This window comes from Acidovorax sp. FJL06 (assembly GCF_003852545.1).
Lineage (GTDB): Bacteria > Pseudomonadota > Gammaproteobacteria > Burkholderiales > Burkholderiaceae_C > Acidovorax.
Map to the genome: position 1 here is coordinate 1 of NZ_QAJR01000027.1, position 45107 is coordinate 45107.

The following is a 45107-nucleotide window of genomic DNA, read 5'->3' on the forward strand; positions in this document are numbered from 1 at the left end:
GCCCTCCCCCCCCACCCAGCCCCCCCGCCCCCTGCACCCCGCCTGGGTGGTGGTGCTGGTCAGCACCTGGCTGGCCACAGCCTGCAATGTGCCCCTGTGGCAAGAAGTGGCCCAACTGCCCGGCCAGGGCAGCCTGCGCGGCTGGGGGTTTGCGCTGGCCTTTGCGGCCATCGTGGCGGCCGGCAATGCCGCGCTGCTGAGCCTGTTGGCCTGGCGCTGGACGCTCAAGCCCGCCGTGCTGGTGCTGGTGCTGATGGCCGCCTTTGGTGCCTACTTCATGCTCGCCTACGGCATCGCCATCGACGCCAGCATGCTGGTCAACGTGATGCAGACCGACGTGAAGGAAGCCGGCGACCTGCTGAACACGCGCATGCTGGGCACCGTGCTCGCCCTGGCCCTGCCCCCGCTGCTGTGGCTGTACCGCCGCCCCGTGCTGCGCCTCACGGCCCTGCGCCACCTGGCCCACAACGGGTTGCTGCTGGCGGGCTCCATCGCCGTCATCGTGGCCTGCCTGCTGCTGGTGTTCCAGGACTTTGCCTCCACCATGCGCAACCACACCAAGCTGCGCTACCTGATCAACCCGCTCAACAGTGTGTACGCATTGGGCCACATCGCCACCAAACCCCTGCGCATGGACACCAGCAAGCTGCTGCCCCTGGGGCGCGATGCCCAACTGGGTGCCAGCTATGCCGGCCAGGCCCAACCCCCGCTGCTGGTGCTGGTGCTGGGCGAAACCGGCCGCAGCGGCAACTTCGGCATCAACGGCTACGAACGCGACACCACCCCCCTGCTCTCGGCCCGCAAGGACCTGGTGAGCGCGCGCAATGCCTGGTCCTGCGGCACCAGCACGGCGGCCTCGGTGCCCTGCATGTTCTCGCACCTGGGCCGCACTGGCTATGAAGCGCGCTCGGCCAACTTCGAGAGCCTCATCGACGTGCTGCACCACGCGGGCCTGGCCGTGCTGTGGATGGACAACCAATCGGGCTGCAAGGGCGTGTGCGACCGCGTCGAAGAGATCAACACCTCCACCACCAAAGACCCGGCGCTGTGCACCGGCAGCGAATGCCTGGACCGCGTGATGCTCAGGGACCTGGACGCGCGCCTGGCCGCCCTGCCCGCGGAACAGCGCCAGCGCGGCACGGTGGTGGTGCTGCACCAGATGGGCAGCCACGGCCCCGCCTACTACAAGCGCTCGGCCCCCGAGAACAAGAAGTTCAGCCCCGAATGCACCTCCACCGCCCTGCAGGAGTGTGAGCGCCAGCAGGTGGTCAACGCCTACGACAACAGCATCGTCGAAACCGACCATTTCCTGGACTCCGTGCTCCAATGGCTTGCAGCGCGCAGCAAGCAAGCGCAGACAGCTATGATTTACGTAGCAGACCACGGCGAATCGCTGGGCGAGAACAACATCTACCTGCATGGCCTGCCCTACAGCTTTGCCCCGGATGTGCAAAAGCACGTGCCCTGGATCACCTGGCTGTCGCCGGCCATGCAGGCGCGCACCCAACTCACCACCGGCTGCCTGCAGCAAGACCTGGCCGAACGGCGCGTCAGCCACGACCACTACTTCCATTCGGTGCTGGGCCTGATGGACGTGAAGACCGGCGCCTACAACAGCGCACTGGACATGTTCAGCGCCTGCCGCACCCCGGCGGCGGCCAAGGGCTGAACGCGGGCGGCCCGAGGCATGCCCGCCCGGGGGTCTGCAGGGGAACCTGACCAGGCCGCCACCCCCTCCCTGGCACCGGGCCTTGCCCCAGCCAACCGTGCCTTGCGCCTTGACCGCTGCCGACACAAGCTGTTTCGCACGCCTGCCAGGGCCGCCTGCAAGCCATCGTCCCGCCAGAACATGCGCGCCGGGATTGGCCGGACTTCCCCCCTGGATGCACAAGCAGCCCCCGAACCGCGAACTCCTTTCGGAGGAAGCCGTGCCTAAAATATCCCGCGCCGCGCAGCTTGTCCCGCAAGCTCTGCGGGATTCTTGCCACCAGGGCTTCCCCCAAGAAGTCAAACGCACACCCACCGCCATCCATCGATCAGCAATTGGCTGCAGAAGATGATTCACTTCTTCCGCCAGGACTCAGAGAACCCTCCATGTTTCGCATCTTTTTCAGCCCCGTTGTCGCGATCTGTCTTGTCCTGTTTGGCGCCTTTCTCATGCATGCTGGCAACAAGAACGCCGTCAAGTTTGCTGCGTTGCGCGACCACGGAAAGACAACCAAGGCCGAGGTCACCAAGCTGGAGTGGAAAGAGAAGAAGACCAGCCATGCGGACAGCCTCTACACAGCGCATATCCGCTTCACAACAGAAGACGGCCGCGAAATTCGGACGGAAGTAGGCATTGCTGCAGAGCAGGGCCGCGCCTTGCGCAACCACTCCGCCCCATCCGCCATCACGGTTCGCTATCTGCCTGAAGCGCCCAGCACGCTTCAAGACATCAACCAAGACGACTCCTCCGATGCCCAAAAGGGAGTTGGTCGCTACATGCTGTTTGCGGGACTCGCCCTCTTGGTCCTCCGTTTCTTCCTGTCAAAGCGTGCTGACTGAGCCCCCCTCACCCACGCCCCGCCCACCCCGCCGCTTGCGCCACCAGGTGCCCCCGGAACACCTCTGCAATCGGTGACAGCTGCTTGCCCTTGGGCCAGACCAGGTGCCATTGCGACTGGATGGGAAACCCCTGAACCTGGAGGACGGCCAGGCCCTCGTGGTGCGGGCCCAGGGCGTGGAGAGAGACGATGGACACGCCGAGCTGGCCTTCGACGGACTCCTTGATGGCCTCGTTGCTGCCCAGCTCCAGCACAGCGCTGGGGGCAAAGCCCATCTGGCGCAGGTGGGCGTCGGTGGCCATGCGGGTGCCCGATCCCTTTTCGCGCAGGAGGAAGCGCTCGCCCTGCAATTGCGCCAGGGTGACACGTTTCCTGTGCGCCAGCGGGTGGCTGGCAGGGGCGATCAGCACCAGGGGATTGGGCATGAGGATCTGGTCCTCCAGCGGCAGATCGCCGGGCGGCATGGACATGACGTAAAGGTCGTCCAGGTTGCTGCGCAGGCGGGTGATGACATGGTCGCGGTTGAGCACTTCGAGCGAGATGTCGATCTGCGGGTGCAGCTTGCAGAAGCTGCCCAGCAGCCGGGGCACAAAGTACTTGGCGGTGCTGACCACGGCGACCTTGAGGCGACCGCTGGTAAGGCCCTTGGCGCCCGAGACCCGCTGCTCGAACGCATCCCACTCACCCGCAATGGCGCGTGCCGTGCGGGCCAGCGCATGGCCCGCGTCGGTCAGGTGCACGCGGCGCGAGACGACTTCGTACAGCGGCAGGCCCACGGCCTGGGTCACCTCGCGCAGTTGCATGGAGGCCGTGGGCTGCGTGACATGCATGACCCTGGCTGCCGCACTGACGCTGCCGGTTTCGGCCAGCGCGAGGAACAGCCGCAGTTGTCGAAAAGTGATGTTCATAGATTTTTATCTATGGATGGCCGCATTCGAATCGATTTTACTTTGTACCCAGCCTTGCCTAGCATTGCGGGCAAAGGAATCAAACGATGCAAAGCCTGCTGGACCCTGCGGTCCTTTTTTTTGCCCTCGGGGTGTTTGCAGCCCTGGTGCGATCCAACCTGGAGATGCCTGCGGCCATCTCGAAATTTCTGTCGATCTACCTGCTGATGGCGCTGGGCCTGAAGGGCGGCTTCGCACTGGCCGCATCGGGTTTCACGGCCAGCGTGGCCAGCAGCCTGGGGCTGGCGGTGCTGCTGTCCGTGGTGGTGCCGCTGGTGGGCTACATGCTGCTGCGGCGCGTGCTGTCGGGCTTCAACGCGGCGGCCGTGGCGGCCACCTATGGGTCGGTGAGCGCAGTGACGTTTGTGACCGCCACGCAGTACCTGGAGTCGCAATCCATCGCCTACGGCGGCTACATGGCAGCGGCCATGGCGCTGATGGAATCGCCCGCCATCATCCTGGCCGTGATGCTGGCCAATGCGTTGCGGCAGAAGGAGCAGACCGTGGCCGTGGCCACCGGCACCCCGCCCATGGTGGCGCTGACGGGTACAGGTGCCGCCACGCTGGGCGGGCATGGCCTGGGCCATGGTGGTGGCAAGGGGGGCCCGCACCTGTCCGTTGGCAAGATCCTGCACGAATCGTTCACCGACGGCACCCAGCTGCTGTTGCTGGGCGCTATGCTGATCGGCCTGCTGACGGGCGAAGCCGGCCAGGCCGCCATGCAGCCGTTCTCGGGCGATCTGTTCAAGGGCATGCTGTGCCTGTTCTTGCTGGACATGGGCCTCGCCACCGCGCGCAACCTGCCTGCGGTGCGCCAGCAATCCCCCTGGCTGCTGGCCTATGCGGTGCTGGGCCCGCTGGTGCACGCCAGCCTGGCGCTGCTGCTGGCCTGGCTGATCCAGGTGCCGATGGGCGATGCCGCGCTGCTGATGGTGCTGGCCGCCAGCGCGTCCTACATCGCCGTACCGGCGGTGGTGCGCTATGCCATCCCCGAGGCCGACCCGTCGCTGTATGTGAGCCTGTCGCTGGGGGTCACCTTTCCGCTCAACATCGTGCTGGGCATTCCGCTGTACACGCAGGTGGCACAGCGGCTGTGGGAGGCGTAAGCCACAGCCCCCACCCACCAACGAGCCCCAGGGCAGATCGTCCGCCGGGGCTCAAAACAAGCTGCCCTGCCCGCGCAGCAGGCCGGGGCGGAACTGCACCAGGTCCAGCCCTTCGCGCTCGCGGTTGAGCCCCAGGCGGCGGCAGGTGGTGGCAAAGCGCTGGCGCAGCAGGTCGGCCCACAGGCCGCTGCCCTTCATGCGGTGGGCAAAGTGGCTGTCGTAGGTTTTTCCGGCATCCCGCTGGGCATCGCTCAGGTGGTGCAGGTCTTGCACCCGCGCCATCACACGGGCAGCGCGCTGCGGGTAATGCACCTGCAGCCATTCGCCGAACAGGGTGTCCAGCTCCCAGGGCAGGCGCAGCACGGTGTAGAAGGCGCTGCGCGCCCCGGCATCGCGCGCTGCCTCCAGCACCTGCTCCATGTCTTCGGTGATGAAGGGGATCTGCGGTGCCACGCTCACCCCCACGGGCACGCCGGCTTCGGCCAGCGTGCGGATGGTGCGCAGGCGCCGGTGCGGCGCTGCGGCACGCGGTTCCATGCAGCGCGCCAGGGCGGCGTCGAGCGTGGTGATGGTGACGTACACCGCCGCCAGGCGCTGCGCGGCCAGCGGGGCGATCAGGTCCAGGTCGCGCTCCACGCCGCTCGATTTGGTGATCAGCGAGAACGGATGGCGTGCATCGCGCATCACCTCGATCACACTGCGGGTGAGCTTCAACTCGCGCTCCACGGGCTGGTAGCAATCGGTGGCCGAGCCGATGTTCAGAAGGCGCGGCACATACCGTGGCTGCGCCAGTTCGCCACGCAACACCTCGGCAATGTTGTGCTTGGCCACGATCTGCGTTTCAAAGTCCAGCCCCGGCGAGAAGTTGAGGTAGCTGTGGGTAGGCCGGGCATAGCAGTAGATGCAGCCATGCTCGCAGCCCCGGTACGGGTTCACCGAAAGCTCAAAAAAGATGTCGGGCGAGTCATTGGCACACAGGGCGCTGCGGGCCGTCTCCAGGTGCACGCGGGTGGCGGGAGCGGAAGCCTCCGCCTCGCCTTCCGCTCCCACGGAGGGCCACAGGCTGCCCCAGCCATCGTCCACCGGCTCGCGCACATCCCGAGCAAACCGGTGCGCCAGGGCCGTGGCCGCGCCCCGGCCGCGCAGGGCCTGCAAGGGGATGCGGACCTCTTCGGGCGGCGCGGGGATGTCGGATTTGTCCGTGAAGGTGCGAGGCATAACTGTATGAATATACAGTTATTTGATGTTGTGTGCTTGATCCGACCCGCCCCGCAGACGCGCACGCCACCGTGGCGCTGCTTATTCCTTGAACAGCCCCTCGATCAGCCCCCGCAGCCACTGGTTGCCGGGGTCGCTTTCAAAACGCTTGCTCCAGTGCAGCGCCACTGTGAAGTCGCGCAGCGGCAGCGCGGGTTCGATGAGGGTGTAGCCCCCGTCGGACGCAAAGGTGAGCGCGATGTTGCGCGGCATCACCACCGCCAGGTCGGTGGCGCGCACGATGGCGGGCAGCACCATGAAATGCTCGGTGGTCAGGCGCATGCGGTCTTCGAGCTGCAGCATCTCCAGGATGCGCAGCGTGTCCGAATGCGTGCGCACGGCCACAAACTCCAGCTGCCGCAGGTCCTTGAGCAGGGCGGGCCCACTGCGTTTCTTCGCCGCGAAGGGGTGGCCTGCGCGCAGCAGCACCACATAGCGGTCTTTGATGAGCTGCACCCGCTGCGTGTCCTTCACCGTGGGCAGGAAGCCGAAGGCGAAGTCGATGCGGCCGCTGTCGAGCAGCGGCGGGATCTCGCTGCGCGGCACGGGCAGCGTCTCCAGCCGCACGCCAGGCGCCTGGCGCCGCAGCGCCACCATCAGGTCCGGCAGAAAGCGGCCCTCGCCAATGTCGCTCATGTGGATGCGAAAGACCTTGCGCGATTGCAACGGCTCGAACTGCGCGGATTCGTTGAGCGCCTCTTCCAACAAACCCAGGGCGCTGCGCACCGCGTCGGCCAGCCGGTCGGCCTTGGGCGTGGGCTGCACGCCGCCGCCCGCGCGCACGAACAGCGGGTCCTGGATCAGCAGGCGCAGCCGCGTGAGCGCCTGGCTGGCGGCGGGCTGCGTCAGGTCCAGCAGCTCGGCGGCACGGCTCACGTTGCGCGTGCGGTAGACGGCATCGAACACGCGCAGCAGGTTGAGGTCAATGTCCTTGATATGCATGGGATGAATACCGCTTAGTCACTTCATTGTATTGATGGATGAACCACGCACCCCGAAGATCCGGGGATGCCTTCACCCACCCCCGTCCCCCCATCGCTCCCCACCGTGCGCGAGGCCGTGCTCAACCTGCTGCGCGGCTTTCGCATCGACACCATCTTCGGCAACCCCGGCTCCACCGAGCTGCCGCTGTTCCTCGACTTCCCCCCGGACTTCCGCTACATCCTCGGCCTGCAGGAGTCGGTGGTGGTGGGCATGGCCGATGGCTACGCCCAGGCCACGCACAACGCAGCCTTTGTGAACCTGCATTCAGCGGCCGGTGTGGGCCATGCGATGGGCAACATCTTCACGGCGCACAAGAACCGCACGCCCATGGTCATCACGGCCGGGCAGCAGGCGCGCTCCATCCTGCCGTTCGACCCCTTCCTGTTTTCGGGCCAGGCCACCGAACTGCCCAAGCCCTATGTGAAGTGGAGCGTCGAGCCCGCGCGCGCCGAAGACGTGCCCCTGGCCATCGCCCGGGCCTACTACATCGCCATGCAGCAGCCGCGTGGGCCGGTGCTGGTGTCTATCCCCGCCGACGACTGGGACAAGCCTTGCGAGCCGCTGCAGGCCCGCAGCGTGAGCACCGAGACGCGCCCCGAGCCCCGCGTGCTGCAGGCCATTGGCGATGCGCTGGATGGCGCAGAGCGCCCCGTGTTCGTGGTGGGCGCCGCCGTGGACCGCGACCGCGCCTGGGACGGCGTGGTGGCGCTGGCCGAGCGGCACAACGCCGCCGTGTGGATCGCGCCCATGTCCGGCCGCTGCGGCTTTCCGCAGGACCACCGCCTGTTTGCGGGCGTGCTGCCCGCCATGCGCGAGAAGATCGTGGCACTGCTCTCCGGGCACGACCTGGTGTTCGCGCTGGGCGCCGCCGCCTTCACCTACCACGTGGAAGGCTTCGGGCCGCACGTGCCGCCGGGCGCGCAACTGGTGCAGCTCATCGACGACCCGGGCACGGCCGCCTGGACGCCCGAGGGCACCTCGGCCGTGGGCAGTGTGCGCCTGGGCGTGCAGGACTTGCTCGCGCGCCCGGCGCCTGCAGCGCGTGCCCAGCCCCCGGCCCGCGCCGCGCGGCCACGGGCTGAGGCTTCGGTGCCCGGTGCCTTGATGAGCGTGCCCTACGTGATGCAGACCCTGGCCGAAGTGCGCGATGCAGCGTCCATCGTGGTCGAGGAAGCCCCCAGCTCGCGCGCCGCCATGCACGCCTACCTGCCTATCCTGCAAAGCGAAACCTTCTACACCATGTGCAGCGGCGGCCTGGGCTACGGCCTGCCCGCCGCCGTGGGCGTGGCGCTGGCCACGCCGGACCGCAAGGTGATCGGGCTCATCGGCGATGGCTCGGCGATGTACTCCATCCAGGCGCTGTGGAGCGCAGCGCAACTCAAGCTCCCCATCACCTTCATCATCCTGAAGAACCGCCGCTATGCGGCGCTGCAGGAGTTCGCGCCCACCTTCGGCTTCCACGAAGGCGACAAGCTCGAAGGCACCGACCTGCCCGACCTGGACTTCCTGGCGCTGGCGCGGGGCCAGGGCTGCGACGCCGCGCGCGTGAGCGATGCCAGCCAGTTGGCACAGGTGCTGCGCGACGCACTGGCGCATCCCCGCGCGATCCTGGTGGAGGTGGATGTAGCCTGACACCGCCCCTCGGCGGGGTGCCCATCGCCGCCAAACTTTTGGTTTATTGCACAAGATCCGGCACACCCGGGCTTTATCGGAGACAAGCATGCATTCCTACCCCCTTCGCACCCCACGCCGCCTGCTGGGCGCACTGGCCCTGGCGGGCACGGCCTTCGGCCTGCTGCTGCAGCCCGCCCAGGCCCAGACCGAGGCCTGGCCCGGCAAGCCCATCAAGGTGATCGTGAACTTCCCGGCGGGCGGCGCGGCCGACCAGATCGCGCGTGCGGTCACCGTGCCGCTGCAGACGGCGCTGGGCCAGCCCGTGGTGGTCGAGAACCGGGGCGGCGCGGGCGGCAACATCGGCGGCGAAGCGGTGGCCAAATCGCCGGCCGATGGCTACACCCTGCTCATGAGTTCGGGCGGCATGGTGTCGGTCAACCCGCACCTGTACCCCAAGATGCCATTCGACCCCACCAAGGACCTGGTGCCCGTGGCGGCTGCCGCGCGGGTGCTGGTGTTCCTGGAGGTCCGGCCCACGCTGCCGGTCAACACCATCCAGGAGTTCATGCAGTACCTCCGTGCCAACCCGGGCAAGCTGAGCTTTGGCACGCCGGGCAACGGCAGTTCGCCCCACCTGGCGGCGGAGATGCTCAAGGCCCAGGCCAACGTGTTCGCGGTGCATGTGCCCTACCGCGGCGCCGCCCCGGCCATGCAGGACCTGCTGGGCGGACAGGTGGACTTCATGTTCGACCCGGGCATCGGACTCCAGCACGTGAGGGCCGGCAAACTCAAGCTGCTGGCCGTGGGCAGCGCCAAGCGCTCGCCCCTGTTCCCCGACGTGCCCACGCTGGAGGAAGTGGGCCTCAAGGGCTTTGACGCCGACACCTGGTTTGGCTTCTACGCCCCCGCCGGCACGCCGCCCGAGCTGGTGGCGCGCCTGAACCGCGAAATCAACAAGGTGCTGGCCACGCCGGCCGTGAAGGAGCGCATCCATGCACTGGGCGGCGTGCCCGCGCCCATGTCTGCGGCCGACTTCCACGCCCGCGCCGCCATCGACAGCATGCGCTTTGGCGCCCTCATCAAGGCCCGCAACATCAAGGGAGACTGATGCCCCGAATGCCCGCGCGCGGCAGTGCGAGATTGGCGATGGTCTACAGTCCCGCGCTTTGTCACAACCTCAGAGGTACTGCCATGGCGCGCAAGCCCCAGATCATCCTGTCGTCGCTCGACGTTGACCGCATCGAGGCCCTGCTGGCCGCGATTCCGGCCAGCGTCTTTCCGGGCAAGGCCGAGCTACAGGCAGAGCTGGACCGGGCGGACGTGGTGGCGCCCGAGGAGATCCCGCCCAATGTCGTGACCATGAACTCCACTGTGCAGTTTTCCATCCTGGAGACGGGCAAGGAGTTCTGCCTGACGCTGGTCTACCCCCGCGATGCCGATGGCACCGCAGACCGCATCTCGATCTTCGCCCCCGTGGGCAGCGCCCTGCTGGGCCTGGCGGTGGGCGACGAACTGGCCTGGCCCGGCCCGGGTGGCAAGTCGATGACGGTGCGGGTGAAAGACATCCTGTACCAGCCTGAAAGCGCGGGCGAACTGCACCGTTGATGCCCCGCCGCCAGGCAGCGGGCCACATGCTGCTTGGCGCAATACCGGCCACCAGTGACAATGGCAGCCGCCATGACCACGCCGCCCCCACCGCAGGCACCAGACCTGCCGCCGTCCATCGACCCGTTCGACCCGGACTCCACCCTCGCCTTTCAAAGCCGCATGGAGCGGGCGCCCGAGTGGTTCTGCTCTTTCCTGGCCGGCAACAGCCGTGAAAAAAGCCGCCTCAAACGCGAGGTGGCCACCATGAAGGGCTCGGTGGTGTGGCTGGTACAGCAGCGCCGCCAGGGCAACTGGACGGCCGATGAGCGCGCCCATCTGCGCGGCGTGATGCGCTCGGCATCGTCCGTCAGCCCTTATCTCTTCGTGTGGGTGATCCCCGGGTCCATGCTGATCCTGCCCTTCATGGCCTGGTTTCTGGACCGGCAGCGCAAGCGGCGCGCGCGCCTGCCCTCGGCCTGACTCGGACGCGGGCGCCCTCCCCCTGGGGGCAGGGTCCAAACGCTAGGCCCAGTGGCTGGACACCGCCACCAGCATGCCCGCCCCCACCAGGCCCAGCTGCCAGCGCAGCGCCGTGGTCCACGAGGGCACATGGCGTTCCACCCGCAGGTACAGCACCCGCCCGGCGGCCAGCGACAGCGCAAAGGCCAGCAGCATGCCCAGCGCATTGACCACTGGCGCATCGGGCCACAGATGGCTGACCACGGCGTTCACAAGCAGGCACACCGAGAAGTGCACCAGGAAAACCGAATACGACATCTGCCCCAGCTGCACCAGGGGCGCAATCCCGCGCCATGACCGCAGGCGCTCGGAGCGCAGGGCCAGCACCAGGCCCAGCGCGGCCACCAGGGCCACCGCAATGCGTCCCCGGAAATCCATCGCCAGCGCCGTGCCGCCCAGCAGCACCATGGCCGCCAGCCAGCCCTGCGCCTGCGGCCCCTGGGGCGCGCGCGCAGCCCAGCAGGCCATCATGCCCAGCCCATAGGCGCCAAAGAAGTACAGCGCCCACATGTCCAGCCCGCCCATGCGGTTGAACACCCAGAGCGACGCCGCCGTGCACGCCACGGCGAGCGCCTGGCCCAGGGCCCCGGCATGGCGGCGCACCCAGGCCCCCGGCAGGGCCTTGACGCCCGCCAGCAGCAGCACCCCCATGGCAAACAGCTGGAAGTCGATGGCCACGTACCAGACGCCGGCCGACAAGGCGCCCTCGCCCACGATGTCCTGCAGCAGCAGCGCATTGGCCAGCAACTGCGACAGGGTGGGCTGCTCAGGGACCGACGGATGCCCCATCCAGGGCCGCACCAGGGCAGACACCACCACCGACAGCACCAATGCCACGGCATAGGGCACCACCAGCCGCACGAACCGCTTGGCGATGGCATTGCCCGCATGGTCGAACCGCGCCACGCCCTGGGGCGCCAGGCTGGCCGCCGCCAGGTAGCCCCCCAGCACCAGAAACACCTGCACGGCCATGCGGCCGTAGTCGTACAGCCAGGCCAGCAGCGTGGGCGCCAGCGGGTGGGCAATGTCCGACATCGGGCCGTAGAAGGCCAGGTGGTGCCAGACGATGGTGGCGCACGCCATGCCCTTGATCATGTCGATCAGCGGCATGCGGGAGGTGGAAGAAGACATGTTGTTCTGGGTGGAATCAACCGGCCAGGGCGCGGCGGGCCCTGGGGCAAACCCGCTATTGTCCTCCGTCAGCGGTTTTTTTGCATGCCCTTCGTGTCGCCGCCATGTCAATGCGGTACCGCAGAGACCTTCTTCTATTTCCTGAATTTTCAGTATTTACTGAAAACCCAGGAAGCAGGAGCGCAATGCGCCTTCATGGTCTATGCCACATCCTTCCCCCTTGAACCGCCAGTTCGTGGCCCATTTTGGCGAAATGGGCAGCCACAGGGGCATCAACCGCACGGTGGGCCAGATGTACGCGCTCATCTTCCTGCCCCCGCCCGCTCAACACGGACGAGATCGCCGAGATGCTGGGGTTCTCGCGCACCAACGTGAGCTTGGGTCTCAAGGAAAGGCGCGCAGCGACTCAGGGGGCTCAATACCTGAGACTGCCTTCCGCATCCACGATGGCCAGTTCCACATAGGTAGAGCCGTTGTGGCTCTTGGGCGAATACTTCACGCTGAAGCGCCCGAACGCGATCTCTCCGCTGTCTTCCATCGCCTTGGTGAAGGATTCGGTGGTGAGGTTGCGGCCGGCGCGGCGCAGCCCCTCCACCAACAGGCGCGCGTGCACAAAGCCCTCCAGCTGCGACGCGGATGGCTGGGCCCCCGGTGACCTGGCTTTCAGCAGCGCCAGGTACTCTGCCACCACCGGCACCGTGGTGCTGCGCAGCGAGGGCATGATCTGCGCGAGGATGATGCCGCGCGCCTTGTCCTTGAGTTCGCGGTGGATCACGTCCATGCTGGCCACGGAGAACCCATAGTAGGCGGGCCGCGCCGGCGTGGCCTGCACGGCCTTGACGTAGCTGGTGAAGGTAGTGCCCGCCGTGGCCACGATCACGGCCTGGGGCTGGGCCCTCTCGGTGGCCTGCGCCGCAGCGGCAAAGTCGGGCTGCTTGGGGTCCACCTTGATCTCGGTGAAGAAGGCGAGCTTTTCCTCCTCGGACGCTTTCTTGAGTTCCGCCAGCAGCGTCTTGCCCAGGCCATCGTCCTGGTAGAACACGGCCACGCGGCTGATGCCCTGGTGGCGCAGCTGCGAAACGATGCGGCCCGCTTCGCTCGCATAGCCGGCCCGCACGTGGAAGACATAGGGGTTCAGGTTTTCGCGGAACGCTGAGGCGCCCGTGACCGGCCCGAACAGCAGCGTGCGGTGCTCCTTGATCAGCGGCAGGATGGCCGCCGTCTGCGCCGTGCCCGTGCTGTTGTAGATCATGAAGACCTTGTCGTTCTCCAGCAGCTGGCGCGTGTTCTCCACGGCCTTGGGGGTGTCGAAGCCATCGTCCAGCGTGGTGTAGCGGATCACCCGGCCATGCACGCCCCCCTGGGCGTTCACGGCATCGAACATGAGCCGCGAGCCCTCGCCATACTGCGCCGTCTGCGCGCCCAGCGGCCCCGAGAGCACCGCCGACGCCCCCAGGCGGATCTCGTCGGCGGTCACGCCCTCATTGCGGGCCTGCGCCCCCTGGCTGGCACCCAGGGCCAGCAGCAGCCCCAGCAGACATGAACGAAGCATGGAAGAGTCCCTCGGGGCAACGATGAAAGAACGGCGCTGCGGCAAGCCGGGCCATCTGGTTATTAATCATCATCATTGTTCGCAACCGGCCTGCCGTCTATTGGGGGTTTGCCCTGTCGCGATCCGCCCACAGGCAAGCCCCCAAACGGCTGCGCCCGCAGCGTGTCAAACGCTGCGGGCGCAGAAGGCCGGGGAAGCGCGCGGCGCAATCAGAGCTTCAGGCGGGCCCGGGCTGCCTCGTATTCAGCGCGCAGCCTGGCCACCAGATCCGCCGTGCTGGTCACGGCATCAATGGCACCAATGCCCTGGCCGCAGCCCCAGATGTCCTTCCAGGCCTTCTTGGCGTCGCCGCCGAAGTTCATCTTGCTGGGGTCGGACTCGGGCAGGTTGTCGGGGTCCATGCCAGCGGCACGGATCGAGGGCGCCAGGTAGTTGCCGTGCACACCCGTGAACAGGTTGCTGTAGACGATGTCGTCCGAGCTGCCCGCCACGATGGCCTGCTTGTAGTCATCGCTGGCACGCGCTTCGTGTGTGGCAATGAAGGCCGAGCCGATGTAACCGAAGTCCGCGCCCATGGCCTGCGCGGCCAGCACCGCGTCGCCGCTGGCGATGGAACCGCTCAGTGCAATGGGGCCGTCGAACCACTGGCGAATTTCCTGGATCAGCGCAAACGGGCTCTTCACGCCCGCATGGCCACCCGCACCCGCCGCCACGGCGATCAGGCCGTCGGCGCCCTTTTCAATCGCCTTGCGCGCAAACTTGTTGTTGATGATGTCATGCAGCACCACGCCGCCCCAGGCGTGCACGGCCTGGTTCACGTCCTCGCGCGCGCCCAGGCTGGTGATGATGATCGGCACCTTGTACTTGGCGCAGACCTGCATGTCGTGCTCCAGCCGATCATTGCTCTTGTGCACGATCTGGTTGATGGCAAAGGGCGCGGCGGGCTTGTCGGGGTTGGCCTTGTTGTAGGCCGCCAGCGTTTCGGTGATCTCGGCCAGCCATTCATCGAGCAGCTCGGCGGGGCGGGCGTTGAGCGCGGGCATGGAGCCCACCACGCCGGCCTTGCACTGCTCGATCACGAGCTTGGGGTTGCTGATGATGAACAGCGGCGAGCCGATGACGGGCAGCGACAGGTTTTGCAGCACGGGAGGCAGTTTGGACATGGCAACGACTTCCAGGACAAAGAATGGTTTTGAATGAAAAAGGCTGTAGCGCCTTCACAGCAAGCGCTATCAGCTATTGTTTTTATAGCACCCACCCACTGCATCACAGCGGGTGGGGTCTCCTCACACACCGGGCGTGGCCGGCGCTCAGAACGCGTCCAGCGCCAGCTCGGTCACGCTGGCGGCGCCTTCCACGATGCTGTCGCGCAGGCCCGGGGCCTTGACGAGGATGTGCTCTGCGTAGAACTGCGCCGTGGTGATTTTTGCGCGCATGAAGGCTTCGTCCTGTCCCTTTTGCAACAGGTCTTGCGCCACCAGCAGGCTGCGCGCCAGCTGCCAACCCGCCACCACATTGCCCGCCAGCATCAGGTAGGGCACGCTGCCGGCAAACACGGCATTGGGGCTGGCCTTGGTGTTGCCCGCCACGAAGTCGATCACGTCCAGCAGCGCCTTGCGTGCCGCCGAAAGGCGGCGTGCCATGGCCTGGGCCGCGGGCGTGCCGCTGGCCAGCAGGTCGGCTTCTGTCTTTTCGATCTGCGCGGCAATGCCCTTGGCAGTCTGGCCGCCGTCGCGCGCCGTCTTGCGGCCCACGAGGTCGTTGGCCTGGATGGCCGTGGTGCCTTCGTAGATGGTGAGGATCTTGGCGTCGCGGTAGTACTGCGCGGCACCGGTTTCTTCGATGAAGCCCATGCCGCCGTGCACCTGCACGCCCAGGCTGGTGACTTCCTGGCTCATCTCGGTGCTGTAGCCCTTGACCAGGGGCACCATGAATTCGTAGAACGACTGGTTCTGCCTGCGCACCTCCGCGTCGGGGTGGTGGTGCGCAGCATCGAACGCGGCAGCCGCCACCGTGGCCATGGCGCGGCAGCCTTCGGTGTAGGCGCGCATGGTCATGAGCATGCGCTTCACATCGGGGTGGTGGATGATGGCCGCGCTGGCGTTGATGCTGCCGTCCACGGGGCGGCTTTGCACGCGGTCCTTTGCGTACTGCACGGCCTTCTGGTAGGCGCGCTCGGCAATCGCGATGCCCTGCATGCCCACGGCGTAGCGCGCGGCGTTCATCATGATGAACATGTATTCGAGGCCACGGTTCTCCTGGCCCACCAGGTAACCCACGGCACCGCCGTGGTCGCCAAACTGCAGCACGGCGGTGGGCGATGCCTTGATGCCCAGCTTGTGCTCGATGCTCACGCAGTGCGCATCGTTGCGGGCGCCCAAGGACCCATCCTTGTTCACCAGGAACTTGGGCACCACGAACAGGCTGATGCCCTTCACGCCCTCGGGCGCGCCCGCCACGCGGGCCAGCACCAAGTGCACGATGTTGGCGGCCATGTCGTGCTCGCCGTAGGTGATGAAGATCTTGGTGCCGAACACCTTGTAGCTGCCATCGGGCTGTGGCTCGGCGCGCGAACGCACCAGGGCCAGGTCCGAGCCCGCCTGGGGTTCGGTGAGGTTCATGGTGCCGGTCCACTCGCCGGTGATCAGCTTTTCGAGGTAGGTGGCCTTGAGCTCATCGCTGCCGGCCGTGAGCAGCGCCTCGATGGCGCCGTCGGTCAGCAGCGGGCACAGCGCAAAGCTCATGTTGGCGCTGTTGGTCATCTCGATGCAGGCCGCACCAATGGTCTTGGGCAAGCCCTGGCCGCCGAAGTCGGCCGGGTGCTGCAGGCCCTGCCAGCCACCCTCGCCATACTGGCGGAAAGCGTCCTTGAAGCCGGGGGTGGTGGTGACCACGCCGTCTTTCCAGCTCGATGGGTTCTTGTCGCCTTCGAAGTTGATCGGAGCCAGCACGCCCTCGTTGAACTTGGCGCACTCTTCCAGCACGGCGGCGGCCGTGTCGAGGCCTGCGTCTTCAAAGCCGGGGATTTGTGCGATCTGTTCGATATTGGCCAGGTGCTCGATGCCGAACAGCATGTCCTTGACGGGGGCGGTGTAGCTCATGGGGAGTCTCCAGGGAAGCAGAAAATTCTGAAAAAAAACGACTCAAAAAAAAGGCATCGCAAGCGATGCCTTTTGGGGCGTTGATGCCGGTGTGGTGCCTTACAGCGCCTTGACCAGTTCTGGCACGGCCGTGAACAGGTCGGCTTCCAGGCCATAGTCGGCCACGCTGAAGATCGGGGCTTCGGGGTCCTTGTTGATCGCCACGATCACCTTGGAGTCCTTCATGCCGGCCAAGTGCTGGATCGCGCCCGAGATACCGGCCGCGATGTACAACTGGGGGGCGACGATCTTGCCCGTCTGGCCCACTTGCAGGTCGTTCGGGGCGTAGCCCGCGTCCACCGCAGCACGGCTCGCGCCGATGGCAGCGCCCAGCTTGTCGGCCAGGGGGGTGATGACTTCGTCGAACTTTTCCTTGCTGCCCAGCGCACGGCCACCGGAGACGATGATCTTGGCGGCGGTCAGTTCGGGGCGGTCGTTCTTGGCGATTTCGCTGCCCAGATAGCTGCTCTTGCCCGCATCGGCGGCCGCAGCGGCGGTTTCGACGGCGGCGCTGCCGCCGGTGGCGGCTGCGGCGTCAAAGCCCGTGGTGCGCACGGTGACGACCTTCACGGCGTCGCCCGACTGCACGGTGGCGATGGCGTTGCCCGCGTAAATGGGGCGCTCGAAGGTGTCAGCGGCAATCACCTTGGTGATGTCGCTGATCTGGGCCACGTCCAGCTTGGCCGCCACGCGGGGGGCGATGTTCTTGCCGCTGGCGGTGGCGGGGAACAGGATGTGGCTGTAGTTGCCCGCAATGGCCAGCACTTGCGCGGCCACGTTCTCGGCCAGGCCATGGGCCAGGCCGGCGGCGTCGGCGTGGATGACCTTGCTCACACCGGCAATCTGGGCAGCGGCAGCGGCGGCGGCGCCTGCGTTGTGACCGGCCACCAGCACGTGCACGTCGCCACCGCAAGCGGCTGCGGCCGTCACGGTGTTCAGGGTTGCGCCCTTGATGGATGCGTTGTCGTGTTCAGCAATAACGAGTACCGACATTTAGATCACCTTCGCTTCGTTCTTGAGTTTCTCGACCAGGGCAGCCACGTCGGCCACCTTGACGCCAGCGCCGCGCTTGGCGGGTTCGCTGACCTTCAGGGTCTTGAGGCGGGGCGCCACGTCCACGCCGAGGTCTTCGGGCTTGACGGTGTCCAGCTGCTTCTTCTTGGCCTTCATGATGTTGGGCAAGGTGACGTAGCGGGGCTCGTTCAGGCGCAGGTCGGTGGTGATGACGGCGGGCAGCGACAGGGCCAGGGTTTCCAGGCCACCATCGATTTCGCGGGTCACGTTGACCTTGTCGGCAGCTAGGTCCACCTTGCTGGCATTGGTGGCCTGGGGCAGGTCGGCCAGGGCCGCCAGCATCTGGCCGGTCTGGTTGGCATCGTCGTCGATGGCCTGCTTGCCCAGGATCACGAGCTGGGGCTGTTCCTTGTCCACCAGGGCCTTGAGCAGCTTGGCCACGGCCAGGGGCTGCAGTTCAACGTCGGTCTCGACCAGGATGGCGCGGTCGGCGCCAATCGCCATGGCGGTGCGCAGGGTTTCCTGGCACTGGGCCACGCCGCAGGAGACAGCGATGACTTCGGTCACCAGGCCTTTTTCTTTCAGGCGCACGGCCTCTTCGACGGCGATTTCGTCAAAGGGGTTCATGCTCATCTTCACGTTGGCGATGTCCACACCCGTGTTGTCCGACTTGACGCGGACCTTCACGTTGTAGTCCACCACGCGCTTGACAGGGACCAAGACCTTCATTGCTGCGGCTCCTAGAGAGAGTTGGTTGAATTGACGTTTACGTAAACTGGAACATTCTATGCCGCACTGCAACGAAAGTGCTACAGGGCCAGGGCAGAGACTTCACGATCAAAAAAGAACGATCGTGCTTTTTGTCGATTATAGGCGAGTGCGCGGGGCAGCTGTCCAGTGTTTGTTGTCGCCTGCGGCACCTTGCCCCGGGGCTGCAGGGAGCACTCAGCGCACAGGGGCTGCCACTGGCGCGGCCGGAGCGCCGGGTGGAAAGGCCGCCGTCCGCCCCCCTTCGACCTGCACATGCATGACGCGCTGGGGGTAGGGAATCTCGATCTGGTGGGCGCGCAGGGCGCTCAGGATGGCACGGTTGATCTCCGAGCGCAGGCCCAAAGCGCCATTCTCGGGGTCGGCAATCCAGAAACCCACGGTGAACTCCAGCCCATCGGCGCCAAACGCCGACAACGCCACGCTGGGCGCGGGTTCGTGCAGCACCCGGCTGCTCGCGTGGGCCGCCTCGGCCAGCAGCCGCGTAACCAGGTCCACGTCGCTGTTGTAGCCCACGCTCACCACGGTGGACAGCCACACGCGCGGATCGGCCAGCGACAGGTTTTCCACCCGCTGGGTGATCAGCATCTCGTTGGGCACAATGGATTCACGGCCCGTGGAAGAGCGCACCACGGTGTAGCGCGCGTTGATGGCGGTGATGCGGCCCTCGAAGTTGTCCACACGCACGTTGTCGCCAATGCGCATGCTGCGCTCGGCCAGGATGACAAAGCCGCTCACGTAGTTGGCCGCGAGCTTCTGCAGGCCAAAACCGATGCCCACACCCACGGCGCCCCCCAGCACCGACAACGCCGTCAGGTCGATGCCCACAGCCGACAGCGCCATCATCAGCCCCACGAACACCAGCAGCGCGCGCACGGCATTGCTCACGGCCATGCGCAGCGACAGTTCGGCCCCGGTGGCCGAGCGCAGCAGGCGCGCCTCGATGACCGCGGAAATCCACAGCGCGATCAGCAACACGGCACCCGCCGTCAACGCACCTTCGATCATGGTGCGCACCGACAGCGTGGCCCCACCGACCTTCCAGTGGATCTGGTCCAGTTCGTCAAGCACCAACGGCAGCAGCCCCGTGACCCAGAGCACCATGCCCAGCCACGCCAGCCAGGAGATGGTGCGCTCGATGGGCCGCACCCAGGCAGCCTGGGGGTAAGCCACCTGCAGCACCTTCACGCCGATGCGGATCACCACCAGCGCCACCAGCACCGGAATGGCCACCTTGAAGGCCGCCAGCGCCATCCAGTGGTGCAGCGCGGTGCGCGCCACATAGGCCAGGCCCAGCAGCACCAGAGGGAACAGCGCGCCATCCACGATCCGCACCCCGAACAGGATGGAGCGCGGATCGCCCCGGTGCAGCCCGCGCTGCAGCAGCGCCACCAGCCCCCAGGCCAGGGCCACGCAGCCCGCCAGGGCCGCCAGCTCCACCAGCACCGTGGGGCTCAAAAAGGCCTGCACCCACAGGCCCACGTCGTCCAGCATCGGCTTGTCGATTGCCATTGTCATCGCGCGGGCCCTCAGCGCTTCCAGCCAGGCTGGCGCTTTTCGGCGAAGGCGCGCGCGCCTTCCTGCGCTGCCTCATCCATCATGTTGGCGGCCATGGCCTGGCCGGCCAGCTGGTACGCGGCATCCATGCCCAGCTCGCGCTGCTGGTACACCAGGGCCTTGCCCATGGCCACGGCCACGCGGGGCTTTTGCAGGATGGACTGCACCAGTTGCTCAACCTCGGCGTCCAGCGCCTCGGCCGGCACCACACGGTTGACCAGGCCCTGGGCCAGCGCCGTGGGGGCGTCGATGAAATCACCCGTCAGCAGCATCTCCATCGCCCGCTTGGCGGGCACGTTGCGCACCAGGGGCACGCTGGGCGTGGCGCAGAACAGACCGTAGTGGATGCCGCTGGTGGCAAAGCTGGCGCTGTCGGCCGCCACGGCCAGGTCGCACTGCGCCACCAGCTGGCAACCCGCCGCCGTGGCCATGCCCTGCACACGCGCGATCACGGGCACGCTGAGCTTGTGGATCGTGAGCATCATGCGGCTGCACTGCGCAAACAACTGCTGGTAGTACGCCAGGTCGGGATGGGCGGCCATGTCCTTGAGGTTGTGCCCCGCGCAAAAGGCCTTGCCCGCCGCCGCCAGCACCACAACGCGCACCGACTCGTCACGGCCGGCTGCGTCCAGAGCCTGCTGCAGCGCCGAGAGCATCTCGCTGCCCAGCGCATTGAAGCGGGCGGGGTCGTTCAGGGTCAGGGTGACCACGCCACGGGCGTCGCGGGTGGTTGTCAGCACATCATCGAAGTTCTTTGTCGTCATAGTTTGCTCCTGTCAGCCATCTGCACGCCGACTGAAACTGGCACGGCTCAGGCGAGGGCCGCCGCGCAAGGGCCGCCCCGCCGCGCTGGCGGCGTCCCCCTTCCGCATCGCGCCGCGATGCCAGAGAAGGGGGAAGCGGCGAAGCCGCTCAGGGGGTTGGTCACAAGTCCGCCAAGACCCGCAGGTGTGTCTCCACACTGCGCGCCAGCGGCCCCATCACGTAGCCGCCTTCCAGGCAGGACACGATGCGGCCCTTGGCATAGCGGCGCGCCACGTCCTTCACGCGCTGGGTGATCCAGGCATAGTCCTGCTCGGTCAGGCCGAGCTGGCCCATGTCGTCCTCGCGGTGGCCGTCAAAGCCCGCGCTCACAAAAATCATCTCGGGTTTGAAGGCTTCCAGCCGGGGCATCCACATCATCTCGATGATCTCCCGGATGTCCATGCCCCGCGTGTAGGCCGGCACCGGCACATTCACCATGTTGGGGGCCGGGTCCTGGTCGCCGCTGTAGGGGTAGAACGGGTGCTGGAAGATGCTCACCATGAGCGCGCGCGGGTCGCCGGCCAGGATGTCCTCGGTGCCATTGCCGTGGTGCACGTCAAAGTCCACCACCGCCACGCGCTGCAGGTTGTAGCGCTGCAGCGCATATTTGGCCGCCACCGCCACGTTGTTGAAAAAGCAGAAGCCCATGGCCTTGTCGCGGCAGGCATGGTGGCCCGGCGGGCGCACGCTGCAAAAGGCGTTCTCGACCTCGCCCGCCATCACCGCATCCGTGGCCGCTAATGCGGCCCCGGCGGCGCGCAGCGAGGCCTTCCAGGTGTGGGCGTTGATGGAGGTGTCGGTGTCGATCTGCGCGTAGCTCGGGCCACCGGCCATCAGCTCTTCGTTGAGCCGGTCCGACAGGCCGCGCAGCGCCGCAATGTGCATGCGGCCATGGGCCAGCTCGATGTCGGCCAGCGAGGCCTCGGGGGCCTCGTAGCGCTCCAGCGCATCGGCCACGCCGGTGACCAGCAAACGGTCTTCGATGGCATCGAGCCGTTCAGGACATTCGGGGTGCCCGGGGCCCATCTCGTGCTTCCAACAATCCCGGTGGGTGAAATAGCCCGTCTTGCTCACAGTCTTGTCCCCGCGTATCGCATTTTTCGCAGTTTTTCGGATAACGTCGCGCCATGACAATGAATGCCCAGCACAAGATCAAATCGCTTCTGGACCAGCTTAACACGGTGATTGTGGGCAAACAGGCCCAGGTGCAGGACTGCGTGGTCTGCCTGCTGGCGGGCGGCCACCTGCTCATCGAAGACGTGCCGGGCGTGGGCAAGACCACGCTGGCGCACGCGCTGTCGCACACCTTCGGCCTGCAGTTTTCGCGCGTGCAGTTCACCGCCGATCTGATGCCCAGCGACCTGACCGGCGTGTCGGTGTACGAGCGCGGCAAGGAGGCCTTTGTGTTCCACCCCGGCCCGGTGTTTGCCCAGGTGCTGCTGGCCGACGAAATCAACCGCGCCAGCCCCAAAACCCAAAGCGCGCTGCTCGAAGCCATGGAGGAAAAGCAGGTCTCGGTGGAGGGGGAGACCCGCGCCCTGCCCCACCCCTTCTTCGTGATCGCCACGCAGAACCCGCACGACCAGCTGGGCACCTTTGCGCTGCCCGAGTCGCAGCTCGACCGCTTCCTCATGCGCATCTCCATCGGCTACCCCGACCGCGCGGCCGAGCGCCTGCTGCTGTCGGGCGCCGACCGGCGCGACATGGTGAGCAGCCTGCTGCCCCTGCTGTCGGGCGAAGAACTGGCCGAGCTGCAGCGCCAGGTGCAGGCCGTGCACACGGCCGACCCGTTGCTGAACTATGTGCAGGACCTGATCGCCGCCACGCGCTCGGGCCGCTGGTTCCTGCAAGGCCTGTCCCCCCGCGCGGGCATTGCCTTGCTGCGTGCCGCCAAGGCCCAGGCACTGGTCGAAGGGCGCGACTACGTGGCGCCCGACGATGTGCAGGCCGTGCTGCCCCAGACCATCGCCCACCGCCTCGTGCCCGTGGGTGAGGCCGGGCGGGGTGCGGTGGAACAGGTGCGCGCCATGGTCGATGCCGTGCCCCTGCCATGAATGAAGCCCCCCTGAGTCGCTTCGCGCCTTCCCCCAGGGGGGACGACGCCCTCGCTGCGGGGCGGCCCTTGCTTGGCGTCCCTCGCCGAGACTGCGCCAGTGTGGATGACTGTGGACGACACATATCACCATGACCCCCTGAGATGACATCCGTCTCCGCCAACCCCACCGCCCCCTGGCGTACTGCCCTCGCCCGGCTGAGCCCGCTGGCGCCCTTTCGCAAGCGCTTCCAGAACTGGTGGCAGGCGCGCCTGCCTTTGAGCGACACCCTGCAGCTCACCCAGCGCAACGTCTACATCCTGCCCACCGGCTCGGGCTGGATGCTGGCGCTCACGCTGGTCGTGCTGCTGGTGGCGTCCATCAACTACCAGCTCAACCTGGGCTACCTGCTCACCTTTTTGCTAGCAGGCAGCGCCGTGGTGGGCATGCACATCTGCCACGCCAACCTGCGCGGCCTCACGCTGCACCTGAAAGCGCCCGAGCCCCACTTCATGGGCACGAGCACGGCGTTTGAACTGCAACTGTCCAGCGAACGCAAGTCGCCACGCTACGGTATTGCGCTGGCTGTGCATGGCACGGGCAAGGCCGAGCACCACTGGGCATGGACCGATGTGCCCGCCCAGGGGCAGGCCAGCGTGCAGGTGGCCTTCCGCCCCGCGCGCCGGGGCCTGCACCGCGTGCCCACGCTCACGGCCGAGACGCGGTTTCCGCTGGGCACCTTCCGCGTCTGGACCTACTGGCGCCCAGCCTCCGAGGTGCTGGTCTACCCCGCGCCCGAGGTGCCCCCGCAGCCCCTGCCCCCGGGCGAGCCGCGTGCGGGCGGCACCAGCAGCGCCCCATCGCAAGGCATTGGCGAGTTCGACGGCGTGCGGGCCTACCGGCGCGGCGACCCGCTCAAGCTCGTGGTGTGGAAAAAAGCCGCCAAGTCGCTGGCCACCGGTACCGACGACCTGGTCAGCCGCGACGCCCAGCGGACCCAGCGGCATGAGCTGTGGCTGGACTTGGCCCGCGCCGCCCTGCCCGACCACGAAGCCCGCGTCTCGCGCCTGACGGCCTGGGTGCTGCAGGCCGACCGGCTGGGCCTGGACTATGGCCTGCGCCTGCCCGGCACCGAGATCGCCCCCGACACCGGCCCCGCCCATCGCAAGCGCTGCCTGGAGGCGCTGGCCCTGTGTTGACACCCTCTTCGAATGCTTTGAGTATCAGAATGGCCTCTTGCGCTCACCCCATCAGCGCAAGCAGCTACTCATTCGATAGCAATTCAGCCCTCCAGCCCCTGGCGCACTCCGCCTTGCCATGACCCTGCGCCAAACCCTCCACGCCCTGCCCCGCGACGCCCGCGACACGCTGTTTCTGCTGTGCGTGATCGCCTGGGTGATTGCGCCGCAGGTGAACGCGCTGCCGGCCTGGGCCAGCCTGCTGGCGGGCGGCCTGCTGCTGTGGCGTGGCTGGCTGGCCTGGAAGGGCCGGTCCCTGCCCACGCGCTGGGTGCTCGCCATCCCGCTGATCCTGGCCGTGGGCGGCACGCTGTACACACACCGCACCATCCTGGGCCGCGACGCGGGCGTGACGCTGATCGTGATGCTGCTGGCGCTCAAGACGCTGGAGCTGCGGGCGCGGCGCGATGCCATGGTGGTCTTCTTCCTGGGCTTCTTCACGATGCTCAGCAACTTCTTCTTTTCGCAGTCGCTGTTCACCGCCGCTGCCATGCTGGTGGCACTGCTCGGGCTCCTGGCGGCCCTGGTCAATGCACACATGCCCGTGGGCCGCCCACCGCTGGCGCAAACGCTGCGCACGGCCGGCACCATGGCGCTGCTGGGTGCGCCCATCATGGCCGCGCTGTTCATGCTGTTCCCGCGCATGGCGCCGCTGTGGGGCATGCCCAGCGACACCATGGCCGGGCGCAGCGGGCTGTCAGGCGTCATGAAGGTGGGCAACATCGCCGAGCTGGCGCTGGACGACAGCGTGGCGATGCGCGTGCGCTTTGACAACCCCGGCGGTGGCGCCCCCCCCCAAAGCGAGCTGTACTTTCGCGGCCCGGTGTTCGGGGCCTTTGACGGCAGCGAATGGCATCCGCTCTCTGCCCGCACCGGCGACATCCCCCTCTCGCGCGGCAGCACCTCTGCCAACCTGCAGGTACGGGGCGAGCCCGTGCGCTACGAAGTGACGCTGGAGCCCCACCAGCAACCCTGGCTGCTGCTGCTCGATGCCGCCGTGGACAAACCCGCCATCGCCGGCATGGACACGTTCATGACGCAGGACCTGCAGTGGCTCACCAGCCGCCCCATCACCGACGTGGCCCGCTACAAGGCCGTGAGCTACCCCCAGTTCACCCACGGCCCCGGCGCCCCAACCCCCAGCCTGCGCGCCTACGCCGAACTGCCCACCGGCTTCAACCCCCGCACGCTGGCGCTGGCCCAGCAGATGCAGAACGCCCCTGAGATCACGCCCCGCCCTGCCCAGGACAGGGCCGAAGCCCTGGTCAACGCCGCCCTTGCGCGCCTGCGCACTGGCGGCTACACCTACACGCTGGAGCCCGGTGTGTACGGCCAGCACACGGCCGACGAGTTCTGGTTTGACCGCAAGCAGGGGTTTTGTGAACACATCGCCTCGTCCTTCGTGGTGCTGATGCGTGCGCTGGACATTCCCGCGCGCATCGTCACCGGCTACCAGGGCGGCGACCGCAACCCCGTGGACGGCCTCTGGACAGTGCGCCAGAGCGACGCCCATGCCTGGGCCGAAGTCTGGCTGGCCGGGCGCGGCTGGGTGCGGATCGACCCCACGAGCGCCGTGGCCCCCGGGCGCACCGGGGCGTTTGAACGGCTGCGCGCGCCCCAGGGCGCGCTGGCAGCGGCCATGGGCACGGTGATCAGCCCCGGCCTGGCACAAAGCCTGCGCGCGGTGTGGGAAGCCGTCAACAACAGCTGGAACCAGTGGGTGCTCAACTACACCCAAAGCCGCCAGCTCGACCTGCTCAAATCCCTGGGCTTTGAATCGCCCAGCTGGCAGGACCTGACCACGGTGCTGGGCATCCTGATCATCGTGGCCGCCCTGGGCGGCATGGCCTGGAGCCTGTGGGAGCGCAGCCAACACGACCCCTGGCTGCGCTTGCTGGCCCGCGCACGCCAGCGCCTGGCGCGCGCCGGGCTGGTGCTGCCCCCCACCCTGCCACCCCGCGCCATGGCCCAGCGGGTGCAGGCACAATTCGGCGCCCCCGCCACCCCCGTGGCCGACTGGCTGCTGCGCCTGGAACGCCTGCGCTATGCCCCCCACCCCGAAACCGAATGGAGCAGCCTGCGGCGCGAGTTCCGCACGCTGCCCTGGCCTCCCGCGCCCAAACCCTGACCCCCGTACATGCAGCAGAGACTTCGATCCATCACGATAGCTATCGCTTTGATAGCTGCCAGCGCAATACCAGCAGGCGCTAGCCCGCAAAAAAACGCGAAACCCACCGCCTCCAAACAAAAAAGTGCCGTGCTCTACGCCGCGCGCCCCGAGGCCCTGCAGTTTGCCGACGACCTGGCCGCACGCCGCGACCTGGACCGCGAATGGGTGCGCCAGGCGATTGGCCAGGCGCACTTCCTGCCCCAGGTGCCCAAGCTCATGCTGCCGCCCGCCAAGGGCCAGGCCAAGAACTGGCGCGTGTACCGCAGCCGGTTTGTGGAGCCGATCCGCATCCGCGCAGGCGTGCGCTTCTGGCAGCAGAACCAGGCGGCGCTGGAGCGGGCCGAGCGCGAATACGGTGTGCCCGCCGAAATCATCGTGGGCATCATCGGCGTAGAGACCATCTACGGCCAGCAGATGGGCAACTTCCGCGTGATGGACGCGCTGGCCACGCTGGCCTTTGACTTCCCTGCAGCCCACCCGCGCGCCCAAGAGCGCACCGAATTCTTCCGCCGCGAGCTGGAGCAGTTCCTGAGCCTCACCAACCGCAGCAACACCGACCCCTTCGAGCCGCGCGGCAGCTACGCCGGGGCCATGGGCCTGGGCCAGTTCATGCCGTCGAGCTGGGTGCGCTACGCCATCGACTTCGATGGCGACGGCCGGGTGGACCTGTTCAACAGCCCAGCCGACGCCATCGGCTCGGTGGCCAACTACTTTCGCGGCCACGGCTGGACGCCGGGCATGCCCACGCACTTCGGGGTGCAGTTCGACACCGGCCGGCTGCAGCTCGACGACCTGCTGGCCCCCGACATCCTGCCCACCTTCAGCGTGGCCAGCATGCGGGCCTTGGGCGCCGTGCTCGACGCCGCAGGCGTGCAGCACACCGGTCCACTCGCACTGGTGGAGCTGCAGAACGGCGGCGATGCGCCCAGCTACGTGGCAGGCACCGAGAACTTCTACGCCATCACCCGCTACAACTGGTCGAGCTACTACGCGATGGCGGTGATCGAACTGGGGCGGGAGGTGGCGGCCGCACGCAACGGGGCCCAATGAGGCACTGGCGCTGCGACACCTGCAGCGCCGGTCATCGCAGCTCTCAGGGGCGCTGCATCTGGCAGCTGTGCGGCTGCTGCGCCTTGGCAGCCGCGATCTGCCGCACCACGCGAAAACCGTAGCCCGAGCCTTCCACATCGAACTTCACGCCCGGTGCGCCCTTCTTGTCCATCACGCCCACCACCAGCGCCTGCTGGAACTGGTGGTCCGCAGCGCGCATGCTGCCGCCCTGGCCGGAGAGCTGCACATTGGCGCTTTCCATTTGCCGCGCAATGGCCACGGTGTCGGTGCTGCCCGCGCGCTCGATCGACTGGGCCAGCGCCTCCACCATGAGCTGCATGCGCATGTGCACGTAGTCGTCCTGCGGTTTGGGGAAACGTGTGCGGAACGACTGGTAGAACGCCTCGCTCTGCGCCCCCGGCACGTTGGGCAGCCAGTCGGCCACCGCCACCACTTTGCCGATGCCTGCATCACCGATGGCAGCGGGCGCACCCAGGGCGTTGCCGTAGAAGGTGTAGAAGCTGCCCTCGTAGCCCACATCCCGCGCGGCCTTCACCAGCAGCGTCAGGTCGTTGCCCCAGTTGCCGGTCACCACGGCCTGCGCGCCGCTGCTCTTGATCTTGACGGCGTACGGAGCAAAGTCCTTCACGCGGCCGATGGGATGCAGCTCCTCGCCCACCACCGCCACATCGGGGCGCTGGGCGGCCAGCTGCTTCTTCGCTTCGCGCAATACGGCCTGGCCAAAGCTGTAGTCCTGGCCGATGAGGTAGACGCTCTTGATGGCCTTGTCTTCGCGCATCACCTCCATGAGCGCGGCCATGCGCATGTCGGCATGGGCATCGAAGCGGAAGTGCCAGAAGCTGCATTTCTCGTTGGTGAGGATGGGGTCCACCGCCGAGTAGTTCAGGAAGATCACGCGCTTGCCCGGCTCGCGCTCGTTGTGCTTGTTGATGGCCTCGATCAGCACGGCGGCGGTGGCCGACGAGTTGCCTTGCAAGATGACCTGCGCGCCGTCGTCGATGGCCGCGCGCAAGGCCGACAGTGCCTCTTCGTTCTGGCCCTTGCTGTCGTAGCGCTCCAGGGCCAACGGGCGGGGGCCGCCGCTGCTGGCGGGCAGCTGCACGCCGCCGCGCGCGTTCACACGCTCCATCGCCCAGTACACGTTGCGGTAGACCGCTTCGCCCGTGTTGGCGAACGCGCCCGACAGGCTTTCAATCAGCGCCACTTTCACCGGCCTGGCCTGCGCTGTCGCAGCAGTGCCACCGGGGGCCCCCTGGGCATGGCTGGCGGACAAGGGCGCAAAAGCGCAAACCAGTGCGGTGGCAATAGCCAAAACCGGTTGACGTAATGCCGCTGCGCCCTTTTTCAAGCCCACGAATTGCAATTTATTCATGCCACTTTTTCCCTTGAAAAGCGACGCAGCCGTACACAACTCCTTGGCATGCGGCGACCACGTCGAGAGCCGCGCAGTTTATAGGAGTTACCCATGATCTTCGCCCCTGTGATCCGCCGCGCCGCTTATGCCCAGGCCCCCCGTTCCGCCGACCTCGCGCTGCAGCGTTTTCTGATGGGCGCGCTGGCCGAGCCCGTGGCCGCACGCTCTGCGGGCTGCTCCGTGACCCAGGACGACAAGACCACCACCTTGCAGCTGGATGTGCCGGGCCTGGCCCGCGAGCAGCTCTCGATCAGCATCGAAGGCAACCAGGTGCGCCTGTCCAGCGTGGAAGGCGCCCCACGCCAGGTGCAGCGCGCCTGGGAGCTGGCGGCCGACATCGATGCCGCCAACAGCAGCGCCCAACTGGAAAACGGCGTGCTGACGCTGACCCTGGCCAAGCTGGAACCCGTGAGCAAGGCCACCACGCTCGCGATCCACTAAAGCCCGCGCGCACTGAACTTCACAAGACAAGCACCCCAAACAAAAACCGTTCGGGCTGCGCTGGTCGAAGCCTTGCGCGACGCTTCGACCAGCTCCGCGTGAACGGTTTTGTTTTGTTCCGTTCTATTCTGGTCATTGAATAAAAAGCGCCCCTGCCGCAAATGGCAGGGGCGCTTTTTTTGGGATTCCCGTCAAGATCAATGCGTGAGGGCCGGAACAGTCCGTGCCCGGTACTCGCTGGGGCTGCATCCCACATGCGCACGGAACACGCGGCTGAAATGGGCGCTGTTGCTGAAGCCCCAGGACAGCGCGATGTCCGTCACCGAGCGCTGCGCGTGGGCATGGCTGCGCAGGTCGCGCAGGCAGGCCTCCAGGCGGCGGCGCTGGATCATGGCGGCCAGGGTGTCCTGCTCGTCGGCCACCGCGTTGTACAGGTGGCGCTTGCTGCAGTTCAGGGCCTGTGCGATGCGGTCGATGGTGAGCTCGGGGTCGCCCAGGTGGCGGTCGATGTACTGGGTGATGCGGTCGCGCAGCGCCTCGCGCTGCGACACGGCGCTCTCCTGCCCGTTGCGCTCCAGCAGCGACAGCTGCACCAGGTGCGTGATCACGTCGGCCACACCATCGGCCGCAGCGTCGGACATGCTGGGCAGCTCGGTGAAAGCGGCGCGCATGGTGTCCCATGCCAGGCGCGACACGCCCGTGGTGCCTGAAAACCGCTGCACCATCAGATCATCGAGCTTGAGCCTGCGCTCGGGCAACTGCTCCTTGGGGATCATCAGCACCATCTGGCGCACGGCCTCGGGGTTGCTCACGGCGTAGGCGCGGGTGGTGTCGTACACGCTCCATTCGCCCGGTGACAGCCACACCTGCCGCCCGTTTTGCTCGAAGCAGGCGCGCCCCTGCAGCTGCGCCACCACCTTGATGTAGGCCCGGTCGCTGCCGCGGATGAGGCTGGGCGTGCGCACCACGCGGTGGCGGCTCACATCGAGCTGGCACAGGTTGACGTAGCCCGCCTGCCCCGAGGTGATGTGGCCTGCGAAGGCCTCGTCGCCGAAGGCATCGGACTCCAGCCCGCCAATGAGGCGCCACACCGCATCGCCCCACAGGTGCAGGCGGTCGCGCGGTGCCACGGTGTCGGTGGATACCTCGGTCAAGGTGTGGGCCATGGGTGTCTCCAGTCGTCGGCATGCAGACGGTGCCGCCTGTCCTGGCCGGATTATCGGCCGCACCCCTATTCCTCGGGCCCGCACGGAAATCCGGGTAAACCCGCTGCCGCCTGCACGCTGGGACAAGGCTTTTGTGCACGCTCAGCGCAGCAGCCAACGCGGGGGTTTCCTACGATCCGGGCACGGCCTGCACTGCGCGGGCTGCCCATCCGAGGAGACAGAAAAATGGTTCAACAATCCAAACGCCAATGGATCAAGGGCATGGCCGCCACGGTGGGCGCCATGTCGGTCGCCCCCCACCTGCTGGCCCAGTCGGGCCCCGTGCGCATCGGCTACGCCATCGCCCGCACGGGCCCCTGGGCCGCGGGCGCCCAGGTCAGCCAGGAGCCCAACTACCTGCTGTGGGCCGAGCAGGTGAACGCGGCGGGTGGCCTGAGCGTGAAAGGTACCAAACGCCCCATCGAGCTCATCGGCTACGACGACCGCAGCGAAACCGAAACCTGCGTGCGCACGTTTGAAAAGCTCATGGGCAGCGACAAGGTGGACCTGATCCTGCCGCCCTGGGGTTCGGGCGCCAACTTCGCCATCGCACCGCTGGCCAACCGCTTTGGCTACCCGCTGCTAGCGCCCACGGCGCTGTCGCGCAAGCTGATCGACATGAACCTGCCCTACTTCTTCTCGCTGCTGCAGCAGCCCGACAAGATGATGGGCGCGCTGGTGGACATGCTGGTGGCCAACAACGTCAAGACCATTGCCATCGTCTACATGGACGACCTGTTTGGCCTGGAGAACTTCGCGGCGCTGAACAACGCGCTCAAGAAAACCAGCATCCAGGTGGTGGAGCGCAAGAGCTACCCGCTGGGCGTGAAGGACCTGGCCCCCGTGCTGCGCGGCATCAAGGACCAGAACCCCGACGCCTTCATCGGCATCACCTACCCGCCCGACACCATCCTGGCCAGCCGCCAGGCGCGCGAGGTGGGCCTGAACCCCAAGTTCTTCTACGCCTCGGTGGGCACGGCCTTCCAGCTGTACAAGAACGTGATGGCCGCCAACACCGAAGGCGTGATCGGCATGGGTTCGTGGAGCGTGAAGACCAGCCCCGAGGCCAAGGCCTACTTCGACGCCCACGTGAAGAAGTTCAGCAAGGAGCCCGACCGCTGGGCCAGCGGCCACGCCTGGGCAGGCCTGCAGATCCTGCAGCAGGCCGTGGAGAAGGTGGGCCTGGACCGCAAGGCGCTGCGCGAGCACATCGCCAAGAACGAGTTCCAAACCATCCTGGGTGGCATCCGCTTCCAGGGCAGCGAGAACGCATCCATCCCCGGCACCGTGAGCCAGTGGCAGGGCAGCGACTTCGAGGTGGTCTGGCCCAAGGAGCGCGCCACGGCGCAATTGAGCACCTCCAAACCAGCCTGGAAATAACAAAGTGTCTCTGACTTCCTGGGCCGAACTGGTCGCCAGTGGCCTCATTACCGGCGGCATCTACGCGCTGGTGGCCATGGGCCTGAACCTGCAGTACGGGCTGATGCGCATCATGAACATCTCGCATGGCGAGTTCCTGATGCTGGGCGCCTTCCTCACCTGGACGGCGCACACCTTGTGGGGCATCTCGCCGCTGCTGCTCATGCCGCTGGCTTTTGTCGCATTGTTTGTGTTGGGCGTGGCGGTGCATGCGCTGTGCTTCAAACGCCTGGCGGCGCGCGCGCCGAACGTGGACGTGTTCGAGGCGCGCAGCCTGATGGTGGGCTTTGGCCTCATGTTCCTGGTGCAGAACACCGCCCTGCTGATCTGGGGTGGCGACCTGCGCGGCTACGAGTACTTGGCCGACCCGGTGCAGATCGCAGGCATGCGCTTCACCGAGAACAAGCTGGTGCTGTTCGGCGTGGCGCTGGCGCTGTCGGCCGCGCTGATCGCGCTGCTCAAGCTCACCTTGCTGGGCAAGGCCGTGCGGGCGCTGATGCAGTCGCCCACGGGGGCGCAGCTGGTAGGCATCAACACGCGGCGCCTGCACCCCATGATGTTCGGCATTGGCCTGGGCCTGTCGGGCGTGGCGGGGGCCCTGCTGTCGATGACCTACGAGATCTCCCCCTCGATGGGCGAGCCCTACACCGTGACGGCGCTGATCGTGATCACGCTGGGTGGCTTCGGCAGCCTGGCGGGCAGCCTGGCAGGGGGCCTGCTGCTCGGTGTGGTCGAGGCCCTGGGCATGCATTTCAGCAGCCCCTCGCTCAAGATGCTGCTGAGCTACGCAGTCTTTATCGGCGTGCTCATCTGGCGCCCCAACGGCCTCTTTTCCAAAAAATGAAATCTCTCCATTCCAACAAGCCCTGGTTCGCGCTGGCAGCGGGCACGGCCGTGGTCGGCACCCTGCCCTGGCTGGTGTCCGAGTTCGTGGCCTCGGTGCTGCTCAGCTGCCTGATGTACATCGCGCTGGCCACCAGCTGGTCGCTGTTCTGCGGGGCCACGCGCTACCTGTCGCTGGCCACCTCGGCCTTCTTCGGCATCGGCGCGTACGCCAGCGCCACGCTGCTGGGCAGCCTGCCCTGGCCGCTGGTGATCGTGGCCGGTGCGCTGATCGCCGCCGTGGTGGCCGTGGTCATGGGGGCCGCCGTGCTGCACCTGCGCGGCACCTATTTCGCGGTGCTGACCTTCGGCATGACGGAGCTGATCCGCCACGCAGTGACCTTTGTCGAAAAGCAGGTTTCGGGCACCGTGGGCCGCGTGCTCACCGTGGTGCCCAGCAACGAGACGGTGTACCTCACGGTGCTGCTGATCGCGGCGGCCGCCGTTGCCACGGCCATTGCCGTCCAGCGCAGCCGCTTCGGCCTGGCGCTCTCGGGCATCGGCGCCGACGAGCAGCGCGCCCAGACCCTGGGCGTGGACACGCGCCTGGCCAAGATCGCGGGCTTCGGCATCACGGCCGCGTTTGCGGGCGCCGTGGGCGCGGCCATGGCCGTGCGCTGGACCTACATCGAGCCGGCCGCCGTGTTCAGCCCCTTCATCGGCTTCCAGACGGTGCTGATCGCGCTGATCGGCGGCGCGGCCAGCATCGGCGGGCCGGTGCTCGCGGCCATCGTCTTCAGCCTGCTGGCCGAAACACTGCGCCTGCAGCTGCCCTATGGCTACATGATGGTGCTGGGCCTGCTGCTGATCCTGTGCGTGATGTACCTGCCCAATGGCCTGGCCACGCTGTGGCAGCGCAAGCGGACGGCCACGCATGCAACGGAGGCCGGCCATGTCTGAAGCCCTGCTGACCATCGACAACGTGACCGTGCGCTTTGGCGGGCTGACCGCCGTGGACGGCGTGAGCGCCACGCTGCACGCGGGCGAACTCATCGGCATCATCGGCCCCAACGGCGCGGGCAAGACCACCTTCTTCAACGCCATCTCGGGCGTGCAGCCCCCCACCTCGGGCACGCTGCACTGCGGTGCCGACAACCTGACCGGCAAGGGCCCGCACCACTATGCGGCCCATGGCATCGCGCGCACCTTCCAGACGCCGCGCGTGTTCCCGGACATGACGGTGCGCGACAACGTGCGCTTTGGCATGCAGTTCGCGGGCCGCCACCGCCAGGGGCCCGTGGGCCTGCGCAGCGAGGACGAGATCCTGGCCCTGCTGGGCCTCTCCACCCTGGCCGACCGCCCTGCCGCCGACGTGACCCCCTCGCAGCAGCGCCTGCTGGAGATCGGCATGGCCCTGGGCACACGCCCGCGCCTGTTGCTGCTCGACGAGGTGGCCGCCGGCCTGACCGAGGCCGAGGTCGACGCCATGGCCCAACGCATCCGCCGCCTGCGCGACGACTGGGGCCTCACGGTGGTGTGGATCGAGCATGCGGTGACCACGCTGCTCCAATACGTGGAGCGCGTGCTGGTGCTGCACCAGGGCCGCAAGATCGCCGACGGCACACCCGCCGAGGTGGTGCGCAACCCGGAGGTGATCGAGGCCTACCTGGGCGATGAGATGGGCACACAGGCAACACCCGAAGGAGCCACAGCATGAGCGGCGCACACCTCACGGTACAAGGGCTGGTCACGGGCTACAACGGCTTTCAGGTGCTGCAGGACCTGTCGCTCGAAGCCCGGCCCGGCATCACGGTGATCGTCGGCCCCAATGGCGCCGGCAAGACCACGCTGCTCAAGGCGCTGGCCGGCCTGCTGCCGCGCCAGGGCCAGGTGCAGCTCGACGGCCAGGCCGTGCCGGCCCTCAATGCGACAGCCTGCGTGCAGCGCGGCCTGGCCCTGGTGGCCGAGGGCCGCCAGCTGTTCCCGCAGATGACGGTGACCGAGAACCTGGAGCTCGGCGGCTGGCTGGTGCCAGCACGCGTGCGCGCCGAGCGCCTGGCCCAGGCGTTCGAGGACTTTCCGCGCCTCAAGGAGCGCGCCCAGCAGCTGGCCGGCACCATGAGCGGCGGCGAGCAGCAGATGGTGGCCGTGGCCCGCGCCATGATGAGCGGCCCGCGCCTCTTGATGCTGGACGAGCCCTCGCTGGGCCTGGCGCCACGCATGGTCGATGAACTGCTCAGCATCGTGCAACGCATCGCCGCACAAGGCGTCACCGTGCTCATGGTGGAGCAGAACGTGCGCAAGGCGCTGCAGGTGGCCCAGCGCGGCTATGTGCTGGAGCGCGGGCGCATTGTGGCCTCGGGCGAGGCATCGGCCCTGCTGCAGTCCGACGCCGTGCGCCAGGCCTACCTGGGCGTTGCCTGAGCGTCCCACACCCCATCCGACTTTTCTTTCCTATTCATCCAGGAGACATTCCATGACTGCCATTTCCATGCTGATCAACGGCGAGCGCGTGCAGGCCACCGGCGGCGCCACCTTCGAGCGCCGCAACCCGCTGGACGGGTCCGTGGCCACCACCGCGCCCGCCGCCACCGTGGCCGATGCCGTGGCCGCCGCCGACGCTGCGGCCAAGGCCTTCCCGGCCTGGTCGGCCCTGGGACCCAATGCGCGCCGTGCGCTGCTGCTCAAGGCGGCGCATGCGCTCGAAGCCAAGGGCGAGGCCTTTGCCGCCGCCATGGCGGCCGAGACCGGTGCCTCGGGCCTGTGGGCCGGCTTCAACGTGCACCTGGCCGCCGGCCTGCTGCAGGAGGCCGCGGCCCTGACCACGCAGATCGCCGGCGAGGTGATCCCGTCGGACGTGCCCGGCAGCCTGGCCATGGGCGTGCGCCAGGCGGCAGGCGTGGTGCTGGGCATCGCGCCGTGGAACGCACCCGTCATCCTGGGTGTGCGCGCCATCGCCACACCACTGGCCTGCGGCAACACGGTGATCCTCAAGGGATCAGAGCTGTGCCCCGCCACCCACGGCCTGATCATTGAAGCCCTGCAGGAAGCCGGTTTGCCTACCGGCGTGGTGAACTTTGTGACCAATGCCCCGGCCGATGCGGGCGCCGTGGTCGAGGCCATCGTGGCCCACCCGGCCGTGCGGCGCATCAACTTCACGGGCTCCACCAAGGTGGGCCGCATCATTGCACAGACCTGCGCCAGATACCTCAAGCCCGTGGTGCTGGAGCTGGGCGGCAAGGCCCCGCTGCTGGTGCTGGACGACGCCGACATCGACGCCGCCGTGGCGGGCACCGTGTTTGGCGCATTCGCCAACTCGGGCCAGATCTGCATGTCCACCGAACGCATCATCGTGGACCACACCGTGGCCGACGAGTTCGTGGCCAAGCTCGGCGAACGCGCCAAGGCCCTGCCCCTGGGCGACCCGCGCAAGGGCCCGGTGGTGCTGGGCTCGGTGGTGGACATGGCCACGGTGCAGCGCTGCAATGCACTCATCGACGACGCACTGGCCAAGGGCGCCACGCTGGTCTGCGGCGGCAAGAGCGACAGCACGCTGATGCAGGCCACGGTGCTCGACCACGTAACGGCCGAGATGCTGATCTACCGCGAGGAATCGTTCGGCCCGGTCAAGCCCGTGGTGCGCGTGAACGGTGTGGAGAAAGCCATTGCCTGCGCCAACGACAACGAGTTCGGCCTGTCCTCCGCCGTGTTCAGCCGCGACGTGGCCAAGGCCTGGAACGTGGCGGCGCGCATCGAGTCCGGCATCTGCCACGTGAACGGGCCCACGGTGCATGACGAGGGGCAGATGCCGTTCGGGGGCGTGAAGAGTTCGGGTTACGGCCGCTTTGGCGGCATGGCGGGGGTGCGCGAGTTCACGGAGCTGCGCTGGATCACGGTGCAGACCACACCACGCCACTACCCGTTCTGAAAATCAAAAAAGAGAGCTGCTAGCGCTTTCTGGACGGGCGCTGGCAGTCTTTTTATTCAAAAAATCAAACCGTGATCGCATCCAGCGGCCAGCGCGGCTTCACATCAAACGCATAGTCGGTGTTGGCCTGCTGCTGCCCCGCCTGCAAGCGCATCGCTGCGGCCATGGCGATCATGGCGCCGTTGTCGGTGCACAGGTGCAACTCCGGGTAATGCACGCGCACCTTGGCAGCGGCACAAGCGGCATTCAGCTGCGCCCGCAAATGCCGGTTGGCGCCCACGCCACCCGCCACCACCACCCGCTTCAAGCCCGTCTGCTTCAACGCAGTGAGCGTCTTTTTCACCAGCACATCCACAATCGCCGCCTCGGTGCTGGCAGCCAGGTCGGCCTTGCGCGCCTCCAGCTCATCGCCCAGCTTTTTGGCCTGGGTGAGCACCGCCGTCTTGAGGCCGGCAAAGGAAAAATCCAGATCGCCGCTGTGCAGCAGGGGCCGGGGCAGCTTGAAGGCCGTGGCGCTGCCCTGCTCCGCCAGGCGCGACAGCGCGGGGCCGCCGGGGTAGCCCAGTCCCATGAGCTTGGCCGACTTGTCGAAGGCCTCGCCCGCAGCATCGTCGATGGTTTCGCCCAGGATCTCGTAGCGGCCCACGCCGTCCACCCGCATCAGCTGGGTGTGGCCGCCGGAAACCAGCAGGGCCACAAAGGGGAATTCAGGTGGGTCCGCGCTCAGGAAGGGCGACAGCAGATGCCCCTCCAGGTGGTGCACGCCCAGCACCGGCTTGTTCAGCGCCGCGCCCAGCGCGCAGGCCACGCCCGCGCCCACCAGCAGCGCGCCAGCCAGGCCCGGGCCCCGGGTGTAAGCCACCACGTCCACGTCCGCCAGCGTCTGGCCGGACTCGGCCAACACCTCTTTGGCCAGCGGCAGCACGCGGCGGATGTGGTCGCGGCTGGCCAGCTCAGGCACCACGCCACCGTAGGCCTGGTGCATTTCGATCTGGCTGTGCAGGGCGTGGGACAGCAGGGTGGGAACAGCATCGCCCGTGGAGCGCACCAGGGCCACGCCGGTTTCGTCGCACGAGGATTCAATACCGAGGATCAGCAAACTCATGCCCCGAGTGTAAAACCCGGGGCCCAAAGACCCTTTCCCCAAGAACCGTGCAGGTCACCACCGGTCCGACCGCATGCGCAGCTCCCAGCTGCCGCTGCGCAGTTCGTACACGCCCACGGCGCCGTAGCGCTGCTCGCCCTTGTCGTCCCAGGTCATGGTGCCGATCACGGGGGCGTAGCCGTTGATGCCGTGCATGGCCTTGGTGATGTCCTTGGGGTCGGCCGACTTGGCCTTCTGGATGGCGGCCGAGAGCACGTAGGTGCTGTCGTAGCTGTAGTGACCGCCATAGGCCGGGGGCTTCTTGTAGGCGGCGATGTACTTCTCCAGGAAGGGCTTGCCGGTGGAGAACTCCTTGGCTTCGAGCACCGGCGAGGTGGCGTAGATGCCCTGCACGATGCCCGCGCCCTTGGTCATGTCGGTGGTCTTGATGGTGTCGCCCCCGAGCAAGCTGACCTTGGTGTGGTCCACCTTGCGCAGGGCTTCGAGCAGGGCCAGGGCCTGGAAGTCGTTCAGCGTGGAGACAATCACCTCCACCTTGGCCGCCTTGAGTTCGCCCGCCAGTTCATCGAACGCCACGGTCTTGTCGTCGAACGACTTGCGCACCACCACGTCCTTCTTCTCGGCCTTGAGCTGTGCGGCCGCGCCGTCGGCCAGGCCCTTGCCATAGGGAGTGCCATCGTCCAGGGCGGCATAGCGGGTGGCGCCCAGCTGCGTGGCGGCAAACGAGCCGATGGCGCGGGCCTGCAGGGTGTCGTTACCCACCATGCGGAAGGTGGTCGGAAAGCCCAGCTGCGTGAACTTGGGGTTGGTCGAGATCGCGATCTGGGCGATGTCCTTGGCGGCATAGATGGGCGCGGTCTCGATGCTCACACCCGAGTTCAGGTGCCCGACCACGGCCACCACGCCCGCATCCACCAGCTGCTGGGCCACGGCCTTGCCGGTGGCGGCATCGGCCTTGTCGTCCACCGACACCACCTCCAGCGTCACGCGCTTGCCGTCCACCGTGTAGCCCGACTTGTTGAGCTCGTCCACGGCCAGCTTGACGCCGTTGAGCAGATCCTGCCCCAGCGCGCCCAGGGGGCCGCTCAGCGGTTGCGCGACACCAATCTTGATGGTGTCCGGCACCTTGCCGCATCCGGTCAGGAGTGCGGCAGTCGCCACGGCGGCCCAGGTCAGGCTGGCCGGGAAACGGCGCCGGTTGATGTGCTTGTTCATGCAAAAAACTCCATATCTGTGGATCAAAGTGACCGGAGGTATATGCGACACCCCCCCGGGGGCGCTATCGGGTATGCCCTCCCGCACCACCCTGTATTAGCAACTTTCAGGCCCCGCAAGGCATGCGGCCAGGGCCTGGATGGGGCCCCCCAAGGCCCCCGGCAAGCCCCGCCCGAGGGGTCGCAAACCGCCATTCCCACCCCGCCGCCCCACATGCACCGCTTCGGCGCACCCAATTACGGCGTGAAAATTGCTTATGCTCAGGGCTATGAATGAGGCTTTGCGCATCGTGGTGGTCGCCCCGGATCTGGCGGTCACCGACCCGGACGACGAACACGCCATCCTCCAGGCGGAGCGGTCGCGTGCGCTGCGCATTGGGCTGCTGGAAAACAACTTCAACCTGGTGGCCACGCTGCCCGCCGACGTGTTCCTGAGCGAGCGCATCGCCCAGCTCCAGCCCGATCTCATCATCGTGGACGCCGAAAGCGAGGCGCGCGACGCGCTCGAACATGTGGTGATGGCCACGCGCGACGAGCGCCGCCCCATCGTGATGTTCACCAACGACGACGACACCTCGCACGTGAAGGACGCGGTGGCGGCCGGTGTGTCGGCCTACATCGTGGCGGGCCTGGCGCCCCAGCGCATCCGCCCCATCCTGGACGTGGCCATGGCGCGCTTTCAGCACGAACAGGCCCTGCGCGCCGAGCTGGCCGATGCCAAGACCGAGCTGCGCGACCGCAAGACCATCGACCGCGCCAAGGGCCTGCTGATGCAGCGCCAGGGCCTGACCGAGCAGGCCGCTTACGAAAAGCTGCGCAAGACCGCCATGGACAAGGGCCTCAAGCTCGTGGATGTGGCCCAGCGCATGCTGGATGTGATGGATCTGCTGGGCTAGGCGAGTGACACCCTCCTGAGGCGCAGCCGCCAGAGGCGATAGCCCTTTGGACCGTCCAAGCCTGCACAGGCGGGCTCGGAGCCGCACCCCCTCTGCCCCCTCCCTCGCCTGGGCCGCGCCCAGGTCCACCGGCTTCTCCCAGATGGTGCGCCGCACAAAGGCAGTGCGGCCCGGGCGGCGTGCACCATGCCTGCACACTTTTGAGTCAAACAGATCGCCAGCGCTTGATACATAAGCGCCAAAAGCTATTAATTCAATAGCAATCCATGCGCCACCATGACGCACGACTGGCGAGATCCGGGCTGGCACGCTGCTTGCATTAGATGCTACGAGACCAAAGGCGGTCTCACCCTATACAGCATGGGCCCAATGGCGGGCCTGTGTTGGGCGAGCCCTCGGGCATCGCCATGGACAGAGGCGTCCCTCTCCGACTCCGGCATTGCATGCATGCAGCCAGGCTCGGGAGGACGCCTTTTTTGTTTTTAACGCACCAAGGAAACGCCGCATGACCGATCTCCTGAAAACCAGCCTCAACCGCCGTACCGTGCTGCAGGCCGCCACCGTGGGCGCCGTGGGCGTGAGCCCCGCCCTGCGCGCCCTGGTGCACGCCCAGGGCTCGGACGCCCCCGAGAAGAAAGAGGTCAAGATCGGCTTCATCCCGCTGACCGACTGCGCCAGCGTGGTGATGGCCTCGGTTCTGGGCTTCGACAAGAAGTACGGCGTGACCATCATCCCCACCAAGGAGGCCAGTTGGGCCGGCGTGCGCGACAAGCTGGTGAATGGCGAACTCGACTTCGCGCATGTGCTGTATGGCCTGGTCTACGGCGTGCACCTGGGCACGGCCGGCCCCAAGAAGGACATGGCCGTGCTGATGAGCCTGAACAACAACGGCCAGGCGATCACGCTCTCCAAGGCCCTGGCCGACAAGGGCGCCGTGGATGGCCCCTCGCTGGCCAAGCTCATGGCCAAGGAAAAGCGCGAGTACACCTTCGCAGGCACCTTCCCCACCGGCACCCACGCCATGTGGATGCACTACTGGTTGGCGGCTGCGGGCATCAACCCGCTGTCGGGCGCCAAGCTCATCACCGTGCCACCGCCGCAGATGGTGGCCAACATGCGCGTGGGCAACATGGACGGTTTCTGCGTGGGCGAGCCCTGGAACCACCGCGCCATCATGGATGGCATCGGCATCACCGCCAACACCACGCAGGACATCTGGAAGGACCACCCCGAGAAGGTGCTGGGCACGTCGGCCGAATTTGTGAAGAAGAACCCCAACACCACCCGCGCCGTGATGATGGCCGTGCTGGAAGCCAGCCAGTGGATCGACGCAAGCCTGTCCAACAAGATGAAGATGGCCGAAACCGTGGCCGGCAAGGCTTACGTCAACACCAGCGTGGACGCCATCAACCAGCGCATTTTGGGCCGCTACCAAAACGGCCTGGGCAAGACCTGGGACGACCCCAACCACATGAAGTTCTTCAATGACGGCGCGGTGAACTTTCCCTATCTGTCGGATGGCATGTGGTTCCTCACACAGCACAAGCGCTGGGGACTGCTGAAGGACCACCCCGACTACCTGGGCGTGGCCAAGCAAATCAACCAAATCGACCTCTACAAGTCGGTGGCCAGCGCCATGAAGATCAATGTGCCCAAGGATGCGATGCGCACCAGCAAGCTCATGGACGGCGTGGTGTGGGACGGCAAGGACCCCGCCAAGTACGCCGACAGCTTCAAGGTCAAGGCCTGATCGCCCCGGCCCGAGCCCTTCTGCCCCCTGCACGACCCGCCCCTTTTCAAGGAGAACACCATGGTCAGCGCCGTTTTTCACACCCCGTTGGATGCAGCCCCTGCGGCTGCACAGAAAGCCATGACGTCTGTCGCCGGCAGCGCTTCGCCCGCAAGCGCCCCCACCCTCCCCAAACCGTCTGCCGCTGCGCCCGCAGCCGCACGCCCAGCCGCCCCCACGGGGCGCGACTGGACCGCCCTGTCCCGCAGCTTCTGGCTGGCCGTGCTGCCGCCGCTGTGCGGCCTGGGCCTGCTCATCGGCCTGTGGGCGGTGGTGTCCACCACCACGGGCGGCAGCATCCCCAGCCCTGTGGAGACATGGAAGCAGGCGCTGGAGATTTTCAGCAACCCCTTCTACCGCAACGGCCCCAACGACCAGGGCGTGGGCTGGAACGTGCTGATGTCGCTGGAGCGCGTGGCCGTGGGCTTTGGCATGGCGGCGCTGGTGGGCATCCCTGCGGGCTTCGTGATCGGGCGCTTCAACTTCCTGTCGCGCATGTTCAACCCGCTGATCAGTCTGCTGCGTCCGGTGTCGCCCTTGGCCTGGCTGCCGATTGGCCTCTTGGTGTTCAAGGGTGCCAATCCGGCGGCCATCTGGACCATCTTCATCTGCTCCATCTGGCCGATGATCATCAACACCGCCGTGGGCGTGCAGCGCGTGCCGCAGGACTACATGAACGTGGCCCGCGTGCTGAACCTCTCGGAGTGGAAGATCGCCACCAAGATCCTCTTCCCCGCTGTGCTGCCCTACATGCTGACCGGCGTGCGCCTGGCCGTGGGCACGGCCTGGCTGGTGATCGTGGCCGCCGAGATGCTGACGGGCGGCGTGGGCATCGGCTTCTGGGTGTGGGACGAGTGGAACAACCTCAACGTCAAGAACATCATCATCGCGATCTTCGTGATCGGCATCGTCGGGCTGGTGCTGGAGTACGCACTCATCAAACTGGCCACCGCATTTACTTTTGAAGAGGTCAAAACTTGACCCACCCCTGAGCCGCGCCTGCGGCGCGTCACCCCATCAAGGGGGCGCCACCAGTGGCCCGGCAAAGCCGGTTCCACGGTGGTCCTCGGAAAAACCAGGAGTTCCTCATGCATACATCTCTCACTACCAAGTTCATCGAAGTCCATGGCGTCGAGCAGACCTTCAAGACGGCCAAGGGCCTGTTCCCGGCACTGCGCGACATCAACCTGACCATCGCCAAGGGCGAGTTCGTGGCGCTGATCGGCCACTCGGGCTGCGGCAAGTCCACGCTGCTGAACCTGATCGCGGGCCTCACAACCCCCACCAACGGCGCGCTGCTGTGCGCCAACAAGGAGATCCGGGGCCCGGGGCCGGAGCGCGCCGTGGTGTTCCAGAACCACTCGCTGCTGCCCTGGCTGACCTGCTTTGACAACATCTACCTGGCGGTGGAGCGCGTGTTTGGCGCCAAGGAGACCAAGGCCCAGCTCAAGGCCCGCACCGATGCAGCCCTGGCCCTGGTCGGCCTCACGCCGGCAGGCCAGAAACGCCCCGGAGAGATCTCGGGCGGTATGAAGCAGCGCGTAGGCATTGCCCGGGCCCTCTCCATGGAACCCCAGGTGCTGCTGATGGACGAGCCCTTTGGCGCCCTGGACGCCCTGACCCGCGCCAAGCTGCAGGACGAGCTGCTAGAGATCGTGGCCCGCACCCAAAGCACCGTGGTGATGGTGACCCACGACGTGGACGAGGCCGTGCTGCTGTCCGACAAGATCGTGATGATGACCAACGGCCCCGCCGCCACGATTGGCGAGGTGCTGCACGTTCAGCTACCCCGCCCGCGCAAGCGCGTGGAGCTGGCCGAAGACCCGCGCTATGTGCACTACCGCAAGGCGGTGATTGACTTCCTCTATACCCGCCAGGGGCACGTGGAAAAAGCCGCCTGAGCGGCCGGGCTCCAGGCCCGACAACACGGCAAAGCAAAAGGGCTCTGACCAGATCGGTCAGGGCCCTTTCTCTCTTGTGTCCTCGGCGCAGGGCCGTAGCACGCGCGCAAACCCAGACCAGTGCACCCGCGCAAGGGCCGCCCCGCCGCGCTGGGTGCGTCCCCCTTCCCGAATGGCGCAGCCATTCGAGAGAAGGCGGAAGGCGCGCAGCGCCTCAGGGGATTGCCCCCTCAATGCGTTCCGGTGATGTAGTGCTCCAGCTGCTCGATGATGAATTTCTGCTCGGAGATGATGTCCTTGACCAGATCCCCGATGGAAATCATGCCCACGAGCTTGTCGCCATCGACCACGGGCAGGTGGCGCAGGCGGTTGTTGCTCATGATCTGCATGCACTGCTCGCTGGTCTGTTCCGGTCGCACGAACAGCACGGCGGTGGTCATCACATCCCGCACCTGCGTGACGGACGAGGTGCGCCCCATGAGCGCGATCTTCCGTGCGTAGTCCCGCTCGGTGAAGATGCCTGCGATGGCCTCGCCCTCGGTCACCAGCAGGGCCCCGATGCCCTTGTCGGCCATGAGTTTGAGCGCATCAAACACCAGGGCTGCGGGGGCAATGGTGTGGACGGTGGCGTCGGGTTTGGATTGAAGAATCTTGGCGACGATGGTCATTGGAAACTCCCTCGTGACAACAGAAACAGGTACGGGAACATTTCAGCCCATAAGCCCTGCGCGCGCAACCCGCGCAAGCCCGATTTGCGACGCTTTTTGGGGCCGGCGTGGCCATGGCGACGCATATGTTTCGCCACTGTTGCATTCGGCGGAACGCGAAACAAACTGAAAAGAACCGAAACGGCGACGAGACGACGCGAAGCCAGGGGCTGGGCACGATACAGCCCATGTCCAACGCACTTCGAAAGGATCCTCCGCCCACGCTCCTGACCTTCGCCTCGATCGTTGGCGACCCCCACCGGTCTTCGGGGCTTGCACAGGAAACAGGCGCCCGGATTGTTTCAAATACCGGAACAGTTAGTTCGCGACTCGATGGTTTTTCTCTGAACACCATCGGCGTACAGTTCAACCCATCGATGAGCCGAACCCGCAAGGCGACTCACCGAACCCAGGGTTGAGACAGTTGGTTTTCTTTCTCGTTTGTCTTGTCCCCGGCTTTTTTGAGACGCTTTTTAAAAGGATTTTCATCATGAACAACACCGCACGTTTCCTCTCCATCGCCGCTGTCGCTGCTTTTGCCTCTTTCGGCGCCCACGCTGACGAAGCCGATGCTTCGCAGTTCGCCACCAAGTTCGAAACCAACCGCACCCGCGCTGAAGTGGCCGCCGAAGCCTCCACCGTGGCCCAGACCCGCAGCATCGAGCCTGCTGGCTCCCGCGTGGTGACCTACAAGAGCACGGCCGACCGCGCTGCGGTGCGTTCGCAAGCGGCGGATGCCGTGCGCACGGGCCAGATCCCTTCGGGTGAGCGTGGTTGATCAGCGCTTGACCCGCTGAATCCACGGCCTTTCCTTCTGCGTATTTCCAAGTACCTCGCCCCTATTTCTTGAATTTCACTGGAGTTTCACCATGAACAAGACCGCACGTTTCCTCTCTATCGCCGCTGTCGCTGCCTTCGCTTCTTTCGGCGTCCAGGCTGACGAAGTCGATGCTTCGCAGTTCGCCACGAAGTTTGAAACCAGCCGCACCCGCGCCGAAGTGCAAGCCGAAGCCACGACAGTGCCCCAAACCAGCGGTGCCATTCCCGTCGGTTCGCGTGCTTTGGTCTACACCTCCACGGCCGACCGCAGCGCAGTGAACGCCCAGGCCGCAGACGCCCTGCGCACCGGCAAGATCTCGTCGGGCGAAATCGGCTCCCTGTAAGGAGTGCGCCTGGCCCGCGCTGCAAGCGGCGCGGACAGACAGTTGCCAATGCAAAAGGCCGGGCC

Annotated in this window: 41 protein-coding genes and 1 pseudogene; 25 read left to right on the top strand and 17 right to left on the bottom strand. The window is 66.8% G+C overall.

The window, feature by feature from the left end; translation table 11 throughout:
• Positions 1-46: 46 nt before the first annotated feature.
• Positions 47-1669, top strand: coding sequence for a phosphoethanolamine--lipid A transferase (locus DBV10_RS15375; RefSeq protein WP_199740123.1), 1623 nt, complete (start codon positions 47-49; stop codon positions 1667-1669).
• Positions 1670-2094: 425 nt separating this feature from the next.
• Positions 2095-2547 (top strand): DUF3592 domain-containing protein, encoded by a 453-nt coding sequence (locus DBV10_RS15380; protein ID WP_124514490.1) that lies wholly within the window; start codon positions 2095-2097, stop codon positions 2545-2547.
• A gap of 7 nt (positions 2548-2554) precedes the next feature.
• On the opposite strand, the gene DBV10_RS15385 is transcribed toward DBV10_RS15380, so the two are convergent.
• On the bottom strand, positions 2555-3454 hold the full coding sequence (locus DBV10_RS15385; protein ID WP_124514491.1) for a LysR family transcriptional regulator: 900 nt from the start codon (positions 3452-3454) through the stop codon (positions 2555-2557).
• Positions 3455-3540: 86 nt separating this feature from the next.
• Between DBV10_RS15385 and DBV10_RS15390 the strand changes: the two genes are divergently transcribed.
• Complete coding sequence (locus DBV10_RS15390; protein WP_124514492.1) at positions 3541-4599, top strand: sodium-dependent bicarbonate transport family permease; 1059 nt, start codon at positions 3541-3543, stop codon at positions 4597-4599.
• Positions 4600-4650: 51 nt separating this feature from the next.
• Here DBV10_RS15390 and DBV10_RS15395 read toward each other — a convergent pair whose 3' ends face one another.
• Both DBV10_RS15395 and DBV10_RS15400 read right to left on the bottom strand, forming a co-directional pair.
• Positions 4651-5817 (bottom strand): PA0069 family radical SAM protein, encoded by a 1167-nt coding sequence (locus DBV10_RS15395; RefSeq protein WP_124514493.1) that lies wholly within the window; start codon positions 5815-5817, stop codon positions 4651-4653.
• Between the two features lie 81 nt (positions 5818-5898).
• Positions 5899-6798, bottom strand: a complete 900-nt coding sequence (locus DBV10_RS15400; RefSeq protein WP_199740118.1) for a LysR family transcriptional regulator — start codon at positions 6796-6798, stop codon at positions 5899-5901.
• 66 nt (positions 6799-6864) lie between these two features.
• On the opposite strand from DBV10_RS15400, the gene mdlC reads away from it, so the two are divergent.
• The 4 genes from mdlC to DBV10_RS15420 all read left to right on the top strand — a co-directional run bounded on the left by mdlC (position 6865) and on the right by DBV10_RS15420 (position 10521).
• Positions 6865-8472: a benzoylformate decarboxylase gene (mdlC, locus tag DBV10_RS15405; protein ID WP_124514495.1), complete on the top strand. Its 1608-nt coding sequence runs from the start codon at positions 6865-6867 to the stop codon at positions 8470-8472.
• An 88-nt stretch (positions 8473-8560) separates the two neighbouring features.
• The gene (locus tag DBV10_RS15410; RefSeq protein WP_124514496.1) at positions 8561-9562 is read left to right on the top strand and encodes a tripartite tricarboxylate transporter substrate binding protein; all 1002 of its coding nucleotides are present in this window, start codon (positions 8561-8563) and stop codon (positions 9560-9562) included.
• A gap of 83 nt (positions 9563-9645) precedes the next feature.
• Entirely contained in the window at positions 9646-10059 is a 414-nt protein-coding gene (rnk, locus tag DBV10_RS15415) for a nucleoside diphosphate kinase regulator (protein WP_124514497.1), read from the top strand.
• Between the two features lie 72 nt (positions 10060-10131).
• On the top strand, positions 10132-10521 hold the full coding sequence (locus DBV10_RS15420; RefSeq protein WP_124514498.1) for a hypothetical protein: 390 nt from the start codon (positions 10132-10134) through the stop codon (positions 10519-10521).
• Positions 10522-10563: 42 nt separating this feature from the next.
• Here DBV10_RS15420 and DBV10_RS15425 read toward each other — a convergent pair whose 3' ends face one another.
• Positions 10564-11691: an acyltransferase gene (locus DBV10_RS15425; RefSeq protein WP_124514499.1), complete on the bottom strand. Its 1128-nt coding sequence runs from the start codon at positions 11689-11691 to the stop codon at positions 10564-10566.
• 202 nt (positions 11692-11893) lie between these two features.
• Between DBV10_RS15425 and DBV10_RS23175 the strand changes: the two are divergent.
• Positions 11894-12083: pseudogene (locus DBV10_RS23175) on the top strand (GbsR/MarR family transcriptional regulator); the annotation flags it as partial.
• A 23-nt stretch (positions 12084-12106) separates the two neighbouring features.
• Here the strand turns inward: DBV10_RS23175 and DBV10_RS15435 are convergent.
• The 8 genes from DBV10_RS15435 to DBV10_RS15470 form a co-directional block, all read right to left on the bottom strand.
• On the bottom strand, positions 12107-13243 hold the full coding sequence (locus DBV10_RS15435; RefSeq protein ID WP_124514500.1) for an ABC transporter substrate-binding protein: 1137 nt from the start codon (positions 13241-13243) through the stop codon (positions 12107-12109).
• 209 nt (positions 13244-13452) lie between these two features.
• On the bottom strand, positions 13453-14406 hold the full coding sequence (locus DBV10_RS15440) for a nitronate monooxygenase family protein (protein WP_124514501.1): 954 nt from the start codon (positions 14404-14406) through the stop codon (positions 13453-13455).
• 147 nt (positions 14407-14553) lie between these two features.
• Positions 14554-16344, bottom strand: a complete 1791-nt coding sequence (locus DBV10_RS15445; protein WP_124514502.1) for an acyl-CoA dehydrogenase — start codon at positions 16342-16344, stop codon at positions 14554-14556.
• 99 nt (positions 16345-16443) lie between these two features.
• A complete protein-coding gene (locus tag DBV10_RS15450) occupies positions 16444-17376 on the bottom strand; it encodes an electron transfer flavoprotein subunit alpha/FixB family protein (protein ID WP_124514503.1) in 933 nt (310 codons plus the stop codon).
• Entirely contained in the window at positions 17377-18126 is a 750-nt protein-coding gene (locus tag DBV10_RS15455) for an electron transfer flavoprotein subunit beta/FixA family protein (RefSeq protein WP_124514504.1), read from the bottom strand.
• 216 nt (positions 18127-18342) lie between these two features.
• Positions 18343-19683 (bottom strand): mechanosensitive ion channel family protein, encoded by a 1341-nt coding sequence (locus DBV10_RS15460; protein WP_124514505.1) that lies wholly within the window; start codon positions 19681-19683, stop codon positions 18343-18345.
• An 11-nt stretch (positions 19684-19694) separates the two neighbouring features.
• Positions 19695-20486 (bottom strand): enoyl-CoA hydratase, encoded by a 792-nt coding sequence (locus DBV10_RS15465; protein WP_124514506.1) that lies wholly within the window; start codon positions 20484-20486, stop codon positions 19695-19697.
• A gap of 160 nt (positions 20487-20646) precedes the next feature.
• Complete coding sequence (locus DBV10_RS15470) at positions 20647-21600, bottom strand: histone deacetylase family protein (RefSeq protein ID WP_199740119.1); 954 nt, start codon at positions 21598-21600, stop codon at positions 20647-20649.
• Positions 21601-21659: 59 nt separating this feature from the next.
• On the opposite strand from DBV10_RS15470, the gene DBV10_RS15475 reads away from it, so the two are divergent.
• The 4 genes from DBV10_RS15475 (at position 21660) to mltB (ending at position 27017) form a co-directional block, all read left to right on the top strand.
• Complete coding sequence (locus DBV10_RS15475) at positions 21660-22580, top strand: MoxR family ATPase (protein WP_124514562.1); 921 nt, start codon at positions 21660-21662, stop codon at positions 22578-22580.
• A 143-nt stretch (positions 22581-22723) separates the two neighbouring features.
• Complete coding sequence (locus DBV10_RS15480; RefSeq protein ID WP_124514507.1) at positions 22724-23758, top strand: DUF58 domain-containing protein; 1035 nt, start codon at positions 22724-22726, stop codon at positions 23756-23758.
• Positions 23759-23876: 118 nt separating this feature from the next.
• Positions 23877-25925 carry a DUF3488 and transglutaminase-like domain-containing protein gene (locus DBV10_RS15485; RefSeq protein WP_124514508.1) on the top strand — a complete coding sequence of 683 codons (2049 nt, stop codon included), beginning with the start codon at positions 23877-23879 and terminating at the stop codon, positions 25923-25925.
• A gap of 9 nt (positions 25926-25934) precedes the next feature.
• Positions 25935-27017 carry a lytic murein transglycosylase B gene (gene mltB / locus DBV10_RS15490; RefSeq protein ID WP_124514509.1) on the top strand — a complete coding sequence of 361 codons (1083 nt, stop codon included), beginning with the start codon at positions 25935-25937 and terminating at the stop codon, positions 27015-27017.
• 43 nt (positions 27018-27060) lie between these two features.
• On the opposite strand, the gene DBV10_RS15495 is transcribed toward mltB, so the two are convergent.
• Positions 27061-28410 carry a branched-chain amino acid ABC transporter substrate-binding protein gene (locus tag DBV10_RS15495; RefSeq protein ID WP_124514510.1) on the bottom strand — a complete coding sequence of 450 codons (1350 nt, stop codon included), beginning with the start codon at positions 28408-28410 and terminating at the stop codon, positions 27061-27063.
• Between the two features lie 93 nt (positions 28411-28503).
• On the opposite strand from DBV10_RS15495, the gene DBV10_RS15500 reads away from it, so the two are divergent.
• A complete protein-coding gene (locus DBV10_RS15500; RefSeq protein WP_124514511.1) occupies positions 28504-28893 on the top strand; it encodes an Hsp20/alpha crystallin family protein in 390 nt (129 codons plus the stop codon).
• Between the two features lie 197 nt (positions 28894-29090).
• Here DBV10_RS15500 and DBV10_RS15505 read toward each other — a convergent pair whose 3' ends face one another.
• Positions 29091-30059, bottom strand: coding sequence for a helix-turn-helix domain-containing protein (locus DBV10_RS15505; protein WP_124514512.1), 969 nt, complete (start codon positions 30057-30059; stop codon positions 29091-29093).
• A 225-nt stretch (positions 30060-30284) separates the two neighbouring features.
• Between DBV10_RS15505 and DBV10_RS15510 the strand changes: the two genes are divergently transcribed.
• The 6 genes from DBV10_RS15510 to DBV10_RS15535 are packed head-to-tail and all read left to right on the top strand — an operon-like array spanning position 30285 to position 36267.
• Positions 30285-31478, top strand: a complete 1194-nt coding sequence (locus DBV10_RS15510) for an amino acid ABC transporter substrate-binding protein (RefSeq protein WP_124514513.1) — start codon at positions 30285-30287, stop codon at positions 31476-31478.
• A gap of 4 nt (positions 31479-31482) precedes the next feature.
• Entirely contained in the window at positions 31483-32361 is an 879-nt protein-coding gene (locus DBV10_RS15515; protein WP_124514514.1) for a branched-chain amino acid ABC transporter permease, read from the top strand.
• The gene (locus DBV10_RS15520; RefSeq protein WP_124514515.1) at positions 32358-33299 is read left to right on the top strand and encodes a branched-chain amino acid ABC transporter permease; all 942 of its coding nucleotides are present in this window, start codon (positions 32358-32360) and stop codon (positions 33297-33299) included. Before DBV10_RS15515 ends, DBV10_RS15520 begins: the two co-directional genes overlap by 4 nt.
• Positions 33292-34056, top strand: coding sequence for an ABC transporter ATP-binding protein (locus DBV10_RS15525; RefSeq protein WP_124514516.1), 765 nt, complete (start codon positions 33292-33294; stop codon positions 34054-34056). Before DBV10_RS15520 ends, DBV10_RS15525 begins: the two co-directional genes overlap by 8 nt.
• Entirely contained in the window at positions 34053-34763 is a 711-nt protein-coding gene (locus DBV10_RS15530; protein WP_124514517.1) for an ABC transporter ATP-binding protein, read from the top strand. The genes DBV10_RS15525 and DBV10_RS15530 overlap by 4 nt, the downstream gene beginning before the upstream one ends.
• Before the next feature lie 52 nt (positions 34764-34815).
• Positions 34816-36267: an aldehyde dehydrogenase gene (locus DBV10_RS15535; RefSeq protein ID WP_124514518.1), complete on the top strand. Its 1452-nt coding sequence runs from the start codon at positions 34816-34818 to the stop codon at positions 36265-36267.
• Positions 36268-36331: 64 nt separating this feature from the next.
• Here the strand turns inward: DBV10_RS15535 and tsaD are convergent, their stop codons facing one another.
• A complete protein-coding gene (gene tsaD, locus DBV10_RS15540) occupies positions 36332-37372 on the bottom strand; it encodes a tRNA (adenosine(37)-N6)-threonylcarbamoyltransferase complex transferase subunit TsaD (RefSeq protein ID WP_124514519.1) in 1041 nt (346 codons plus the stop codon).
• Between the two features lie 54 nt (positions 37373-37426).
• Positions 37427-38587 carry a branched-chain amino acid ABC transporter substrate-binding protein gene (locus DBV10_RS15545; protein WP_124514520.1) on the bottom strand — a complete coding sequence of 387 codons (1161 nt, stop codon included), beginning with the start codon at positions 38585-38587 and terminating at the stop codon, positions 37427-37429.
• A 268-nt stretch (positions 38588-38855) separates the two neighbouring features.
• On the opposite strand from DBV10_RS15545, the gene DBV10_RS15550 reads away from it, so the two are divergent.
• The 4 genes from DBV10_RS15550 (at position 38856) to DBV10_RS15565 (ending at position 43172) form a co-directional block, all read left to right on the top strand.
• Entirely contained in the window at positions 38856-39482 is a 627-nt protein-coding gene (locus DBV10_RS15550) for an ANTAR domain-containing response regulator (RefSeq protein WP_124514521.1), read from the top strand.
• A gap of 505 nt (positions 39483-39987) precedes the next feature.
• On the top strand, positions 39988-41232 hold the full coding sequence (locus tag DBV10_RS15555; RefSeq protein ID WP_124514522.1) for a CmpA/NrtA family ABC transporter substrate-binding protein: 1245 nt from the start codon (positions 39988-39990) through the stop codon (positions 41230-41232).
• 60 nt (positions 41233-41292) lie between these two features.
• Positions 41293-42252, top strand: a complete 960-nt coding sequence (gene ntrB / locus DBV10_RS15560) for a nitrate ABC transporter permease (RefSeq protein WP_124514523.1) — start codon at positions 41293-41295, stop codon at positions 42250-42252.
• Positions 42253-42359: 107 nt separating this feature from the next.
• Positions 42360-43172: an ABC transporter ATP-binding protein gene (locus DBV10_RS15565; RefSeq protein ID WP_124514524.1), complete on the top strand. Its 813-nt coding sequence runs from the start codon at positions 42360-42362 to the stop codon at positions 43170-43172.
• Positions 43173-43402: 230 nt separating this feature from the next.
• On the opposite strand, the gene DBV10_RS15570 is transcribed toward DBV10_RS15565, so the two are convergent.
• On the bottom strand, positions 43403-43840 hold the full coding sequence (locus DBV10_RS15570) for a CBS domain-containing protein (RefSeq protein ID WP_124514525.1): 438 nt from the start codon (positions 43838-43840) through the stop codon (positions 43403-43405).
• A 529-nt stretch (positions 43841-44369) separates the two neighbouring features.
• Here DBV10_RS15570 and DBV10_RS15575 point away from each other — a divergent pair.
• Entirely contained in the window at positions 44370-44657 is a 288-nt protein-coding gene (locus tag DBV10_RS15575; RefSeq protein WP_124514526.1) for a DUF4148 domain-containing protein, read from the top strand.
• Positions 44658-44748: 91 nt separating this feature from the next.
• Positions 44749-45042: a DUF4148 domain-containing protein gene (locus DBV10_RS15580; protein WP_124514527.1), complete on the top strand. Its 294-nt coding sequence runs from the start codon at positions 44749-44751 to the stop codon at positions 45040-45042.
• Positions 45043-45107: the final 65 nt, after the last annotated feature.

Coding starts and splice junctions, on each gene's coding strand:
- DBV10_RS15530 (WP_124514517.1), top strand. CDS start 34,053: ATGAGCGGCGCACACCTCACGGTACAAGGGCTGGTCACGGGCTACAAC.
- DBV10_RS15550 (WP_124514521.1), top strand. CDS start 38,856: ATGAATGAGGCTTTGCGCATCGTGGTGGTCGCCCCGGATCTGGCGGTC.
- mltB (WP_124514509.1), top strand. CDS start 25,935: ATGCAGCAGAGACTTCGATCCATCACGATAGCTATCGCTTTGATAGCT.
- DBV10_RS15425 (WP_124514499.1), bottom strand. CDS start 11,691: ATGTCTTCTTCCACCTCCCGCATGCCGCTGATCGACATGATCAAGGGC.
- DBV10_RS15510 (WP_124514513.1), top strand. CDS start 30,285: ATGGTTCAACAATCCAAACGCCAATGGATCAAGGGCATGGCCGCCACG.
- DBV10_RS15535 (WP_124514518.1), top strand. CDS start 34,816: ATGACTGCCATTTCCATGCTGATCAACGGCGAGCGCGTGCAGGCCACC.
- DBV10_RS15555 (WP_124514522.1), top strand. CDS start 39,988: ATGACCGATCTCCTGAAAACCAGCCTCAACCGCCGTACCGTGCTGCAG.
- DBV10_RS15575 (WP_124514526.1), top strand. CDS start 44,370: ATGAACAACACCGCACGTTTCCTCTCCATCGCCGCTGTCGCTGCTTTT.
- DBV10_RS15410 (WP_124514496.1), top strand. CDS start 8,561: ATGCATTCCTACCCCCTTCGCACCCCACGCCGCCTGCTGGGCGCACTG.
- DBV10_RS15395 (WP_124514493.1), bottom strand. CDS start 5,817: ATGCCTCGCACCTTCACGGACAAATCCGACATCCCCGCGCCGCCCGAA.
- DBV10_RS15435 (WP_124514500.1), bottom strand. CDS start 13,243: ATGCTTCGTTCATGTCTGCTGGGGCTGCTGCTGGCCCTGGGTGCCAGC.
- DBV10_RS15440 (WP_124514501.1), bottom strand. CDS start 14,406: ATGTCCAAACTGCCTCCCGTGCTGCAAAACCTGTCGCTGCCCGTCATC.
- DBV10_RS15400 (WP_199740118.1), bottom strand. CDS start 6,798: ATGCATATCAAGGACATTGACCTCAACCTGCTGCGCGTGTTCGATGCC.
- DBV10_RS15525 (WP_124514516.1), top strand. CDS start 33,292: ATGTCTGAAGCCCTGCTGACCATCGACAACGTGACCGTGCGCTTTGGC.
- DBV10_RS15485 (WP_124514508.1), top strand. CDS start 23,877: ATGACCCTGCGCCAAACCCTCCACGCCCTGCCCCGCGACGCCCGCGAC.
- DBV10_RS15475 (WP_124514562.1), top strand. CDS start 21,660: ATGAATGCCCAGCACAAGATCAAATCGCTTCTGGACCAGCTTAACACG.
- DBV10_RS15565 (WP_124514524.1), top strand. CDS start 42,360: ATGCATACATCTCTCACTACCAAGTTCATCGAAGTCCATGGCGTCGAG.
- DBV10_RS15420 (WP_124514498.1), top strand. CDS start 10,132: ATGACCACGCCGCCCCCACCGCAGGCACCAGACCTGCCGCCGTCCATC.
- DBV10_RS15455 (WP_124514504.1), bottom strand. CDS start 18,126: ATGAAGGTCTTGGTCCCTGTCAAGCGCGTGGTGGACTACAACGTGAAG.
- DBV10_RS15570 (WP_124514525.1), bottom strand. CDS start 43,840: ATGACCATCGTCGCCAAGATTCTTCAATCCAAACCCGACGCCACCGTC.
- DBV10_RS15580 (WP_124514527.1), top strand. CDS start 44,749: ATGAACAAGACCGCACGTTTCCTCTCTATCGCCGCTGTCGCTGCCTTC.
- DBV10_RS15480 (WP_124514507.1), top strand. CDS start 22,724: ATGACATCCGTCTCCGCCAACCCCACCGCCCCCTGGCGTACTGCCCTC.
- ntrB (WP_124514523.1), top strand. CDS start 41,293: ATGGTCAGCGCCGTTTTTCACACCCCGTTGGATGCAGCCCCTGCGGCT.
- DBV10_RS15445 (WP_124514502.1), bottom strand. CDS start 16,344: ATGAGCTACACCGCCCCCGTCAAGGACATGCTGTTCGGCATCGAGCAC.
- DBV10_RS15385 (WP_124514491.1), bottom strand. CDS start 3,454: ATGAACATCACTTTTCGACAACTGCGGCTGTTCCTCGCGCTGGCCGAA.
- DBV10_RS15460 (WP_124514505.1), bottom strand. CDS start 19,683: ATGACAATGGCAATCGACAAGCCGATGCTGGACGACGTGGGCCTGTGG.
- DBV10_RS15520 (WP_124514515.1), top strand. CDS start 32,358: ATGAAATCTCTCCATTCCAACAAGCCCTGGTTCGCGCTGGCAGCGGGC.
- DBV10_RS15500 (WP_124514511.1), top strand. CDS start 28,504: ATGATCTTCGCCCCTGTGATCCGCCGCGCCGCTTATGCCCAGGCCCCC.
- DBV10_RS15505 (WP_124514512.1), bottom strand. CDS start 30,059: ATGGCCCACACCTTGACCGAGGTATCCACCGACACCGTGGCACCGCGC.
- rnk (WP_124514497.1), top strand. CDS start 9,646: ATGGCGCGCAAGCCCCAGATCATCCTGTCGTCGCTCGACGTTGACCGC.
- tsaD (WP_124514519.1), bottom strand. CDS start 37,372: ATGAGTTTGCTGATCCTCGGTATTGAATCCTCGTGCGACGAAACCGGC.
- mdlC (WP_124514495.1), top strand. CDS start 6,865: ATGCCTTCACCCACCCCCGTCCCCCCATCGCTCCCCACCGTGCGCGAG.
- DBV10_RS15450 (WP_124514503.1), bottom strand. CDS start 17,376: ATGTCGGTACTCGTTATTGCTGAACACGACAACGCATCCATCAAGGGC.
- DBV10_RS15465 (WP_124514506.1), bottom strand. CDS start 20,486: ATGACGACAAAGAACTTCGATGATGTGCTGACAACCACCCGCGACGCC.
- DBV10_RS15390 (WP_124514492.1), top strand. CDS start 3,541: ATGCAAAGCCTGCTGGACCCTGCGGTCCTTTTTTTTGCCCTCGGGGTG.
- DBV10_RS15545 (WP_124514520.1), bottom strand. CDS start 38,587: ATGAACAAGCACATCAACCGGCGCCGTTTCCCGGCCAGCCTGACCTGG.
- DBV10_RS15495 (WP_124514510.1), bottom strand. CDS start 28,410: ATGAATAAATTGCAATTCGTGGGCTTGAAAAAGGGCGCAGCGGCATTA.
- DBV10_RS15380 (WP_124514490.1), top strand. CDS start 2,095: ATGTTTCGCATCTTTTTCAGCCCCGTTGTCGCGATCTGTCTTGTCCTG.